This is a genomic window from Streptomyces sp. A3M-1-3, from assembly GCF_024213665.1.
Lineage (GTDB): Bacteria > Actinomycetota > Actinomycetes > Streptomycetales > Streptomycetaceae > Streptomyces.
This window is the reverse complement of the sequence record NZ_JANAVP010000005.1, coordinates 103,927-160,329: the sequence shown is the minus strand read 5'-3', so window position 1 is coordinate 160,329 and position 56,403 is coordinate 103,927. Positions and strand designations below refer to the sequence as shown.

The following is a 56,403-nucleotide window of genomic DNA, read 5'->3' as shown; positions in this document are numbered from 1 at the left end:
GGCAATGAGGCTGGACAGGGCGGCGGCGCGGGACGGAAGGTGAGTGCCTGTTGCACTGGTTTCCGTGTTGTGGGGAGAGCCATGAGTAAGCGTCCTGTGCCGCCGTTCGAACCGCCGTACTACGCGGTGGTCTTCACCTCGCTCCGCAAGGAGGAGGACGGCGGCTACGCCGAGACCGCCGCGCGGATGGCGGAGCTGGTCAAGGAACAGCCCGGCTACCTCGGTTACGAGTCGGCCAGGAACCCGGGCGGGCTGAGCATCACCGTCGGGTACTTCAGGGACGAGCAGTCGATCCAGGGCTGGCAGCGGAACCTGGAGCACCAGGCGGCGCAGAAGCGCGGCCGCGCGGAGTGGTACGAGACCTACTCCGTCCATGTCGCCAAGGTCGAACGGAGCTATTGCTTTGACGCAGACGGAAACTGACGCGGTCGTCCGGTTCTGGCAGCGGCTCGGGCTGCCGGGACTGGTCGACGTACACACGCACTTCATGCCGGAGCGGGTGCTGGCGAAGGTGTGGGACTACTTCGACGCGGTCGGACCGCTGACCGGGATGGAGTGGCCCATCACCTACCGCCACGAGGAGGACGAACGCGTCGCGCTGCTGCGGGGGTTCGGGGTGCGGGCGTTCACGTCGATGCTCTATCCGCACAAGGCGGGCATGGCGACGTGGCTGAATGGGTGGGCAGCGGAGTTCGGCGCGCGTACACCGGACTGTCTGCACACGGCGACGCTCTTCCCGGAGGACGGCGTGGAGGGCTATGTGCGCCAGGCCGTCGAGGCCGGGGCGCGGGTCTTCAAGTCGCACCTCCAGGTCGGGGCGTACGACGCGAACGACGCGCTGCTCGACCCGGTGTGGGGGCTGCTCGCCGACGCCGGTGTACCGGTGGTGATGCACTGCGGTTCGGGGCCGGTGCCCGGCAAGCACACCGGGCCCGAGCCGGTGGGCAGGCTGCTGGCCCGGCATCCGCGGCTGCGGCTGGTGGTGGCGCACATGGGGATGCCGGAGTACACCGACTTCCTGGTGCTGGCCGAGCGGTACCGGGAGGTCAGGCTGGACACGACGATGGCCTTCACCGACTTCTCGGAGCGGTTCAGCCCCTTCCCGGTGACGGACCGGACGCGGCTGGCGGATCTCGGGGACCGGATCCTGCTGGGGACGGACTTCCCGAACATTCCCTATCCGTACGTCCATCAACTGGCGGCGCTGGAGCGGCTCGAGCTTGGCGACGACTGGCTGCGGGCGGTCTGCTACGAGAACGGGGCGCGGCTGTTCGAGCTGTAGCGGCCCCGGCTGCGCTCCGCTTTCTCAGGGAATTCACAGGCTGGGGAAAGCGGCGTCTCAGGGCCCGTGCGCAGGGTGGGGAGCATGACCACGATCTCGCCCCATGCGCGTACCGAATTGCTTCGGCCCGGCGGGAGTCCCGTCCGGGTGCTCGTCGTGGACGACGAGCCCTCGCTCACCGAGCTGCTGTCCATGACCCTGCGCTACGAGGGCTGGGAGGTGCGCAGCGCAGGCGACGGCGCCGCCGCGGTACGCACGGCGCGGGACTTCCGTCCCGACGCGGTCGTCCTCGACCTGATGCTGCCGGACATGGACGGGCTCGCGGCCCTCGGCCGGCTGCGCCGGGAGCTGCCCGAGGTGCCCGTGCTGTTCCTTACCGCGAGGGACTCGGCCGAGGACCGGATCGCGGGGCTCACGGCGGGCGGTGACGACTGCGTGAGCAAGCCGTTCAGCATGGAGGAGGTGGTGGCGCGGCTGCGCGGCCTGATCCGCCGGTCCGGCGCGGTCGGCGCCGCCGCCGTACGCAGCGAGTCGCTGCTCGCGGTCGGAGACCTGACCCTCGACGAGGACAGTCACGAAGTGACGAGGGGCGGTGTCGGCATCCACCTCACCGCGACCGAGTTCGAGCTGCTGCGCTACCTGATGCGCAACCCGCGGCGGGTGCTGAGCAAGGCGCAGATCCTGGACCGGGTGTGGTCGTACGACTTCGGGGGCCAGGCCAATGTCGTCGAGCTCTACATCTCCTACCTGCGCAGGAAGATCGACGCCGGACGGCCGCCGCTGATCCACACGCGGCGCGGGGCGGGCTATCTGATCAAGCCGGGCGAGTAGCGGCGCGTCCTTCCTGTACGGCGTACACGCGATCGACCGCCGAGACGACGACCGTGACCGTCCCGCGAGGGCACCCGCGGCGCTGGCTGATCCTCTGCGTCATCTGCCTCGCCCAGCTCACCGTGCTGCTCGACAATGATCAACGCCTATTCGCTGCGGTCCGGCCTGCTGCTCACCGCCGGCAGCGCCGCCGACCCCTACGGCCGTATCCCGTACCCCATGCTCGACCTGCACTTCTTCCGCGACAGCCGGTTCACGGGCGCGGTGCTCATCACCTTCGGCATGGACGGGGCGCTGTTCCTGCTCACCCAGCACCTTCGGTTCGTCTTCGGGTACGGGCCGTTGGAGGTGGGACTGTGCACCGCGCCGTTCGCCCTCACCGTCGTCGCCCTCAACTTCACCGGGCTCGCCGCCCGCTGGGCCAAGCGGCTCGGCATGCCGGTGTCCATCGCCCTGGGCATGGGGCTGGTTGGTGCTAATGGGCGCGGGCTGCGCCATCGCCAACCCGGCCATGGCGTACGCGATCACGAGCGGGATCCCGCCGGCGAAGGCGGGCGGCGGCGAGTCACGGATGCCTTCGCCGCAAGGGCGGAGGCCGGCCGGTGGGTCGGCGCGGCCGCCGTCCTGGCGGGCGGCCTGCTCGCCGCGGTGCTGCTGCACCGTGCTGCGGGCAGACTCACGGTAGAGGCGGCATAGCATCGGGGCAGGGCAGGGCGGACTGTGACATTCCGGTCCAGTCGGCCCGCCCGGCCCGCCCGGGCGACGACCGGACAGTGACTGGACAGTGACCGGACAAGGAGGGTGCGCCATGGCGACCGCGGCGGATCGCGCGAAGAGTCTCGCGCGGACCAGCGTGTGGCTGGAGGGCAAGGCGGCCCCCAAACGCAGAGCCGAACAGCCCGCCGGGCTCGACCGCGACAAGATCACCGCGGCTACCGTCCGGCTGCTCGACGCGGAGGGGCTGGCCAAGTTCTCCATGCGCCGGCTCGCGGCGGAACTCGGAGTCACGGCGATGTCCGTCTACTGGTACGTCGACACCAAGGACGACCTCCTGGAGCTGGCCCTCGACGCGGTCACGGGCGAGGTGACGCTGCCGGCGGAGGGCGAGGACGCGGACTGGCGCGACCAGCTGCGCGCCCTCGCCACCGAGTACCGGCAGCTGCTGGTACGGCATCCGTGGGTGTCCCCGCTCATCGGCGAGTACCTCAACGTCGGGCCCCACTCGATGGCCTTCGCGACCACGGTCCAGCGCATCATGCGCAGGACGGGCCTGCCCCCGCACGGCCAGACCGGCGCGCTCGCGGCGGTCTTCCGGTTCGTGTACGGATTCGGCGCGGTGGAGGGCCGCTTCGCGCAGCGCTGCGCGGAGGCGGGGATCAGCCAGGACGACTTCTTCCGCCAGGTGATGGGCGCGATCGGCGAACAGCCGGGTCTGCGCGAGACGTTCCAGGAGTCGGTGGACCTGTTGGAGGCGCGCGGCGGTGACACGGTGCAGGAGATGCGGGAGCGCGACTTCCGGTTCGCCCTGGACCTGCTGATCGCGGGCATCGAGGCGAAGCGGAACGGATAGCCCGCGGGGACCGGTGCCCGAGAGCGAGCGTGGGCCCTGGCGGCGGCCGGCCGCCTCCTGCGGTCGCCGGGTCCACGAGGCCGCCGCCCCCGGGGCCGGGAAGCGTCCCGTCGGCGCCGGCCTGGTGGATCACGCCGGCAGCCTGGGCCGCCTTCCGCGGCCGCCCGGCCGCCCGGCCTACGGGGCGACCCGGGCTGGGAAGCTCCGTCGGCGCGCGGCGTCAGCGGGACCGCGCGGTGTCTCGGGCGTACGAACTCCAGCACCCCTGGGGGCGTGGGGCCCTACGCCGTCGACCCGCCCGGCTTCCTGCTCAGCGCGACCTCCCTGATGAAGAGGGTCAGCAGCAACGCGAGCAGCGCGGCCGGCGCCGCGTACAGGAACACGTCGCCGACGCCGTGCCCGTACGCGCTCTCGATCACCGTACGGATCGGCGCGGGCAGCCGGTCCAGGTCCGGGATCGCCCCGCCCGCGGTGCCGCCGGGGCCCATCGCCGCGCCCTGCGGGCCGAGTTCGGCCAGCCCGTCCTTGACGTAGTGGGTGACGCGGCCCGCGAGCACCGCGCCCAGCGCCGAGACGCCGATCGCACCGCCCAGCGAGCGGAAGAAGGTGACGACGGAGCTGGCCGCGCCGAGATCCTCGGGGGCCACCTGGTTCTGGGTGGCCAGCACCAGGTTCTGCATCATCATGCCGATACCGAGGCCCATGACCGCCATGTAGACCGCGATGTGCCAGTACGCGGTGTCGTACCGCATCGTGCCCAGCAGCCCGAGCCCCGCCGTGACCAGCGCGCCGCCCGCCACCAGCCACGCCTTCCACCGGCCGGTCCGGGTGATGACCAGGCCGGAGACCGCGGAGGAGACGAAGAGCCCGCCGATCATCGGGATGGTCATGACGCCGGACATGGTCGGCGACAGGCCGCGGGCCAGTTGGAAGTACTGGCTGAAGAACACCGTGCCCGCGAACATCGCGACACCGACGGAGAGCGAGGCCAGCGAGGCCAGGGTGATCGTCTTGTTGCGGAAGAGCCGCAGCGGGATGATCGGCTCGGCCGCGCGCGACTCGACGTACACGAAGATCAGGCCGAGCAGTACCGAGCCGCCGACCATGGCGTACGTCTGCCAGGAGATCCAGTCGTACGAGTCCCCGGCCAGCGTCACCCAGATAAGCAGCAGCGAGACGGCCGCGCTGATGAAGAACGCGCCCGCCCAGTCGACCTTGACGTCCCGCTTCACGACCGGCAGCTTCAGCGTCTTCTGCAGCACGATCAGCGCGAGGACGGCGAAGGGCACGCCGACGTAGAAGCACCAGCGCCAGCCGAGCCGGTCGGTGTCGGTGATGACCCCGCCGAGCAGCGGGCCGCCGACGGTGGCGACGGCGAACACCGCGCCGAGGTAGCCGCTGTACCGGCCGCGCTCCCGTGGGGAGATCATCGCGGCCATCACGATCTGGGCGAGGGCGGAGAGTCCGCCGACGCCGATGCCCTGGATCACGCGGCAGGCGATCAGCATGCCGGTGTTCTGTGCGAGGCCGGCGACGACCGATCCCAGGACATAGATCACCAGGGATATCTGGACCAGCAGCTTCTTGCTGAAGAGGTCGGCGAGCTTGCCCCAGAGCGGAGTCGTGGCGGTCATCGACAGCAGGGCCGCGGTGACGACCCAGGTGTACGCGGACTGGCCGCCGCCGAGGTCGGAGATGATCTCCGGCAGGGCGTTGGAGACGATGGTCGACGACAGGATCGCGACGAACATGCCGAGCATCAGCCCGGACAGCGCCTCCATGATCTGCCGGTGAGTCATCGGCGTGCCGTCGGGGGCCGAGGGGCCACCGAGCTCGGCGTGGCCGCCCCGCACACCGGATGGTGTGGTCGAAGCCATGAAGTTCCTTGTCTGTGTTTACGCGGGTGTGCGGGTGTGGTGGGTCCCGGTCCGGCAGTCTCCGAAGCTGCTGCGCAGGCGGGCGAGCATCGCGTTCAGCCGGCCGACCTCGTCGTCGGACCAGTCGCCGAGCATTTTGTTGCCTTAGGCGACCATAGGCGAAGCCAGTTGCCTAAGGCGAGCGAAATAGGGCGAGGCCGACTAAAGGCATGGCAAAGGTCCCGAGCGCTGCTCGGGACCTGCCGGCCCCTGAGGGCATCGTGTGCGGTTGGACCTGACTTCGTGGCTCTGACCCATGGCACACAACCGTTCCTGGGCGCCTGGCCGGAGCCCGGCGGGTCATCCCGAACGGTCTTGGATGACCTGGTTCCCCGCTTTCGCGCCACGGTGGCGGCACACGTCCCGCGCGTGATCCAGTCCGAGGCGGGCAGAGTCCCTGGTGCGCGAGAGGCCCTGGCCGGGTCTGAGCGCCCCGAAGCCCTGCAGCATCGCTCTGGTGGTGCAGGGGCGGTAACGTTCGACGCCCGTTCCGGGGCCGCCTCTCACGCCCAGGACGCTACAGTCGGACAATCGTCATCTCGCCGCACCGGCGGAACCATTGACCCGATCGAGTGGGAACGTAACCATGCGAAACCAGCCGCCAGCAGGTGGGCACTCCCAAGGCCCCGAGGGCACCCACGACCCCGCGGGCAGCACCCAGATGTTCCGCGCCTTCGTCGACGAGGGCGAGCCGCAGCGCCCGCAGGCGGCTGCGCAGGCAGGCCCGCGCGTCGGCCTGATCCTCGGCGCCGTCGCCGTACTGGCGCTACTCGCCGCGGTGGCCTGGCTCGCGCTCGGCTAGGTCCTGTCCGGAGCCCCGACTCACCTCCAGTCGGCGGAGACGTCCTGCGTCTCGATGTGCATGCCCAGCGGCACCCGCCAGGCGTCCACGCAGACGGTGTACGTCTTCGTCGTCCTCGCCCCCGCAGCGATCGGCGCGGGCAGCGGCTGAGCCGACTCGACGGTCGCCCAGTCCACACCCAGCGCCCCGATGATGTGCGTTCCGAAGGTGACCGTGCCCGAACGCACCGGTGAGCCACCGGTGTTGCGGAACTCCACGGTCACCTGCTCGCACCACCGCTTGTCAGCCGCCGCGCGCACCGGCGCCCCGAGCGTGAGTACGGCAGGTCCGGCCGGTTCGGCGGGCTTGGCCGGCGGGGTGGCCCCGGGGGCCGTCGGAGCGGTGCCACCGCCGGACGAGCCGCCGCTCCCCGTACCGCCGGACGCGCTGCCGCCTCCCGTACCGCCGGACGATCCGCCCGTGCCGGCACCCGTACCACCGGCCGATGGGGCGCCGGACGGGTCCGCGGCGCTTCCGGCGGCCGAACCGGGTGGCGTCGCGCCACTGACGGACCCCGACGCCGCGGCCGAACCAGGCGCGGGCATCGCGGACGAGGTGGAGGACGTGCGGTCGCCGTCCAGCGGCACCAGCTCGACCTTGCCCTCGGGCGGTACGGCCTTCGTGGGCGCGCGCTCGGCCTCCGGCGTCCACGGCCACGAAACCGCCCCGCCCCTCACCGCCGCAGCCGGCCGCCAGCCCGCCCAGGCCCAGCACGGCGACCGCCGAGGCGCCGAGCAGAACCCCCCGGCGGCCGTTCACCGATAGACGTCGACGTCGCATCGCGCCAGTCTGGCTGACGACCCGTCAATTCGGAACCCCGGCGAACCAGTCCGCGGTCAGTCCGCGATCAGCCCCTCCCTGAGCTGCGCGAGCGTGCGGGTCAGCAGCCGGGAGACGTGCATCTGCGAGATGCCGACCTCCTCGCCGATCTGCGACTGCGTCATGTTCGCGAAGAAGCGGAGCATGATGATCTGGCGCTCGCGCGGCGGGAGTTTGGCCAGCAGCGGCTTGAGGGACTCGCGGTACTCGACGCCCTCCAGCGCAGTGTCCTCGTATCCCAGCCGGTCCGCCAGCGACCCCTCGCCGCCGTCATCCTCGGGTGAGGGCGAGTCGAGCGACGACGCCGTGTACGCGTTGCCCACCGCCAGGCCGTCGACGACGTCCTCCTCCGACACGCCCAGTACGGCGGCGAGTTCGGGGACGGTCGGCGAACGGTCCAGCTTCTGCGCGAGCTCGTCGCTCGCCTTGGTCAGCGCGAGCCGCAGCTCCTGCAGCCGGCGCGGCACCCGCACCGACCACGAGGTGTCGCGGAAGAAGCGCTTGATCTCACCCACGACGGTCGGCATGGCGAACGTCGGGAATTCCACGCCGCGTTCGCAGTCGAAGCGGTCGATCGCCTTGATCAGGCCGATGGTGCCGACCTGGACGATGTCCTCCATCGGCTCGTTCCTGCTGCGGAAGCGGGCGGCGGCGTACCGCACCAGCGGCAGGTTGAGCTCGATGAGCGTGTCTCGTACGTAGGCCCGCTCCGGGCTGTCCGTCGCTTCCGCGTCCAGTACGCGTAGCCGCAGGAACAGGGAGCGGGACAGGGTGCGGGTGTCGATGGCTTCCGAGCTGGTGCGGAGCACGTCGGGTGCGCTCAACGCGCGCGTGAGCACCTTCGAGCTGCCCTGTTCTACGGACATGCCACCCCCTTGAGGTCGCGGACGGTCGCGGCGGACGCTCCCGTCGGAGGAACGCAGCCTCCACCTGAATACCGGAGGCGGAGCTGCGGCAAACGCGGTTCCAGCAGAATGTCACATGTCGGCAACACGCTGTAGCGCCAAGTCGACATATCTGCGCAGGAACGAGGGGGTCTGGGGGATTTCTGTCGGGAACAGCGGGAAACGCGCTCCACTCGTTCCGGTTACGCCTCGATCCGATTTGCGGATCTGAGCCGCGCGAAGCTTCTGGCGAGCAACCTCGATACATGCATCTGGGAGACGCCGAGTTCGGCGCTGATCTGCGATTGCGTCAGATTGCTGTAGTAGCGCAGCAGCAGGATCCGCTGCTCCCGCTCGGGCAGTTGTACGAGCAGATGCCGTACGAGGTCCCGGTGCTCCACCCCGGCCAGCGCCGGATCCTCGTACCCCAGCCGGTCCAGCAGCCCCGGCAGCCCGTCCCCCTCCTGCGCCGCCTCCAGGGAGGTCGCGTGGTACGAGCGGCCGGCCTCGATGCAGGCGAGGACCTCGTCCTCGGTGATCCGCAGCCGCTCGGCGATCTCGGCGGTGGTGGGCGTGCGGCCGTGAGCGGTCGTCAGGTCCTCGGTGGCGCCGTTCACCTGGACCCACAGCTCGTGCAGCCGCCGGGGTACGTGCACGGTCCGGACGTTGTCCCGGAAGTACCGCTTGATCTCGCCGACGACGGTGGGCATCGCGAACGTCGGGAACTGCACCCCGCGGTCCGGGTCGAACCGGTCGATCGCGTTGATCAGGCCGATGGTGCCCACCTGGACGACGTCCTCCATGGGCTCGTTGCGGCTGCGGAAGCGGGCGGCGGCGTACCGTACCAGCGGCAGATTGGCCTCGATCAGCGCTCCCCGCACCCGGGCGTGCTCCTGGGTGCCCGGCTCCAGGCCCTTCAGCTCCCCGAAGAGGACCTGCGTCAGTGCCCGGGTGTCAGCGCCCCTGCTCCGGACCGGAGCCTCTTCCTGGGGCGGCGCTTGAGGCGCAGTACTGGCCGGCACAGTCACGCCACCCCTTCACGGTTAAACCCAGTCGGTCAAACTCGGTCAACTCATCCGTCAAAAGCGGTCATAGCATCACAAGACATGTGCACTGTGTGCAAGCACCGCCTAACGCCGTGTTGTGCGGATGAGCAGCGAAAAGCCCCCGACCCGGCGGGTGGGGGGCAGGCGGTGACGGCGGCTCAGAACTCGTAGTCGGCGATCACCCACGTGGCGAACTCGCGCCACTGTCCGGCGGCCGCCTGATGGGCCGGGTGTTCGATGTAACGCTTCAGCGCCTCCGCGTCCCGCACGGCGGAGTTGATCGCGAAGTCGTACGCGATCGGCCGGTCGGTGATGTTCCAGGCGCACTCCCAGAACTCCAGCTCCGGGACGAGGCCACCGAGCTCCTCGAAGGCATGGGCGGCGGCGACGACGCGGGGCTCGTCGCGCCCGACGCCCTCGTTGAGCTTGAAGAGGACCAGATGGCGGATCAAGGGGGGACTCCTTATGACCGTACGGACTCAGCGCGCCAGCGCCGCACTCCAGCTCAGCGCACCAGCTCGGTCATGAACTCCCCGACACCCTGCGCGGCACTCGATATGCCCTCGAACCCTATCTGGACGAAGTCGGCGGCCTGGGCGGGAGAGGTGATGATCGTGTACAGCACGAAGACCACGACGGCGTACAACGCGAGCTTCTTCGTCTGCACCATCCGTACGGCCTCTCCTGGTCGCCCCGTGCGAAGTCGCGTGAGTCTATCCGGTCCTGTTCGAAACGACAGAGGCCCCGATCCGCGTGGATCGGGGCCTCTGTTCGTCCTGCTCAGAGCGGTAGCGGTGGGATTTGAACCCACGGTGGAGTTGCCCCCACACACGCTTTCGAGGCGTGCTCCTTAGGCCGCTCGGACACGCTACCGAGAGAGAGCTTAGCCCACGCGGGGCCGTGCTCCGAAATCCGTATCCGCGCAGTGTCCCCGGCGCTGTCGGCGCGGCCTCAGCGGTCCCGGAAGAACGCGGTGAGCTGCGCCGAGCACTCCTCCTCCAGCACCCCGCGGACGACCTCGGGGCGGTGGTTGAGCCGGCGGTCGCGCACCACGTCCCAGAGGGAGCCGGCCGCGCCCGCCTTCTCGTCCGGCGCGCCGTAGACCACCCGCTCCACCCGCGACTGTACGAGCGCGCCCGCGCACATCGTGCACGGCTCCAGGGTAACCACCAGCGTGCACCCGGTCAGCCGCCACTCGCCGACGACCGCGGCGGCCCGGCGGATCGCCAGTACCTCCGCGTGCGCCGTCGGATCGCCCGTCACCTCGCGTTCGTTGTGGCCCGCCGCGAGCGGCGAGCCGTCCGGGGCCAGCACGACGGCGCCGACCGGCACATCGCCGGCCTCCGCCGCGCGCGCCGCCTCCTCCAGGGCCAGGCGCATGGGCGCCTGCCACGGATCACGTACAGGGTCGGGCCAGGTCACTAGCGGACGGTCTCCAGGACCTCGGCGGCGCCCAGCGCTTCGGCGATGTCGCTGAGCGCCTCGGTACCGAGGGACAGCAGCTCCTTCTCGGACATTCCGAGGTCGGTGAGGATCTGGCGGTCGCCGATGGGGCCGGACGGAACGGCCTCGCCGGACAGGACGGACTCATCGTCCGACTCGTCGGCCTCGTCGTCCGGTTCACCGTCCTCCGTGCCGTCGAGGTCGACGAGCTCTTCGAGGGCGTCCAGCTCCTCGGCGGCCCCGGGCTCCCGCCCGAGCAGTTCGTCCGTGAGCAGGATCTCTCCGTACGAGCTGCGGGCAGCGGCGGCAGCGTCCGAGAGGTAGATACGAGGGTCCTCCTCGCCGTCCACCCGGACGATGCCGAACCATGCGTCTTCCTGCTCGATGAAGACGAGCACCGTTTCGTCGTCGGACCCGCCGGCCGTGGCCTCACGGGCCAGGTCGGTCAGATCGGACAGCGTCTCGACGTCGTCGAGCTCTGTGTCGCTCGCTTCCCACCCGTCTTCGGTGCGCGCGAGCAGTGCGGCGAAGTACACCGTGACTCTCCCACTGGTCATAGGCGTGCCGGTTGGGGGTCCCCCCGGCCGGAGGTGGGAGAGGTAGAAGCAGCCGTTGGCTGTTCTGCGCCCCGCCCACTCGGAATCGTGGCAGAAACGACGGCTTCGCGAGAGGTCTTCGCCCGTGCGTCGTGCACAGTCCTGCGAGATTCACCGGGGACCGGCTCACCACCGGAAGGTGCGCATCCGCATCTGCTGGCGCATCCGGGCCGCCCTCGCCCGCCTCGGCTGCACACGGTCGCGCAGTTCCTTGGCCTCGTTCAGCTCCCGCAGGAACCGGGCCCGGCGCGCTCTGCGCTCCGCGTCCGTCTCCTGCAGTTCCTCCTGCTCCTGCTCCCGGTCCGGCATCGGTCACACCACCCCAAGGCATGGGTCCGTACGACCCCAGCTTCCCCCGAACAGCGGGTTTGATGCCAGAGCGGGGCGGCCTGGAGCCCGGTTACTGTGGTGTCCATGCGGATCCATGTCGTCGACCACCCGCTGGTGGCGCACAAACTCACCACGCTGCGCGACAAGCGCACTGACTCCCCGACCTTCCGGCGCCTCGCCGACGAGCTGGTCACCCTGCTCGCGTACGAGGCCACCAGGGATGTGCGCACCGAGCAGGTCGACATCGAGACCCCGGTCACGCCGACGACGGGCGTGAAGCTCTCGCACCCGCGGCCGCTCGTCGTGCCGATCCTGCGGGCGGGCCTGGGCATGCTCGACGGCATGATGCGGCTGCTGCCGACCGCCGAGGTGGGCTTCCTGGGCATGATCCGCAACGAGGAGACCCTGGAGGCCTCCACGTACGCGACGCGCATGCCGGAGGACCTCTCCGGCCGTCAGGTCTACGTACTGGACCCGATGCTGGCCACCGGCGGCACGCTGGTCGCCGCGATCCGCGAGCTGATCAAGCGCGGCGCGGACGACGTCACCGCCGTGGTGCTGCTGGCGGCTCCGGAGGGCGTCGAGCTCATGGAGCGCGAGCTGGCCGGCACGCCGGTGACCGTGGTGACCGCGTCGGTGGACGAGCGGCTCAACGAGCACGGCTACATCGTGCCGGGGCTCGGTGACGCCGGAGACCGGATGTACGGGACCGCGGGCTAGGGGGTGTCCGGCGTGATCGGCCGGACACCCCCTGGCTCCGCCCGGTCCGACGGCGGGACGAATCGTTTCTCAGCACTTCGGGGAGGGCGCCGGAGCGGGGTTGGCCAGTGCGGCCAAGGCCCGGTCGGCGTCCTCCTTCTTGCTGAGCGCCTTGTACGCCGTGCCCAGGATCAGGTCGACGTCCCCGGTCTCCCGCGCGTCGATCTTCTGCTGCGCCCCGGCCAGCTGCGTGCCGAGTACGGAGAACGCGCCCTGGGTGGCCTTCGGGGGGCCGAGCAGTATCCCGGTCCCGGCGATCTTCTTGTCGTACAGCTCGGGCGCGTTGCCCACCTGGCCGATGGCGAAGCCGCGCTTCTTCAGCTCGTCGGCCGCCGCCTTGGCGAGACCGCTGCGCGGGGTCGCGTTGTAGACGTTGACCTTGATCTGGGCCGGTCGGGGCAGCGACTGCGACGCGGGCGGGGGCGTCGGGGAGGCCTTGGAGGGCTTGCAGGCTGCCTTGGCGACCGTCGCCGACCTTGTGCCGTCGCCCGAGAACACCTCGATGAGCTGCGCCGTTCCCCAGCCGATCAGCCCGACCGCGAGGGCCGACCCGGTCACCGCCGCCGCGAGTCGGCGCCGGGGGCGACGCATCCGCGGGTACTTGTCGCCCGTGATGCGGTACTTTCCGCCCATGCCGGGGGGAGTGAGCATGCTCATGGGCGCAGCGTAGTGCGGCCCGCTGGCGATGCCTACTAAATGATCAATGAATGACGGCCGGACCGACCGAAAGGCTCAACGCACAGCGTGTCGGCTGGGCCGGTCGGCCCCCTCCGGGCAGCTCGGTCCAGACCGAGGCTCGGCCCGGCTCGGGGCTCAGCCCAGGTCGAGGACGCGGGCGTGCAGCACCTGGCGCTGCTGGAGTGCCGCGCGCACGGCCCGGTGCAGGCCGTCCTCGAGGTAGAGGTCGCCCTGCCACTTCACGACGTGGGCGAAGAGGTCCCCGTAGAAGGTGGAGTCCTCGGCGAGCAGCGTCTCGAGGTCCAGCTGTCCCTTGGTCGTCACCAACTGGTCGAGCCGGACCGGGCGCGGCGCGACGTCCGCCCACTGCCGGGTGCTTTCCCGGCCGTGGTCGGGGTACGGCCGCCCGTTTCCGATGCGCTTGAAGATCACACGGAAAGCCTACCGGTCATGCGGCTCCGGGCGCAGCCATGGCGGTGCGGTGCAAAAGTGGCAAACAGCGCCAATACGGGAGCGACATATGAGTGGAACCACGCCCTCCGCCAACCCTGCGGCCGAGATCGCGGCAGGTTACGCCTTTGGCGGACCCGCGCTCGACCTGGGTGCGCTGCTCTGGACGGCACGTGTCTGCCGGAGAGCCAGATCCGCATCCCGCTGGGCATGCTCAACCGTCACGGCCTTGTCGCGGGCGCCACCGGCACCGGAAAGACCAATACGCTCCAGCTGATCGCCGAGCAGCTCTCGGCCAACGGCGTGCCGGTCTTCCTCGCCGACATCAAGGGCGATGTGTCCGGAATCTCCGCTCCGGGCGAGGTCAACGACAAGATCCGGGAACGGGCCGCGGATGTCGCCCAGGAGTGGGATGGCACCGGATACCCGTGCGAGTTCTACGCGCTCGGCGGCCTCGGCCCCGGCATTCCCGTGCGCGCGACCGTGACCAGCTTCGGCCCGGTCCTGAGTCACTCGGGCTGATCTTCCACTACGCCGACCCCAAGGGCCTGGAACTGATCGACCTCAAGGACCTGCGGGCCGTCGTCGCCTTCCTCGTCTCGGACGAGGGCAAGGCCGAACTCAAGGGAATAGGCGGGCTCTCCACGGTCACCGCAGGAGTGATCCTGCGGGCGCTGACCGCCTTCGAGCAGCAGGGTGCCGGCTCCTTCTTCGGCGAGCCCGAGTTCGACACGAGCGAGTTCCTGCGGACAGGCCCGGACGGGCGCGGCCTGGTCTCCGTACCGGAGCTGCCCGCCGTGCAGGACAAGCCGCAGCTCTTCTCCACCTTCCTGATGTGGCTGCTCGCGGATCTCTTCCACGACCTGCCCGAGGTCGGTGACCTAGACCGGCCCAAGCTGGTCTTCTTCTTCGACGAGGCGCATCTGCTGTTCAGCGGCGCTTCCAAGGCGTTCCTGCAGTCGCTCACCCGGACCGTGCGGCTGATCCGTTCCAAGGGCGTCGGCATCTTCCTCGCCACCCAGACCCCGAAGGACGTCCCCGGCGATGTGCTGGCCCAGCTCGGCAACCGCGTGCAGCACGCGCTGCGCGCCTTCACGCCGGACGACGCCAAGGCGCTGAAGGCAACCGTGAAGACGTTCCCGAACTCGGAGTACGACCTCGAGGAGCTGCTCACCCAGCTCGGCACGGGCGAGGCGGTCGTCACCGTGCTGAGCGAGCGGGGCGCCCCGACCCCGGTCGCCGCGACCCGGCTGCGTGCCCCGCAGTCGCTGATGGGCCCGATCGACGCGGCCGCGCTCGACCGGGCGGTCACGGGCTCGCCGCTCTACTCCCGGTACGCGGAGGCGGTGGACCGCGCATCGGCGTACGAGAAGCTCAGCGCCGAGCAGCAGTCGGCCGAGGAGGCGGCCGTGCGGGCCGCCGAGGAGGCGCAAGAGGCCAAGCGGGCCAAGGAGGCGGCCAAGGAGGCGGCGAAGGAGACGGCGAAGGCGGAGGGCAGGGCGGGCCGGGCGCGGGAGGAGGAGGACGCCTCGCTCGCCGAGCAGGTCGCGGGCAGCGGAGTCTTCAAGTCCCTGGCCCGGTCGATCGGGACCCAGCTGGGCGGGAGATCTCCCGGTCGATCTTAGGGACAGCCCGCCGCAGGCGCTGGACGACACCACGGGCGGTCACTGGGCCGGCGGTCCCGCGTGGCGTGAGCGCAACGCCGACGCGTAGACCTCGTCCGCGTCGAGCCGGCGCAGCTCCTCCGCGATCAGCTCGGCGGTGGTACGGATCTTGAGCGCGACCCGGCGGTCGGGCCGGCCGGGCACGGCGAGGGTGGCGAGCGCCCCGTACGGCCGGTCGACCCGGATCTCCCCGTCCTCCGTCAGCAGCCGTACGCAGGTGATGACCGGGCCGTCGGTGACGATCCGCTCGACCGGCACATCCAGCCGGTCCGCCAGCCACCGCGCCAGCAGTTCGGCGCTCGGATTCCCTTCCTCGCTCTCTACGGCCGCCCCGGTCACCTTGGTGGTCTTCCGCGTGTTCTGGTCGAGGGCGGCGGCCAGCAGCGAGCGCCACGGAGTGAGCCGGGTCCAGGACAGATCGGTGTCACCCGGTGCGTAGGACGCGGCGCGGGCCCGGAGCTCGGCGAGCGGGTCCTCGACGGCGTACGCGTCGGTGATCCGGCGCTGCGCGAGCGTGCCCAGGTCGTCTGCGGCCACGTGCTGCGGCGCGTCCACCGGCCACCAGGCCACGACGGGCGCGTCCGGCAGCAGCAGCGGGAGGACCACGGAGCCCGCCTGGTCGGTGAGTTCGCCGTGCAGCCGCAGCAGCACGACCTCGCCGGTGCCGGCGTCCGTACCGACCCGCAGCTCGGCGTCGAGGCGCGTCACGTGCCGCCGCAGGTGGCTGCGGGCGGGCCGCTTGATGACGGCGAGGATGCGGCAGGGATGCTCGCGGGAGGCGTCGGAGGCGGCCCTGACCGCGTCGTACGCGTTCTCCTCGTCGGTGACCACGAGCAGGGTGAGCACCATGCCCATGGTGGGACTGCCGACCGCTCTACGGGCCGCCAGCAGCGCGGAGTTGACCTTGCTGGAGGTGGTGGCGGTGAGTTCTGTCTTCATGGTCTGCGACCTGCCCACGCACGGCCCCCCTTAGCCCCCCTTAGCCCCCCTTCGCGGCCTTGGCCGCCCGCTTCGCCTCCTGCTTGTACGCCCGGACCTTCGCCAGCGACTCGGGGCCCGTGATGTCCGCGGCCGAGCGGTACGAGCCCTGCTCGCCGTACGGCCCGGCCGCCTCGCGCCAGCCGCCCGGCTGTACGCCGAACTGCTTGCCCAGCAGGGCCAGGAAGATCTGGGCCTTCTGCTGCCCGAATCCGGGGAGCGCCTTCAGCCGCTCCAGCAGCTCCTTGCCGCTGGTGACGCCCTCCCACACCGCGTGCGCGTCGCCGTCGTAATGCTCGACCAGGTACTGGCACAGCTGCTGCACGCGCTTGGCCATCGAGCCCGGATAGCGGTGCACGGCGGGCTTCTCCGACAGCAGCGCGGCGAACGCCTCCGGGTCCTGGGCGGCGATGAGGTGAGCGTCGAGATCGTCGGCGCCCATGCGCTGGGCGATGGTGTACGGGCCGGAGAACGCCCACTCCATGGGGACCTGCTGATCCAGCAGCATCCCGACCAGCGCGGCCAGTGGACTGCGGCCGAGCAATGCGTCGGCGTCGGGCTGCTGGGCAAGCCGAATCGTGATGTCCATCCCTCCATGATCCCGTTTGTATGACTGTTTTGCGCGGCGGATAGCCCCAGGTGACCAGGGGTAGTGCTGGGCCGACCGGGTGGTGGTCTGCCAGGAGGGGCGGCTCAGTGACTCAGCCTTTTGAATTGCCGGATTTCTATATGCCGTATCCGGCGCGGCTCAATCCGCATCTCGAGGAGGCGCGGGAGCACACGAGAGAATGGGCCCGCGAGATGGGGATGCTCGAAGGATCGGGCATCTGGGAGGAGCACGACCTCGAATCCCACGACTACGCTCTGCTGTGCTCCTACACCCACCCCGACTGCGGCGGTCCGGAGCTGTCCCTGGTGACCGACTGGTACGTGTGGGTCTTCTTCTTCGACGACCACTTCCTGGAGATCTTCAAGCGCACCCAGGACCGGGAGGGCGGCAAGGCGTACCTGGACCGGCTGCCCCTTTTCATGCCGATGGACCTGGGTGCCGAGATCCCGGAGCCGGCCAATCCGGTCGAAGCGGGCCTGGCCGACCTGTGGGCCCGTACGGTCCCCAGCATGTCCATGGCGTGGCGGGAGCGGTTCGCCGAGAGCACGAAGAACCTGCTCAACGAGTCCCTCTGGGAACTGTCCAACATCAATGCGGGCCGGATCGCCAATCCCGTCGAGTACATCGAGATGCGCCGCAAGGTCGGCGGCGCGCCGTGGTCGGCCGGGCTGGTCGAATTCGCGGCGGGCGCCGAAGTCCCCGACGCCATCGCGGAATCCCGGCCGCTCAGGGTCCTCAGGGACACGTTCGCCGACGGCGTGCACCTGCGCAACGACCTGTTCTCGTATCAGCGGGAGGTCGAGGACGAGGGTGAACTCAGCAACGGCGTACTCGTGCTGGAGACCTTCCTCGGCTGTACGACACAGGAGGCCGCGGATGCCGTAAACGATCTGCTGACCTCTCGCCTCCAGCAGTTCGAGAGCACGGTCTTCACCGAACTCGGCCCGCTCTTCGCCGAGCGGGCCGTCGACCCGCAGAGCGCCGCCGCGACCCTCGCCTATGTGAAGGGGCTCCAGGACTGGCAGTCCGGCGGCCACGAATGGCACATGCGCTCCAGCCGCTATATGAACGGCGGCGGCGCCGCGCCGGCCGGCGGGACGTCGTTCTCCATGGTGCCGGTGGGACTGGGCACCTCCGCCGCCGACATCGTCAAAAGCATCGGGGTGGGCGCCCCCGCCCGGTTCCGCAGCTATACCCATATCCCCTTCCAGAAGGTCGGCCCCTCGCGGCTGCCCGATTTCGACATGCCGTTCACCACCACGCTGAGCCCGTTCCTGGAGACGGCGCGGGCGAACCTGGTCGAGTGGGCCCACCGGGTGGGGATGCTGGACGACGTGTGGGACGAGCGGAAGCTCATCGCGTACGACCTTCCGCTCTGCTCGGCCGGTATCCACCCGGACGCGACCGCCGAGCAGCTGGATCTGACCTCGGGCTGGCTGACCTGGGGCACGTACGGGGACGACTACTTCCCCCTCGTCTACGGGCACGCCCGGAACCTGGCGGGTGCGAAGGCGTGCAACGAGCGGCTCTCGCAGTTCATGCCGCTCGACTGCGTCCCGACGGCCGTACCGGTGAACGGGCTGGAGCGGGGCCTGGCCGACCTGTGGGCCCGGACGGCGGGCCCGATGGTCCCGGATGCCCGCCGCACCTTCCGGGCCACCATCGAGGACATGACCGAGAGCTGGCTGTGGGAGCTCGCCAACCAGGCGCAGAACCGCATCCCCGACCCGGTCGACTACATCGAGATGCGCCGGCTGACCTTCGGCTCCGACGTCACGATGAACCTGTCCCGGCTGGGCCACGGCCGCCAGGTCCCGCCCGAGATCTACGCGAGCGGGCCGATTCAGTCCCTGGAGAGCGCCGCCTCCGACTACTCCGCCCTGATGAACGACGTCTTCTCGTACCAGAAGGAGATCGAGTTCGAGGGCGAGGTCCACAACTGCGTCCTGGTCGTGCAGAACTTCTTCAACTGCGACTACCCGACCGCACTTTCCATCGTCGACGACCTGATGAAGTCCCGGATGCGGCAGTTCCAGCATGTCGCCGCCCATGAACTCCCTGTTCTGTACGACGACTTCGACCTGGACCAGGACTCCCGCCAGGTCCTGGACGGCTACGTGGAGGAGCTGCAGAACTGGATGGCCGGCATCCTCATCTGGCACGCGGGCTGCCATCGTTACGGGGAGGCCGACCTGCTGCGGAGCAGCGGCGGGCACCGGCTGCTTCCGGCACCGCTCACGGGTCCCGGCACGTCGGCGGCCCGGATCGGCTTGAGTTCGGCGGCTCTCACCACGCCCGCTCGTACGCCCTGACGGCTCCTGCGCACCCCCGCCACCCGGCGGACAGGCGCGGTTCAGCGCGGGCGGGCCGCGAGGGGTGAGGGGTCGAGCCAGCCGCTGCGGGTGGCCAGGACGCCCGCCTCGAAACGGCTGGTCGCGCCGAGCTGCTCCATGAGTTCCGCCACGATCCGGCGCACGGTGCGTTCGGAGGAGCCGAGCCTGCGGGCGATCGCCTCGTCGGTCGCTCCGGCCGCGAGCAGGGTGAGCACGGCGGACTCGCGGTCGCCCAGGCCCGCCTTCGTACCCTCGGCACTCTCGGAACCGGGGAGCGGCAGGCAGGCCGAGGTCACCCAGCAGTGCTCGAAGATCTGGTGGAACACCGTGGCGAGCGGCCCCCCGTGCACCAGCAGGGCCGCCAACTGCCCCTCCGGCGCGGGTGCGGGGACCATTGCCGCCGAGCCGTCGACCGCGATCATCCGCAGCGGGAGCATCTGGGCGGTCTTCACCCGCCCGCCGAGGGCCTGAGGTCGTCCAGGTAGGAGGCCATGTGCGGGGTGCCGGCGGTGGCGTGCAGGTGCACCGTACGGATCCGGATGCCCCTTGGCGAGGGCTTGGCGGTCGCGCGCGAGGCCCTCCTCCACCATCTCCGGCGGTACGGCCTTGCCCGGGTGCAGCGAGACGATCTCCTGCTTCGCGGACTGGGCGATGTCCTCCAGCGCCGCGGGGACCCGGGCAGCACCGGTCAGCACCCGGTGCGCCGCAGACGCAGGCAGCGACGGCCGGCTAGAAGGCCGGTGGCGCGAGACTGCGCGCCGGAGCGCCTCCGCCGCTGCGCATGACGTGTGCGAAACGATCGCGGCACGATGGTGGTTCCCCTTACCCGAAGGAGCAATCGGATGGCGATCGAGGGCGTCTCCCCCTATCTGCGGTACGACGACGCAGACGCCGCTCTGGACTGGATGGAGCGGGTTCTGGGCTTCACCGGCACGATCCGCTGGCGCGACGACTCGGGGCGGACGTTCGAGGCCGACATCTATGCCGGTGCGACGAAGATCGGGGTCAGCGGTGGCGGCGTGAGCGACGACGGTAAGAATGCCCTGCTCATCGTGCACGTGGATGACGTCGATGCCCATTTCGAGCGGGTCCGTGCCGTAGCAGGCGCGGAGCTGGACCCTCCGAAGGATCAGCCCTATGGGCCGCGGACCTTCACCATTACCGACCCCTGGGGATACAAGTGGAACTTCTGGCAGGGCGAGGCCACGCCACCCGATTGATCAGCGGTTGCCCTCCGCCGACGCCGGCGCCACCGCCGTGATGTGGCTCAGCACGCACAGCCAGCGGCCGTTCCGTTTCACGAACACGTCCGACGTCCACTCGTCGGCGTCGTAACGTAGACCCCCGTAGTGGGCGGTGTTCGTCATCCGTATGGTCAGTACCGCGGTGTCGCCGTGGACGCGGACCCGGGGCTCGCTGACGAGAGCCATCGCCGAGTGGGTCAGCTGCCCGGACTCGACGAACGCGAGGAAATCCGCCTTGGAGGTGATTCCCGACTCGGAGACGAGGGCCCAGTCGTCGGACATGAAGCTCGCGATCCGCGCCGCGTCGTTGGAGACGATCGCCGCCGCCCAGTCCTCAGCGACGGCGGTGAGGTGAGCGTGAATGGCGTCGTCGGCGCCGCTATCGGGGTTTTCGCCCATGCCCCGATGCTAGCCGGAACCCGATCCACTGGCCTGCGGCGAAACGGCGCCGCTGATCAGGCCGTCTGATCGACCGCCGCTGGTCCAGGAGGCAGCAGCTCGGTGATGACGAAGGCGACCACGGCCGCCAGGATCACGACAGGCATCATGGCGGAGCTGCCGAGCAGAAGGACAACGAGCACCACGCTGCTGACCGGCAGCCGTAGGGTACTGGCCGCCACGGCGGCCATGCCTGCTGACATCCCTGGTACGACTCCCAAGCCGGGGAGGGGCGCGAGCAGCACACCCACCGCGGCTCCGAGGAAGAGCGCCGGAAACACCGGGCCGCCCCGCAGGCTGCCCAGGCAGAGCGCGTACGCGGCGCCCTTGAACAGCAGGAGGGTGAGCAGCGTACCGACACCCCAGGCATGCGGGGCGGTGGCCAACTCCCTCAGAGTCGCCTGACCGGACGAGGCGACTTCCACGGGTGAGCGGCTGGTGATCAGCGCGTAGAGAGCCGCGCATCCTGCGGCGCCGAGTGCGCAGACGACTGTCCGGATGAGCGTTCGCACCGAGACGTACGCCGCTACCTGCCGACTGGCGGCCAGCACCAGGTGCACTACGACAGCGATGGCCACGGCCATGAGCAGCGACCAGAGAACATCTGCCGCGTCCAGGCGGGGGAACGGCTCGGGCAGCTTCAGGGCCAGGCTGCCCGTCTCCAGGCCGGTCCAGCGTCCGAAGCCCGTGAACACCAGGGCTCCCACCCCGCTGGACAGCAGGGCGGGGAGCAAGACCGCGAACAGCTGTGGCCCTCCCACCCCCGCCACCTCGATGAGGAGCACTGCGGCGACCAGCGGGTTGCCGAAGATCGCCGCGATGGCCGCCGCGGCTCCGGCCGCGCCCAGAAGCGCCGTGCTCTGCGGGGCCGCCGGAGTCCGGACAAGGTCTCTGAACAGCAGGGCGAGGCCGCTGCCGAGGGCGATCAGCGGCGCCTCGGGTCCCAGTACCGCGCCGAACGGCAGGCTTGCCGCCGCCGCGAGCAGCACCCCGGGCAGCGCAGCCGATGAGGCGCCTCCCACGTGCAGGCCGGACGCGGGGATGTGGCCCCCCGCTCCCGGCAGATGCGTGGCGACCAGGCCGACGACGATTCCGGCGACCAGGAGCAGGGGCAGCGGCCACCCGATGCGCTGATCGCCGCCACCGCCCTGGCGAACGGCTGGACGCTGGTGAGCCGCAACATCAAGCATCTGGCGCGATCAGGCGCACTCCTGCTGAACCCTTGGGAGTACGAGGGATAGGCCATCGAAGCCGGAATGCGGCGAAGCATCCGGTTATGCGTCAAATAAATGAGACTCGATCTGAGACCACGGAACGCAGAAGGCCCCGGCCGGTTTCCCGGTCGGGGCCTTCAAGTGCCCGGTGAGGCACTGGCGGAGGATACGAGATTCGAACTCGTGAGGGGTTGCCCCCAACACGCTTTCCAAGCGTGCGCCCTAGGCCACTAGGCGAATCCTCCGCCGCAAACAATACAAGACGCTGAGGAGTGCTCGCGAACTCGATTCCCACCCCGTGGATCAGCTAGGGTGGGGGTCAGCCCCTCACGTGGCGCTATCTCACCCAACTCCCCCAGGGCCGGAAGGCAGCAAGGGTAAGTGGGCTCTGGCGGGTGCGTGGGGGGCGCTTCTGTGTCCGGGGCCGGGGGCGGCACCCATTGTCGGTGGGCCCCGATAACCTCGTAGGCGTGTCGTCCCTTGCGCTGTACCGCCGCTATCGTCCCGAGTCCTTCGCCGAGGTCATCGGGCAGGAGCATGTCACTGCCCCCCTGCAGCAGGCCCTGCGGAACAACCGGGTCAATCACGCGTACCTGTTCAGCGGGCCGCGCGGCTGTGGCAAGACGACCAGTGCGCGCATCCTCGCCCGCTGTCTGAACTGCGAGCAGGGGCCGACGCCCACGCCCTGCGGTACGTGCCAGTCCTGCCAGGACCTGGCGCGCAACGGGCGCGGGTCGATCGACGTGATCGAGATCGACGCCGCCTCGCACGGTGGCGTGGACGATGCCCGTGATCTTCGCGAGAAGGCGTTCTTCGGGCCCGCGGCGAGTCGCTACAAGATCTACATCATCGACGAGGCGCACATGGTCACCTCGGCGGGCTTCAACGCCCTGTTGAAGGTGGTCGAAGAGCCGCCGGAGCACCTCAAGTTCATTTTCGCGACGACCGAGCCCGAGAAAGTCATCGGCACCATCCGGTCGCGTACGCACCACTATCCGTTCCGGCTCGTCCCGCCCGGCACCCTCCGCGACTACCTGGCGGAGGTCTGCGGACAGGAGGCGATCCCGGTCGCGGACGGCGTGCTTCCGCTTGTCGTGCGGGCGGGCGCGGGATCCGTCCGTGACTCCATGTCCGTCATGGACCAGCTCCTCGCCGCCGCCGGCGCGGACGGTGTGACGTACGCCATGGCTACCTCACTGCTCGGATATACGGACGGCTCGCTGCTGGACGCTGTGGTGGACGCCTTCGCGGCCGGGGACGGCGCGGCCGCGTTCGAAGTGGTGGACCGGGTGATCGAGGGCGGCAACGACCCCCGGCGCTTTGTCGCGGACCTGCTGGAGCGGCTGCGCGACCTGGTGATCCTCGCAGCGGTGCCGGACGCCGGTGAGAAGGGGCTGATCGACGCGCCCGCCGATGTCGTCGAGCGTATGCAGGCGCAGGCGTCCGTCTTCGGGGCGGCCGAACTCAGCCGCGCCGCGGACCTGGTCAACACCGGGCTTACGGAGATGCGGGGCGCGACCTCGCCCCGGCTTCAGCTGGAGCTGATCTGTGCGCGCGTGCTGCTGCCGGCCGCGTTCGGCGACGAGCGCTCGGTGCAGGCGCGCCTCGACCGGCTGGAGCGCGGCGGCGCCGGTGCGGCGTTCGTCGCGGGTGGCGGCGCGGGTCCCGTGATGGGGTACGTGCCCGGGCCGGAGGCGCATGGCCTGGTGCCGCAGGCTCCGCAGGTCCCGCAGGTGCAGGCTGGCGCCGGCCCTGCCGCCGCCCGCGCGGCGGCGCGCGGCGGAGACGCTCCGGAGGCCGGAGCGGCTGCGACTCCTGCCGGGCCGCCTCCCGCCGCCGGTGAGGCCCCGGGGGCGTGGCCCGGAGCGGCTGCGCCTGCCACCCCCGCGACGCCCGCGCCCGTCGCTCCGCCGGCACCGGCACCGGCACCGGCTGCCGCCGAGACGCAGCCTGCGCAGCGCCCCGGCGCCTGGCCAGGAGCCGCGGCGCCTGCGTCCACGTCCTCTGCCGCGGCCGCTCAGCGGCCGGGTGCTTGGCCCGGTGGCGGAGCCTCCGGCGGCGGGACCGCGGCGGGTGCCTGGCCTTCCGCCGCCGCACCCGCCGCCGCCCCGAGCGCGCCCAGCGCACCGGCCGCTGCGGCCGCGCCGCCGGCGCCGAGTGCCGCACCCGCGTCCTCGGCCGGTATGGCGCAGGGCGCCGCGCAGGTGCGCGGTATGTGGCCGAACGTCCTGGAGGCCGTCAAGAACCGACGGCGTTTCACCTGGATCCTGCTCAGCCAGAACGCCCAGGTGACCGGGTTCGACGGGACGACCCTCCAGCTCGGCTTCCCCAACGCCGGCGCCCGCGACAACTTCGCGAGCAGCGGCAGCGAGGACGTACTGAAGCAGGTGCTGGCCGAGCAGTTCCAGGTGCAGTGGAAGATCGAGGCGGTCGTCGATGCCTCCGGTGCCTCGGTCGGCGGCACCCCGCCGCCCGGCCCAGGCGGCGGATTCGGTGGCGGTGGCGGGTTCGGTGGGGGCGCTCCCGCCGCGGCCCGGCCCGTACAGACCCCGCCGCCCGCTGCTCCCGCCGCCGCGCCCGTACCGCAGACGGCACCCGTCCCCCGGGCGGTGCCCGCGCCGGAGCCGCAGCGCCCGGTCCACCGCGAGCCGGAGCCCCCGCCGGTCGCGCCGGAAGACGATGTTCCGGAGGAGGACGACCCGGACCTCGACGACACGGCGCTGACCGGCCATGACCTGATCGTGCGCGAACTGGGCGCGACGGTCGTGGAGGAATATACGAACGAGTAGCGGGCGCCCCTTCGGCAGCCCATACAGGGGGCATCCTCGGCAGCGGGCTAGGCTGCATGCCGTGAAGGTCCTTGTCATCGGCGGCGGCGCCCGCGAACACGCCCTGTGCCGCTCTCTGTCCCTCGACCCCGACGTCAGCGCGCTGTACTGCGCCCCGGGCAATGCCGGAATCGCCGAGGTGGCGGAGCTGTACCCGGTCGACGCCCTCGACGGTGCTGCCGTGGCGCGGCTCGCCACGGAGCTGGAGGCCGGTCTCGTCGTCGTCGGCCCCGAGGCGCCGCTCGTCGCCGGCGTCGCCGATGCGGTACGGGAAGCGGGCATCCCCTGCTTCGGCCCGTCCGAGGAGGCCGCCCAGCTGGAGGGCTCCAAGGCCTTCGCCAAGGACGTGATGGCCGCGGCCAACGTCCCGACCGCCCGCAGCTACGTGTGTACGACCGCCGAGGAGATCGATACGGCGCTGGACGCCTTCGGCGCCCCGTACGTCGTCAAGGACGACGGGCTGGCCGCCGGCAAGGGCGTCGTCGTCACCGACGACGTCGACCAGGCCCGGCAGCACGCCCTCGCCTGCGACCGGGTCGTCATCGAGGAGTTCCTCGACGGCCCCGAGGTGTCCCTCTTCGCCATCACCGACGGCGTGACGGTGCTTCCGCTCCAGCCCGCCCAGGACTTCAAGCGCGCCCTCGACAACGACGAGGGCCCGAACACCGGCGGCATGGGTGCGTATTCGCCGCTCCCCTGGGCCGATCCCAAGCTGGTCGACGAGGTCATGGAGAGCGTCCTCCAGCCCACCGTCGACGAGTTGCGCCGCCGCGGTACGCCCTTCTCCGGGCTGCTGTACGCGGGGCTCGCGATCACGAGCCGCGGCGTCCGCGTCATCGAGTTCAACGCGCGCTTCGGTGACCCGGAGACGCAGGTGGTCCTGGCCCGGCTGCGGACCCCGCTCGCCGGCGTCCTGCTCCACGCCGCCAACGGCACGCTCGAGGCCCAGCCGTCGCTGGTCTGGCGCGACGACGCGGCCGTCACGGTGGTCGTGGCCTCGCACAACTACCCCGAGACCCCCCGCACCGGCGACCCGATCGAGGGCCTGGACGAGGTGGCGGCCCAGGATGCGCCCGATGCGTACGTCCTGCACGCCGGCACCCGGCGGGACGGGGACGCGATCGTGAGCGCGGGCGGCCGGGTGCTGTCCGTGACCGCGACCGGTTCCGACCTGGCACATGCCCGTGAGCGGGCGTACGCGGCCGTGTCCCGCATCCGGCTGGAGGGTGGGCAGCACCGCACCGACATCGCCGCGAAGGCGGCCGCCGGAGCGTAGCCCGGTAGTCGGTCACCTTTGCCCAAAGCCATTCCATCGAGTGACCGATGGGCCATCCGGCTGACGGTCGCCCGAGCCCCAACTAGGGTGCGGCGCAAGCGTTCCGGCACTTGGCCCACCGGCATTGCGATGTCAGTGACGGGTGCCACAGTGGGGGAGTGACCAAAGCCGTCGCAGGGCAGAGGGGGTGACATCCGGTCGTGTCCGGTATGGGTGTGGAAGTGGGCGCGCAGGTGGCGCGTTCCCGGGCCATGGCCGTGCTGCGGGTTCGCAGCCGGGCTCTGGCCGTCGCCCTGCTGCCCGCGGCCGTCGCCGTCGTGCTGCTGGCCGGCGGTGTCATGGGCCGCCTGACCGGCGCGAGTTGGGACACCGCGCGCTGGATGGTGTCCGCCGTCGCGCTGCTCGTACTGCTCCTCGCGGGCGTCTTCGCGGCCGTGGTCGTACGCGCCAGCCCCGCCGTCAGCCCGACCGTGCCGCTCGCCGAGAGGTCCGCGCCCGACCTGTACCGGCTCGTCCGGGACCTCGCGGAGCGTCTGGGGGTGCCGGCGCCGTCCGCGATAGCCCTGACGCCCGACTGCGACAGCTGGCTCGAGGACCGTACACACCCGGCGCACCGCATATCCGGTGACCAGGGCCGGAGCGCCGCGGCCGCTGCCGCTGCCGGCGCCCCCGTTCTGGTCATAGGCTCGCCGTTCCTGTGGTGGATGCGGGTGGCCGAGCTGCGGGCCGTGCTCGCGCCCGTCGTGGCCGGCACCGGGCCCTCCGCGAACCCCGACATAGCCGCTGCCCGCCGTTTCGTACGGGGGCTGGACGCGGCCGTCGCCGTCGCGGCCGGCCCGGGGCAGCGGCCGGTGCGGGCGGTGGCGCTCTCGGTCGTAGGCCGGCCGGCCCGGCTGCTGCTCCGCCTGTGCCGTACGCACGCGTCGGAGATGGAGCGCGGGGTCGCCGCCGCCGCCTCCGAGCGTGCACAGGCTGTGGACTACGGACTGCGGATCGTCGCCCAGGAACAGGTCGGCCTCGCGTACGCGGGCTGGGACCGGCTGCTGACACGGGTCGCGCTGCCGGCCTGGCGGATGGGCCGCTGGCCGTCCCGGCTCGACGCGGGCGTCGTCTCCGCCCTCACCGAGCTGTCCCGCCGCGACCGCCTCGCCGAGGGTTTCGCGTCCCGGCTGGGCGAGCGGCCCGCCTGCGACCTGCTCGAGGAGCCCGGCGCGGTCGACGAGGCCGCGTCCCTGCTGGCGGCCCGGCTCTTCCACGGCGGCCCCGCCGAGACCGGGCCCGACTGGTCCCCGGTGGACTGGCAGCAGTACCCGGAAGAGGTCGTCGACCGGAAGTGGCGGACGGAGGCGGCCCGGCTGCACCGGGTCCTCGACTCCATGGGAGTCCGCCGCTCCGCCCACGAGACGGGGCCCACGCTCGACCGGATCATGACCCACCTCGCGAGCGAGAGCTGCGAGCCGCTGGCCGCCGGGGTCACCGCCGAGATGGCCCGCGAGGAGGCGGCTGCGCCCACGCCGCCGCGCGGCCCCGGTACCGGTACCGGGGCCGGCGACGGCCTCTGGGACACCGGCATGGTCCCGCTCTTTCCCCTCCAGCCGCCCCGCACCGGGCGGGAGCTGCTCGCCGACCACGTCACGGCGATGGTCTGCTGCGCCGCCATCGACACCGCCGGCGCGGCCCCCGGCCTGGACTGGCTGGACGGCCCGGCTCTGCTGGTGGGCGGCGAACGCCGCACCGACCTGGGCAACCCTGTCCTCAGCCTGGTGGAGGAAGGCGACCCCGAGCCGCTGCGCGCCTGGCTGCACTCCCTGGGAGTGCGCGCGGAGAAGCCCGTCCGCCTGGTCTGAAGCGCCGCTCTGAAGCGCCGCTCTGAAGCGCCGGTCTGAAGCGCCCGGTCGGCCGCACAAGTCGGTGGACCGCATTCCGCTTCAAGTCAATTCGCGACGAACGGTGACGGACTGAGCGCGTTATGTGATGTGCTGGGGCCGGTCGCGGGTGGACACCGATCGAGGGAGGGGAGCGGTATGAGCGCGGAACAGATCCGGCGATGGGAGTCGGGTGCCCTCGCGCACGCCGTCACCGACCCCTTCGGCCAGGGCCCCCTGCCGTGGCTGCGCGGCAGCGAGCACTACTTCGACGACACCGGCCAGGTCGTCCCCTGGTACGCCGAGCACGTGAGCGAGCACGCCGAGGGCCTCGAGCGCGCCCCGCACGCCGGCCGCAGGATCCCGCAGCCGCGCGCCGCCGGAGCGGGCCCCCGTACCGCCGACGACGTGCACCGCCAGATCAAGGGGTTCGCATCCACCGGCGCCGCCTCCCCCGGTGAGGCGATCGACTTCCACATCACCGTGGACCCCCCGCAGCAGTTCTCCGTGGACATCTACCGCATCGGCCACTACGGCGGCGACGGCGCGTCGAAGATCACCACCAGCCCGCGCCTCTCCGGCATCGTCCAGCCGGCCCCGCTCACCGCCGACCGCACGGTCTCCTGCCACCACTGGTGGCTGTCCTGGCGGCTCCAGATCCCCTCGTACTGGAACATCGGCGCGTACGTAGCGGTCCTCACCACCGCCGACGGCTACCGCTCGCACATCCCGTTCACCGTCCGCGACAACCACCCGGCCGACCTGCTCCTGCTCCTCCCCGACGTCACCTGGCAGGCGTACAACCTCTATCCGGAGGACGGCCGGACGGGCGCCAGCCTGTACCACGCCTGGGACGAGCGAGGGCGGCTGCTCGGTGAGGAGGACGCGGCGGTCACGGTCTCCTTCGACCGTCCGTACGCGGGCGCCGGCCTCCCCCTGCACGTCGGCCACGCCTACGACTTCATCCGCTGGGCCGAGCGGTACGGGTACGACCTCGCGTACGCCGACACCCGCGATCTGCACGCGGGCCGTATCGACCCCACCCGCTACCGCGGCCTGGTCTTCCCGGGCCACGACGAATACTGGTCCGCACCCATGCGCCGCACAGCGGAGCTGGCCCGCGAGCACGGCACGTCCCTGGTCTTCCTCTCCGCCAACACCATGTACTGGCAGGTCGAGCTCGGCCCGTCCCCCTCCGGCGTCCCCGACCGCCTCCTCACCTGCCGCAAGAGGCGCGGCCCGGGCAAGGCCGCCCTCTGGCGCGAGGTCGACCGGCCCGAGCAGCAGCTGATGGGCATCCAGTACGCCGGGCGGGTCCCCGAGCCGCACCCCCTCGTCGTACGCAACGCCGACCACTGGCTCTGGGAGGCGACGGGAGCGGCCGAGGGCGACGAGATCGACGGGCTGGTGGCGGGCGAGGCCGACCGCTACTTCCCGCGCACCGCGCTGCCCCAGCACGATGGCCGGATCCTGCTGGCCCATTCCCCGTACCAGGATGGCGGCGGGGCCGTCCGGCACCAGGAGACCTCCCTCTACCGGGCGCCGAGCGGCGCGCTCGTCTTCGCGTCCGGCACCTTCGCCTGGTCTCCGGCGCTGGACCGGCCGGGCCATGTCGACGAGCGGATCCAGCGCGCGACCGCGAACCTCCTCGACCGCATCTGCAAGCGCGACTGAGCGGACCGGGTGAGACCGGGGCGACCCGTGGCCGCCCCGGCCGACCCTGACCGGGCCGCCGCGCACCGCGTACGGGAGAATCGATGCGATTGGACAGAACCACGGGGAGGAACCGTGTCCGGATTCGTCGAAAAGCCCGAACCCCTCGAGGTCCCGGGCCTGGTACACCTGCACACCGGCAAGGTGCGCGACCTGTACCAGAACGAGGCGGGCGACCTCGTGATGGTCGCCAGTGACCGTATCTCCGCCTACGACTGGGTGCTGCCCACCGAGATCCCCGACAAGGGCCGGGTCCTGACCCAGCTCTCGCAGTGGTGGTTCGACCAGCTCGCGGACCTCGTCCCCAACCACGTGATCAGCACCGAGCTGCCCGCCGGGGCGCCCGCCGACTGGGCCGGCCGCACGCTGGTCTGCCAGTCGCTGCGGATGGTCCCGGTCGAGTGCGTCGCCCGCGGCTACCTCACCGGCTCCGGCCTCGCCGAGTACCAGGAGTCGCGTACGGTCTGCGGCCTCGCCCTCCCCGAGGGCCTGGTGGACGGCTCCGAGCTGCCGGCGCCGATCTTCACGCCCGCCACCAAGGCCGCCGTCGGCGACCACGACGAGAACGTGCCGTACGAGGAGGTGGCCCGCCAGGTCGGCGCGGAGACCGCCGCCCACCTGCGCCAGACGACGCTCGCCGTGTACGGCCGGGCCCGCGACATCGCGCGCGACCGCGGCATCATCCTCGCCGACACGAAGTTCGAGTTCGGCTTCGACGGCGAACACCTGATCATCGCCGACGAGGTGCTGACCCCCGACTCCTCGCGCTTCTGGCCGGCCGCCACCTGGGAGCCGGGCCACGCGCAGCCGTCGTACGACAAGCAGTACGTACGCGACTGGCTCACGTCCCCCGCCTCCGGCTGGGACCGCCGGAGCGAGCAGCCGCCGCCCGCGCTCCCGCAGGAGATCGTGGACGCGACCCGGGCCAAGTACCTGGAGGCGTACGAGCGCCTCACCGGGCTCCCCTGGTCGTAGCGGGACACGACGAAGCCCCCGGTCGGAATCGACCGGGGGCTTCGTCATTCGCAAGAGCGGACGACGAGATTCGAACTCGCGACCCTCACCTTGGCAAGGTGATGCTCTACCAACTGAGCCACGTCCGCATGCGCCGTAGCGCGGAGACCACTATACCCAACCTCGCTCGCGAGCGAGGCGCACCGCCGTGTGCCGGTTCTCCGCCCCCACCTTCGACACGGCCGAGGAGAGGTAGTTCCGGACGGTTCCCTGGGACAGCGCCGCCCGCTCGGCGATCCCCGCGATGGGCGCCCCGTCCGCCGCCAGTTCCAGCACCTCGGCCTCGCGCGCGGTCAGCGGCGAGTCCCCGGCACTGATCGCGTCGGCCGCCAACTCCGGGTCCACATAACGCCCTCCGGCGTACACGGTCCGGATGATCTCGGCCAGCCGCTGCGCCGACACTGTCTTGGGTACAAACCCCCGCACTCCCACAGCGAGCGCCCGCTTCAGATGCCCGGGGCGGCCGTGACCGGTGACGATCATGCAGTGGCACTCCGGCAGTTCGCGCCCCAGCGATGTGGCGACACTCACACCGTCGGCGCCCGGCATCTGCAGATCCAGCACCGCCACGTCCGGCCGGTGCGCCCGCGCCATCGCGAGCGCCTCTGGCCCGGAGGCGGCCTCGGCGACGACCACCAGATCGTCCTCGAGCCCGAGCAGCGCGGCGAGCCCCGGCGGCCGCCAACACCCCGCTCGCGCCGTCCAGTTCAGCAGGCAGGTCGGCCTCCTCCAGGTAGTGCGTGGTCAGCACCACCGTCGTACCGCCGTCCCGCAGCGCGCGCACCAGCTCCCACGTCTCGCGCCGGCCCTCGACGTCCAGGCCCGTGGTCGGCTCGTCGAGGAAGAGCACCTCGGGGCGGCCGAGCAGGGCCAGCGCGAGGTCCAGCCGCCGCTTCTCGCCGCCGGACAGCTGCTTGATTCGTACGCCGGCCCGCCTGGCGAGCCCGACGGCCTCCAGCACCTCGCCGGCCGGCCGGGCCCCGCTCGTACAGCCGGCCCACATCCGCACGGTCTCCGCGACGGTCAGTTCGGAGGGGAAACCGCCCTCCTGAAGCATCACGCCCATGCGCGGACGCACCTGCGCGCGTTCGCTGTACGGGTCGTGGCCGAGCACCCGTACGGTGCCGCCGCTCGGCCGGGCCAGCCCCTCCAGCAGTTCGACGGTGGAGGTCTTGCCGGCGCCGTTCGTGCCCAGCAGCGCGAACAGCTCGCCGCGCGCCACGGAGAAGGAGATGTCCCGGACGGCCTCGAAGCCGCCGGCGTAGCTGCGCCGGAGCCCCTCGGCCTCGATCACGTACTTGTCGCTGTCCATGACTCAAGGCTTCCGCCGCCGCGTGCCGTGGAGCAGTGCGCGCTGTCATCAGTGCTCATGACAAATGTCATCGCTCACACAGCTACGGGCACGAAGAAGGCCCCGGTCGCAATGACCGGGGCCTTCTCCTCTTGAGCGGACGACGAGATTCGAACTCGCGACCCTCACCTTGGCAAGGTGATGCTCTACCAACTGAGCCACGTCCGCATACTCCCCACCAGCTCTCACTGGTCGGTGCGAACACCACTCTACCTGATCCACCCAGGTGGACGGTAAGGCGATGCAGAGCGGGTGACAGGAATTGCACACTGCGCCTTCCCCCTGGAAGGGGGATGTTCTGCTACTGAACTACACCCGCATGACTCCCGCGAGGTCCGGCCCTTCGGCCTCGCCCCTCGGCGTGCTCCAGACTCTAGCCGACCGGCGGGGGTGCAATGCAAGTCGGTTCTCAGTGGGCCGCGTTGTAGGCCTCGTAGACCGCCTTCGGGATCCGGCCGCGCGGGGGCACGTCGAACTGGTTCGAGCGGGCCCAGGCGCGGACCACCGCCGGGTCCGGCGCGAGCGCGGTGTGCTTGTACGCCTTCCCGGACCGGGACTGCCTGCGGCCGGCCTCGACGTAGGGCGCGAGGCTCTTGCGCAGTTTCTTTGCATTGGAGAGATTGAGGTCGATCTCGTACGACTTCCCGTCGAGGCCGAAGACAACCGTTTCCGCCGCTTCTCCGCCATCGATGTCGTCGGAGAGCGTGACTACTACGCGCTGCGCCACGGATATCGGTCCCTTCGATGCGACCTCACCGCGCTGACGTGCGGCGATGTCGACTGTATGGCTGTTTCGGATCAATCCGTCTTTTCTGCGGATTCCTTTGTACAGCTAAAACCATTGCCTGGTGAAGCCCATTTAATTACGCCAGCGTGTCCCCTCGCAATCGGGGCCGGGTGAATTTTTTCTGACGCCGGCCTGGATATCTACCCGCGTAGATTTTTGGGCCGGGTACTCTGAAGGAACCGCCTTCGCACCAAACCACCACGGGAGTGCCAGTGGCACGCGTCGTAGTCGACGTCATGCTCAAGCCGGAGATCCTCGACCCCCAGGGCCAGGCGGTGCAGCGTGCACTGCCGCGCCTGGGCTTCGAGGGAATCGCCGACGTCCGCCAGGGGAAGCGCTTCGAGCTCGAGGTGGAGGGACCGGTCGACGAGACCGCCCTCGCCCGCATCCACGAGATGGCCGAAACGTTCCTCGCCAACACCGTCATCGAAGACTTCGTCGTCAAGGTGGAGTCGTGACCGCGCGCATCGGCGTCGTCACCTTCCCCGGCACGCTCGACGACCGGGACAGCCTTCGTGCCGTCCGTATCGCGGGCGCCGAGCCCGTCTCGCTGTGGCACCGCGACAAGGACCTCAAGCAGGTCGACGCGGTCGTCCTGGCCGGCGGCTTCTCCTACGGTGACTACCTGCGCGCCGGGGCCATCTCCCGCTTCTCGCCGGTGATGGAGACGATCATCGAGCAGGCCAGGGGCGGTATGCCGGTCCTCGGCATCTGCAACGGCTTCCAGGTGCTGACCGAGTCGCACCTGCTACCCGGCGCGATGCTCCGCAACAACCACCTGCACTTCATCTGCCGCGACCAGAAGCTGCGGGTGGAGACGGCCGGAACCGCCTGGACCGCCGACTACTCGGCCGGCCAGGAGATCTCCGTACCGCTCAAGAACATCGACGGCCGGTACGTCGCCGACGAGCGCGTCCTCGACGAGCTCGAGGCCGAGGGCCGGGTCGCCTTCCGCTACCTGGACGGCAATCCCAACGGCTCGCTGCGTGACATCGCCGGCATCACCAACGCGGCGGGCAACATCGTCGGCCTCATGCCGCACCCCGAGCACGCCGTCGAGCCGCTGGTCGGTACGGGCCGTACCGACGGCCTCGGATTCTTCACCTCGATCCTGAAGAAGCTGGTCAACGCATGACTCTGGACACCGTCAAGCACGCCGACGAGACCCCCGGCGTCGAGCAGCCCTGGTCCGAGCTCGGCCTCAAGGAGGACGAGTACGCGCGCATCCGGGAGATCCTCGGCCGCCGCCCGACCGGCGCCGAGCTGGCCATGTACTCCGTGATGTGGTCCGAGCACTGCTCGTACAAGAGCAGCAAGGTCCATCTCGCCCAGTTCAGCGAGAAGAAGCCGCAGAGCGACGCCATGCTCGTCGGCATCGGCGAGAACGCCGGTGTCGTCGACGTCGGCCAGGGATACGCGGTCACCTTCAAGGTGGAGTCGCACAACCACCCCTCGTACATCGAGCCCTACCAGGGCGCGGCCACCGGCGTCGGCGGCATCGTCCGCGACATCCTCGCCATGGGCGCCCGCCCGGTCGCCGTCGTCGACCCACTGCGCTTCGGCGCGGCCGACCACCCCGACACCAAGCGCGTCCTGCCGGGCGTCGTCGCGGGTATCGGCGGCTACGGCAACTGCCTGGGCCTGCCGAACATCGGCGGCGAGGTCGTCTTCGACGAGTGTTACCAGGGCAACCCGCTGGTCAACGCCGGCTGCATCGGCGTGATGAAGCACGAGGACATTCACCTCGCCAAGGCCTCGGGCCCGGGCAACAAGGTCATCCTGTACGGCGCCCGCACGGGCGGCGACGGCATCGGCGGCGTCTCCGTGCTGGCCTCCGAGACGTTCGACTCGACCGGCCCGGCCAAGCGTCCGGCGGTCCAGGTCGGCGATCCCTTCCAGGAGAAGCTCCTCATCGAGTGCACCCTGGAGATCTTCAAGGAGGACCTGGTCGCCGGCATCCAGGACCTCGGCGGCGCGGGTCTGTCCTGCGCCACCTCCGAGCTGGCGAGCGCCGGCTCCGGCGGTATGCGCGTCGAGCTCGACACCGTCCCGCTGCGTGACGCGACCCTCTCGCCCGAGGAAATCCTCATGAGCGAGTCGCAGGAACGCATGTGCGCGATCGTCGAGCCGGACAAGGTCGACCGGTTCATGGAGATCTGCGAGAAGTGGGACGTCATCGCCACCGTCATCGGTGAGGTGACCGAGGGCGAGCGCCTGGAGATCTTCTGGCACGGCGAGCAGATCGTGGACGTACCGCCGCGGTCCGTGGCGCACGAGGGCCCGACGTACCACCGTCCGTACGCCCGCCCCGAGTGGCAGGACGCCCTCCAGGCCGACGACGCCAACAAGCTCCCGCGCCCGGCGACCTCCGCGGAACTGCGCGAGCAGGTCCTCGCCCTGGTCGGCTCCCCGAACCAGGCCGCCAAGTCCTGGATCACCGACCAGTACGACCGCTTCGTGCAGGGCAACACGGTGCTGGCCCAGCCCGAGGATGCGGGCATGATCCGGATCGACGAGGCGTCGAACCTGGGTGTGGCCATGGCGACCGACGGCAACGGCCGGTACGCGAAGCTCGACCCGTACACGGGTGCGCAGCTCGCGCTCGCCGAGTCGTACCGCAATGTGGCCGCCTCCGGTGCCAAGCCGCTCGCCATCTCCGACTGCCTGAACTTCGGCTCGCCCGAGGACCCGGCCGTCATGTGGCAGTTCGCCGAGGCCTGCCGCGGTCTCGCGGACGGCTGCCTGGAGCTGGGCACGCCGGTCACCGGCGGCAACGTCTCGCTGTACAACCAGACAGGCGAGACCGCGATCCACCCGACGCCGGTCGTGGCCGTGCTCGGGGTCATCGACGACGTCAACCGCCGTACGCCGATCGCGTTCGCGGAGGAGGGCCAGCTGCTGTACCTCCTCGGTGACACACACGAGGAGCTCGGCGGTTCGGCCTGGTCCCAGGTCGTGCACAACCACCTCGGCGGGCTGCCGCCCAAGGTGGACCTGGGCCGCGAGAAGCTCCTTGCCGACATCCTGATCTCGGCCTCTCGCGACGGCATGGCCGACGCGGCGCACGACCTGTCGGACGGTGGCGTGATCCAGGCGGTGACCGAGTCCTGCCTGCGCGGCGGTAAGGGCGCGCGCCTGGTCGTCCCGGAAGGGCTGGACCCGTTCGTGTTCCTCTTCTCCGAGTCGGCGGGCCGGGCGATCGTCGCCGTCCCGCGCAGCGAGGAGCTCCGCTTCACCGACATGTGCGGCGCGCGCGGCCTGCCCGCGACGCGGATCGGTGTCGTGGACGGCGAGGAGATCGAGGTCCAGGGCGAGTTCAGCATCCCGCTGAGCGAGCTGCGTACCGCGCACGAGGAGACCATCCCCGGGCTGTTCGCATAAGCCGCCTAGGCCAGACCTAAGCGGTTGTAGCGATTCCGTGCCCCCGCAGCTCTTCGGAACTGCGGGGGCACGTCCGCATACTGACGCCGTGACCGAACACGTCAAGTACCTGCCCGACGCCGCGATACCCCAGGGGGGCGCCCCGGCCTGGGACATCGCCGACGCCGAGCGCTGGCTCAAAGCCTGCACTCCCGCCCTCTTCGCCCCGGTCGCCGGCGGCTGGGTCCTCGCGCCCCTGGTCCTCGCCGCGGCCGTCCTGCTCGGCTGGAACGCACCCGAAGCCGCCCTGCTCGGCACCACCTGGCGCGGCTATCCCGAAGCCGTCCTCCTGGTCACCCTGCCCCTCTGGTTCCGCTTCCTGCCCGCCGCGGTCCTGGTCTCCGCGCCCGTGCTCGGACTGTTCACGGTCCTCTCCCTGCACGAACTCGACGCCTCCGACAGCGCGGGCCGGGCCGGCGTGTGGCTGGTCGCCGCGCTCTCCGCGTGGGCGTTCACCGGCGCCCTGCTGCGCCTGCGGTCCCGCCGCCGCCAGCGCGAACTGGCCCTCGCCGCGGCCGGGAAGGCCCGCAGCCCGCTCCCGGAGAAGCTCCCCGAAGGCCATCGCCGCCGAGGCCGGTGGCTGATCCTGGCCGGGGACGGGCTGTGTCTCGCCGCCGCCGCGCTGCTTCTCTGGGGCCTCGTCCAGGATCTGCGGGCGCACCACACCCCCGACCCGTACGACGCCACCGGCCAGCAGGTCTTCGCCATGCTGCTGCTCATCCCCGGCACCCCGCTGCTCGGCCGTGGCATCACGGCACGCCTCGCCGCCCGGCGGCTGCACACCGGGCCGCAGCCCGTGCTGCGGGTCGGCCTCCGCGCCGACGCCCTGTGCCACATCTGGCTGTACCCGGACGCCCGTACCGTCACCGGGCGGCCGCTGATCGCGTACCGCGACCGGTTCGAGGACACCGAGGACCGGGTCAGGGTCCTCGTCGGCGGGGAGGAGGCGCGGCTGCGCTCCGAACACCACGACATCAACCAGTTCGGCGAGCCCTTCGAAGCGATCCTGTACGGCGTCCCCTGCGAAGGCGCCGAGCTCGTCCTCGAGTACGCCGCCTACGACAGCGGCAGCCTCATCGCCTCCTCCGTCACGGCAGTCCCGCTGCTCGCGGTCCGGCGCAACAGCCTCGGCCGGTGGAGCCCGGCCGGCACCTCCTACACCGTCCAGGAGCGCGAGAAGGCGGCGGCCCGCCGTGCCGATGCGTCCTCCGGCGGTTCGGGATGCGGCTCCAGCAGCAGTTGCAGCAGCTGCAGCAGTTGCGGCGGCGGCTGCGGGGGCGGCGACTGATCGGGCACACTCCCCGCATGGCACCCAAGACCAGGCGGTACGACTCCGCGAAGATCCGCGCCGCCGTGCTCGCCCAGTTCGGGCACGTACGGGAAGCGGCGGCCACCCTCACCCCCGACCAGCTCACACTCCCGACCCACCTCGGGGACTGGACGGTACGGGATCTGGCCGCGCACATCGCCTGGGTGATCGATTCCCTCGCCGACGCCATCGAGCGGCCCGCGCCCGTCAAGGCGGAGATCACCGCCGTGGAGTGGCCCTTCGAGACGGCCCGGCTGGCGCGGCGGATCTCCGAGGTCGCCAAGGAACTCTCCCTCGACGAGCCCTTGGAGGCGCAGTACGAGCGGTCCGCTGCCCGGCTCGCGGCGGCTCTGACGCAGACCCCTGCGACGCGGCCCCTGTCGCTGCGCGTCGGGGCGATGACGCTGGCCGACTTCATGGTCACCCGTACTGTCGAACTCGTCGTCCACACCGACGACTTGAACCGGGCCGCCGGGCTGGAGATCCCCTTCGACCGGCAGGCCCTGGCCACCTGCACCCGCCTCCTCGCCGATGCCCTCGCCCTGAGGGCGCCCGGCGCCTCGGTCGAGGTGCGCGTCCCGCCGTACGCGGTCGTGCAGTGCGTGGAGGGGCCGCGGCACACCCGCGGGACCCCGCCGAATGTTATCGAGACCGACCCGCTCACTTGGATCCGGCTCGCCACCGGACGTACGGGATGGCAGGAGGCGGTCGGGGCCGCGGCCGTCAGCGCGAGCGGCGAACGCGCGGACCTGTCCGGGCTGCTGCCGATCCTCGGCTGATCATGAAACCGGGCGGACGGGATGGAACCAGAAACCCCACCCGCACCGTCCCAGTGCCATGCAGAAGCTCCGTATGACCACCGCTGTCCTGGCCCTCCTCACGCTCACCGCCTGCGGCACGGAAACCGGTGCCGGTGGCGGAGGCGGTTCCTCCGTCGACACGGCCCTGCCCGTCACCGGGGTCAAGTGGAACGTCGACAGCCTGACCGTGAACGGCAAGCAGGCGAAGGCCCCGGCCGGCGCCCATGTCGAGATCGACGCCAAGGGCCGCGCCTCCGGCAACTTCGGCTGCAACCAGTTCGGCGCCGATGTCACGGTCAAGGGCGACTCGATCACGGTCGGTGCCGGCCAGTCCACGGAGATCGGCTGCGAGAAGGAGCTGCAGAACTTCGAGACGGCGCTGTCGCGTGCCTTCGCCGGGGAGCTGAAGGCGAAGCTCGCGGGCGACAAGCTCACGCTGACGACCCAGCAGGGCGACACCATCGCGCTGACCTCGAAGCCCGAGAAGCCGGAGAAGCCCGCGCAGCTGATAGGCCCCGAGTGGGCCGTCGACTCGCTCCTCGACGGCGGTACCGCCTCCTCCCTGCCCGCCGATGTCCTCGGCAAGGCGCAGCTCACCTTCGGCAAGGACGGGACCGTCCGCGGCAACCTCGGCTGCAACAACGTCTCCGGCAAGGCGACCGTCGACGGTTCGACGATCACCTTCGGCACCCTCGCGACCACGCGGAGGATGTGCCCGGGCCCGGTGATGGAGACCGAGCGGGCCCTCCATCACGTCCTGGAGGGCAAGGCGACGTACAAGATCGACGGACACACCCTGTCCCTCACCGCCGCAGACGGCAAGGGACTGGGCGCGACCGCGATCGAGGCGGAGCCGAGGCCGAAGAAGTAGCCGCGTACGGCAGGAGCTTTGGCGGCTGGAACGCTACCGTCTGTGCGGCCCGGACAACGGTGCGTACCACCGGAGTCCCCAATTCGGACCAGTGGTCGATCTCGCCTACACTCGGACGCGTGCCTCGTGGTGATGGACGACTCAACCACGACCTGCTCCCCGGTGAGAAGGGCCCCCAGGACGCTTGCGGCGTCTTCGGTGTCTGGGCTCCGGGCGAAGAGGTCGCCAAGCTCACCTATTTCGGACTGTATGCCCTGCAGCACCGTGGACAGGAGTCCGCGGGCATCGCAGTGAGCAACGGGTCCCAGATCCTGGTTTTCAAGGACATGGGCCTGGTCTCACAAGTCTTCGACGAAACATCCCTCGGCTCTCTCCAGGGCCACATCGCGGTCGGTCATGCCCGCTACTCCACCACCGGAGCCTCGGTGTGGGAGAACGCGCAGCCCACCTTCCGCGCGACTGCCCACGGCTCGATCGCCCTGGGTCACAACGGCAACCTGGTGAACACCGCCGAGCTGGCCGGAATGGTCGCCGACCTGCCCCGCCAGGACGGCCGGGCCACCCAGGTCGCGGCGACCAACGACACCGATCTGGTGACCGCACTGCTCGCGGGCCAGGTCGATGACGACGGCAAGCCGCTCACCATCGAGGAAGCGGCCACCAAGGTCCTCCCCGAGGTGAAGGGCGCCTTCTCCCTCGTCTTCATGGACGAGCACACGCTGTACGCCGCCCGTGACCCGCAGGGCATCCGCCCGCTGGTCCTCGGCCGGCTGGAGCGCGGCTGGGTGGTCGCGAGCGAGACCGCCGCCCTCGACATCTGCGGCGCCAGTTTCGTCCGCGAGGTCGAGCCGGGCGAGCTGATCGCCATTGACGAGAACGGTCTGCGCACCTCTCGCTTCGCGGAAGCGAAGCCCAAGGGCTGTGTCTTCGAGTACGTCTACCTGGCTCGCCCGGACACCGACATCGCCGGCCGGAACGTCTACCTCTCCCGGGTGGAAATGGGCCGCAGGCTGGCCAAGGAAGCCCCGGTCGACGCCGACCTGGTGATACCGACGCCGGAGTCGGGTACGCCCGCGGCGGTCGGCTACGCGGAGGCCAGCGGGATTCCGTACGGCTCCGGACTGGTCAAGAACGCCTACGTGGGCCGGACCTTCATCCAGCCCTCGCAGACGATCCGGCAGCTCGGCATCCGCCTCAAGCTCAACCCGCTCAAGGAAGTCATCCGCGGCAAGCGCCTGGTGGTCGTCGACGACTCGATCGTCCGCGGCAACACCCAGCGTGCCCTGGTCAAGATGCTCCGCGAGGCGGGCGCCGCCGAGGTCCACATCCGGATCTCCTCCCCGCCGGTGAAGTGGCCCTGTTTCTTCGGCATAGACTTCGCCACCCGCGCCGAGCTGATCGCCAACGGCATGTCGATCGACGAGATCGGCAAGTCCCTGGGCGCCGACTCCCTCTCGTACATCTCCCTCGACGGCATGATCGAGGCGACCACGATCGCCAAGCCGAACCTCTGCCGCGCCTGCTTCGACGGCGAGTACCCGATGGAGCTGCCCGACCCCGAGCTGCTGGGCAAGCAGCTTCTGGAGACCGAGCTGGCGGGTGGCACGGATGCCGCCGACGCGCTCCGTCGTCCGTGATCAAGGCTCCGTTCAACCAACCCGAAAGATCCCAGGAATGTCTGAGACCGGTGCTTCCTACGCGGCTGCGGGCGTCGACATCGAGGCGGGCGACCGTGCCGTCGAGCTCATGAAGGAGTGGGTGAAGAAGACGCAGCGCCCCGAGGTTCTCGGCGGCCTCGGCGGCTTCGCCGGCCTCTTCGACGCCTCAGCCCTCAAGCGCTACGAGCGTCCGCTGCTCGCCTCCGCCACCGACGGCGTCGGTACGAAGGTCGACCTCGCCCGCAAGATGGGCGTGTACGACAGCATCGGCCACGACCTCGTCGGCATGGTCGTCGACGATCTGGTCGTCTGCGGCGCCGAGCCGCTGTTCATGACCGACTACATCTGCGTCGGCAAGGTCCACCCCGAGCGCGTCGCCGCGATCGTCAAGGGCATCGCCGAGGGCTGTGTACTGGCCGGCTGCGCCCTGGTCGGCGGCGAGACGGCCGAGCACCCGGGCCTGCTGGGCCCGGACGACTTCGACGTCGCCGGGGCCGGTACGGGCGTGGTGGAGGCCGATCAGCTTCTCGGCGCGGACCGTATCCGTACGGGTGACGCGGTGATCGCGATGGCGTCCTCCGGTCTTCACTCGAACGGGTACTCGCTGGTCAGGCATGTCGTCTTCGACCGGGCCGGCTGGGCGCTGGACCGCGAGGTCGCGGAGTTCGGCCGTACGCTCGGCGAGGAGCTGCTGGAGCCCACCAAGATCTACTCGCTGGACTGCCTGGCCCTGACCCGTACGACCGAGGTGCACGCCTTCTCGCACATCACCGGCGGCGGCCTGGCCAGCAACCTGGCCCGGGTGATCCCGGACCACCTGCACGCCACCGTGGACCGCTCCACCTGGACCCCGGGTGCGGTCTTCGACCTGGTCGGCAAGGCCGGTCAGGTCGAGCGGCTGGAGCTGGAGAAGACCCTCAACATGGGTGTCGGCATGATCGCCGTGGTCCCCGAGGAGTCGGTGGACGTGGCGCTCACCACCCTGGCCGACCGCGGCGTGGACGCCTGGGTGGCCGGCGCCATCGTTGATCGACACAGCACCGAGCGCGGCGAGCACACCTCGGGCGCCACCCTCACGGGGGACTACGCGAAGTAAGCCCCGCGGGGCAGCACAGAACCCGGTCCGGGGCGAGCCCCGGACCGGGTCAGGTGATGAAGATATGCAGAGTCAAGCGCCGCGACGCTGCGATGACGGACCGGACTCCTCGGCGGAGTCGTCGTCATCGTCATCGTTGTACAGATCCGCGTACTGGGCGTACGGGTCGTCTTCCTCGTCGTCGTCCTCGAACGGCTCGCCGTTAGGCGGCTGGTTCGAAGTCGAAGCGCCCAGCTCGTTGGCCAGACGCGAGAGGTCAGTCCCGCCGCTGTTGTACTTCAGCTGGCGGGCGACCTTTGTCTGCTTGGCCTTGGCCCGGCCGCGCCCCATGGCTCGACCCCCTCGGTGACGGGGCTCGACGGCCCCAGAGTCTTGACACGCGTTCATGAGTCGGAACGGACTCTCGGGGAGAGACCGGTCCGTAGGGCTTCAACGGTACCTGCTTCCGCGGCCATACGGTACGCCGCCCGCATGACGTGCCTCGCTGCAGGACCAGCGAGACGCCCCGTACTCGCTGGTCAGCTGCGATTTTAACCTCTTCTTGAGGGTCGACCCGCCGAAGGGCAGTGAGCCATCTCTCGCCGGCCTCCGGCGGGTCCCCTCAGCGGGCCTCATCGGGCCCTCATCAGGCCCTCATGCGGCGTTACGTCAGCGCGCCGCGCGGGCGTCGGCCATCCGCTGTTCGGCGATCCGGTCGGCCGCCGCGGCCGGCGGAATGCCGTCCGTCTTCGCGCGAGCGAATATGGCCAGAGTGGTGTCGAAGATCTTCGCGGCCTTCGCCTTGCACCGGTCGAAGTCGAAGCCGTGCAGCTCGTCCGCGACCTGGATCACACCGCCGGCGTTCACCACGTAGTCCGGGGCGTAGAGGATCCCGCGGTCCGCGAGGTCCTTCTCCACGCCCGGGTGGGCGAGCTGGTTGTTGGCCGCACCGCAGACCACCGTGGCGGTGAGCGCCGGGACGCTGGTGTCGTTCAGGGCGCCGCCGAGCGCGCACGGGGCGTAGATGTCGAGCCCCTCGGTGCGGATCAGCGCGTCGGTGTCCGCAACCGCCATGACGGCCGGGTTGCCCGGGTGCCTGTCGAGGATCCGTTGCACCGACTCGGCCCGTACGTCCGTGATCACGACCTCGGCGCCGTCCGCGAGCAGGTGCTCGACGAGGTGGTGGCCGACCTTGCCGACGCCCGCGACGCCGACCTTGCGGCCGCGCAGGGTCGGGTCGCCCCACAGGTGCTGGGCGCTCGCGCGCATGCCCTGGAAGACGCCGAAGGCGGTCAGGACGGAGGAGTCGCCCGCGCCGCCGTTCTCGGGGGAGCGGCCGGTCGCCCAGCGGGTCTCGCGGGCGACGACGTCCATGTCCGCGACATACGTACCGACGTCGCACGCGGTCACGTAACGGCCACCGAGGGAGTCCACGAACCGGCCGTAGGCGAGCAGCAGCGCCTCACTCTTGAGCGTGTCCGGGTCGCCGATGATCACGGCCTTGCCGCCACCGTGGTCGAGCCCGGCCATGGCGTTCTTGTACGACATGCCGCGGGCGAGGTTGAGCGCGTCCAGGACGGCCTCCTCGTCGGAGGCGTACGCGTGGAAGCGGGTGCCGCCGAGGGCAGGGCCCAGGGCGGTCGAGTGGATGGCGATAACGGCCTTGAGGCCGCTGGCACGGTCCTGGCAGAGCACGACTTGTTCGTGGCCCCCCTGCTCCGATCGGAACAGGGTGTGCAGGACGCCGTCGGTTACGTCGGTCACGGTGGTGACTCCCATGTAAGAGAAGCGGCGGAGACGCCCTCCCTGCGGGTGGGGGAGAGCCGGTGGGCAAGAGAGTAAGTCCTGCGGGGCCGGACCAGGGAGGCAGTGCCGAGGATCACCCCCTCCCGGAGTACGGGCATGGGACGATTTACAGCATTCCGTATGGGTAGGGCAACGGGGCAATTCAGCGGCACCGGCGAGGGAGTACGCGTGACCAAGGCGTCGGCGTTGATCGTCCCGTACGCGTCCTATCTGCGCGTGTACGAGCCGCTGGCCGCCTTCCCCGAGCCCGAGCGAAGGCATTGGGAGCACTACGCCACCCGTGCGACGACCCCCACGTATCAGGACGAACTCCGCCGCTCGCTGGCGGACTTGCTGCCCACGCCGCCGGTCCCGGTGCCCGTGCACGAGAGCGCCGACGCCTTCACCGCGACGGCGAACGGGGTCCTGGTCGTCTGCCCCTGGCGGACCCGGCTGCGCGGCTGGCAGGCCCTGGAGGAGCTGGTGGCGGACTTTCCCGCCCCGGTGCTGGACGTGGCGCTGCCGCCGGTCGTGCGCCGGCAGGCGGCCGCGGACTACGAGCGGTGGCGGGAGCGGAACCCGGACGCGCGCCCGTGGATCCGGGGCGCGGTGTGGCAGGTGCCGGTGCGCTGGTTCGCGCTCTTCTCGGACGACGAGCGCGAGTACGAGCAGGGGGAGCGGCTGCGCTACCGGACGCCCATGGTGCAGGCCAGGCGGCGGGTGGCGCGCGCGCTGAAGGTGCTGCGGGATGTGACCGAGGAGGGCCCGCTGATCGACGGCCTGGTGGACGTGGGGGCCTGGCTGGAGGAATTCCACCCGCGCTCCCTGGTCGAGCTCGACTACGGCGGCCTGGTCCATGCCCTCCCGGAGGCCCAGCTCGCCGCGGACCGGTCCGCGGCCGACCTGGCCGAGGGGATCGCCGCCCTGCGGGACGGAGACGACGCCGGCGCGGACGAGGCGTACGGGCGGCTCAGCGAACGCTGGCGGTCCGTACGGGAACGGCTCTTCGCGAACTGATCCCTCGCGGACCGGGGGACCTGCATCCCGATCCGGGCCTTTGTGTCAAGCGTGACGGACAGCACTTACTGGGCTCTTGCGCCGTTCCCCTACCCTCGTGCCAAAATAGGACAAGGAGTCCGGGGGAGGACTCATCCACCCAACTTTGGGGGGATTGCTCGGTATTGCACTCTATGGGGGGTCTTGTGATCCCTGGTCGCTCTGTGACTGATCGTCACAGGGGTGTGACTGTCCGTTATGGCATGGTCCATCGGCTTCCGCCGCTGATGAACACCTGAGAGGGCAATTCCATCGGTTTGGCCGACGTGGCTGGACGGATGGTGTAGTTGTAGTGCCGAGGACAAGCCGTTCGTCCTATAACCGACTCGGCCCGCGTCTGCCATTTCGGGCAACGCGGGTCAAGGTGCAGAATTTAGAGGAAAGAACCGTGATGGTTCGGTTCTCCCGAGGAGGCCGCTCATGACCGCTCGCACCCCTGATGCCGAGCCGCTGCTGACCCCGGCTGAGGTTGCCACGATGTTCCGCGTGGACCCGAAGACGGTGACCCGCTGGGCCAAGGCAGGCAAGCTCACGTCCATCCGCACGCTTGGTGGACACCGGCGTTATCGCGAGGCTGAGGTCCGCGCACTGCTTGCGGGTATCCCGCAGCAGCGCAGCGAGGCCTGAGTAACAGCAACACCTTGAAACACCCTGTTACACCCCCGTTTTGCCGGGCATTCTCCGGGTCCCCCAATCCGGTGCCGCCCACCTAGCTCCATACGACCGGCCCCTGCCCCAACAGGTGCCTCACCCTCGCTGTGCGGGTGCGTTGTCGTCGATCGCGCTGGACTCCGCCGGGTCCAGCGCGATCTTTTTTGTGCCCGCCGGCAGGGCCGCCCGAAGGTGCAATGGCACATATTAAATTGACTGGGTGTAAGGAGGGGCTAAGTTGACCACTTCTGAAAACTCGTTAGGTGACACCCGTCACATCCCTTGACGCTTGCCAAGTGGTCACGCGGGCGGGGGAGTTTCGTCCTCGGAGGCGTCGATGGCGGCATCGACGGAGGCCGCGGCCGGCTCTCGGGAGCGGCGTGGCGGGGAGGGCTCCATCGCGAGCCGCAGCAGCTGGTGGCAGATCGGACAGTGGCGCGTGAGGTGCCGGTAGCCCGACGCGGCTGCCAGATGGGCGCGGAGCAGTGCTCGTGTCTCGTGCCTCGCTGCTGACGCGGCCATTGCGCCACCTCCCCGCTTCCCCGTCCCTTCTGGGTACCGGGGGCAGTTGAAGCCGTCAAGACGCCCAGACAGCAACGAAGGCCCGGATCCAGTGGATCCGGGCCTTCAACAGCGGCAGAGCCCGCATCCGGTGGGGATGCGGGCTCTGGCATTCAAGCGGTCCTGACGGGATTTGCTGTATCCGATGGCGGCTGCGCCGCGTGGCGCGGCCTCCGGGGCGTGTCCTGGGGGGCGAACAGCGGCAGAGCCCGCATCCGGTGGGGATGCGGGCTCTGACATTCAAGCGGTCCTGACGGGATTTGAACCCGCGGCCTCCACCTTGACAGGGTGGCGAGCACTCCAAACTGCTCCACAGGACCAGGTTTCACAGCCTCAGATGTGCGTTGGCTGCGAGAGAGACTGTACAGCAGGTCGTGGGGTGCGGTCGAACCGATGCCGACCGCGTCCCGGGTCACGGCGCGGCGGCGTCGATCGCCTTCACGATGCGCTTGTCGGAGACCGGGAAGGCCGTGCCCAGCGCGTGCGCGAAGTAGCTCACGCGCAGCTCCTCGATCATCCAGCGGATGTCCAGGACCTCCTGAGGGACCGGCCTGCCCTGCGGCATCTGCTCCAGCAGCCAGGCGTACTCGTCCTGCATCTCATGCACCTTCTCCATACGCGTGGTGTCGCGCTGGACGCCGGACGGCATCTGCTGGAGCCGGCGGTCCGCCGCGACGAGATAGCGCATCAGGTCGGGCAGCCGGCGCAGGCCGGTCTTCGTCACGAAGCCCGCCGGTACGAGCCGCGCCAGGTGGTCCCGTACGTCGGTGAGGTTTGCCAGCAGCGCCGGGCTCGACGTGGCCTTCAGGCGGCGCTCACACGCCTGCCAGGCGGCCAGGATCTGCTGGACCTGGTTCACGGTCCGTACGGTCGTGTCGACGAGATCGGCGCGGACCTTGTCGTACAGCTTGCGGAACGATTCCTCGTCCCACGCCGGGCCCCCGTGCTCGGCGACCAGCCGGTCGGCCGCGGCCATGGCGCAGTCGTCGAAGAGCGCCTGGACCGAGCCGTGCGGATTGCGGGACAGGGCCAGCTTCTGCTGGTTGCTGAGCTTGTCCGAGGCGAACTTGGCCGGGTTGACGGGGATGTTCAGCAGGATCAGCTTCCGGGTGCCCCGCCACATCGCCTGCTGCTGCTCGGCCTCGGTGTCGAAGAGCCGTACGGAGACGGTCTCGCCCGCGTCGACGAGTGCCGGGTACGCCTTGACCGGCTGGCCGGCCCGCCGGGTCTCAAAGGTGCGGGAGAGGGCGCCGATCGTCCAGTCGGTGAGGCCCGTGCGTTCGACGGACTCGCCCGACGGGCCCGCGGAAGCCGCGGCGGCCTTGGAGAGGGCCTGCCTGGCCTTCGGCTTGAGAGCGAGGCGGAGGGCTTCGAGGTCCTTGTCCTCGGCCAGCTTGCGGCGACGCTCGTCGATGATCCGGAACGTGATCTTCAGGTGGTCCGGTACCCGGGAGAGGTCGAAGTCCTCCGCCGCCACCGGGACGCCGACCATCTGCTTCAGCTCACGGGAGAGCGTCAACGGCAGCGGCTCCTGTAGCGGGACCGCACGGTCGAGGAACGCCTTGGCGTAGTTCGGGGCCGGGACGTAGTGCCGGCGGATCGGCTTCGGCAGCGAGCGGATCAGCTCGGTGACGACCTCCTCGCGCAGGCCCGGGATCTGCCAGTCGAACCCCTCGGAGGTGACCTGGTTCAGTACCTGGAGCGGGATGTGGACGGTCACACCGTCGGCGTCCGCGCCCGGCTCGAACTGGTACGTCACCCGGAACTTGAGCTGCCCCTGCCGCCACGAGTCCGGATAGTCGTCCTTCGTGACGCCCGCGGCCTTCTCGGTGATGAGCATCGACCGCTCGAAGTCGAGCAGTTCGGGCTCGTCGCGCTTCTGGTGCTTCCACCAGGAGTCGAAGTGCGCGCCGGACACGACGTGTTCGGGAATGCGCTGGTCGTAGAAGTCGAAGAGCGTCTCGTCGTCCACGAGGATGTCGCGGCGCCGGGCCCGGTGCTCCAGCTCCTCGACCTCGGTGAGGAGTCTGCGGTTGTCGGCGAAGAACTTGTGGTGCGTACGCCAGTCGCCCTCGACCAGTGCGCTGCGGATGAAGAGGTCGCGGCTCGACGCGGCGTCGATCCGGCCGTAGTTGATCTTGCGCTGGGCGACGATCGGTACCCCGTAAAGCGTGACCTTCTCGTACGCCATCACGGCCGCCCGGTCCTTCTCCCAGTGCGGCTCGCTGTACGTGCGCTTGATCAGATGCTGTGCGAGCGGCTCGACCCACTCCGGCTCGATCTTCGCGTTGACCCGGGCCCACAGGCGGGACGTCTCGACGAGCTCGGCGGACATGAGGAAGCGCGGCTGCCTCTTGAAGAGGGCGGACCCGGGGAAGATCGCGAACTTGGCGCTGCGCGCGCCCAGGTACTCGTTCTTGTCGGTGTCCTTGAGGCCGATGTGCGAGAGCAGACCGGCGAGGAGGGAGGTGTGGACGGCCTGTTCGGGAGCGTCCTGTTCGCTCAGATGGATGCCCATCGTCTTGGCGACCGAGCGCAGCTGGGCGTAGATGTCCTGCCACTCGCGGATGCGCAGGAAGTTGAGGTACTCCTGCTTGCACATCCGGCGGAAGGACGACGAGCCCCGCTCCTTCTGCTGCTCGCGGATGTACCGCCAGAGGTTGAGGAAGGCGAGGAAGTCGCTGGTCTCGTCGCGGAAGCGGGCGTGCTGCTGGTCCGCCTGCTGCTGCTTGTCGGACGGGCGCTCGCGCGGGTCCTGGATCGAGAGCGCGGCCGCGATGACCATGACCTCGCGGACACAGCTGTTGCGGTCGGCTTCGATGACCATACGGGCGAGGCGCGGGTCGACGGGGAGCTGGGCGAGCTTGCGGCCGAGGTCCGTGAGCCGCTTCTTCGGATCCTTCTCCGTAGGGTCGAGCGCGCCCAGTTCCTGGAGGAGCTGGACACCGTCGCGGATGTTCCGGTGGTCCGGCGGGTCGATGAAGGGGAACTTCTCGATCTCGCCGAGGCCGGCCGCGGTCATCTGGAGGATGACGGAGGCCAGGTTCGTCCGGAGGATCTCCGCGTCCGTGAACTCCGGGCGGCTGAGGAAGTCGTCCTCGGAGTACAGCCGGATGCAGATGCCGTCGGAGGTACGGCCGCAGCGGCCCTTGCGCTGGTTGGCGCTGGCCTGCGAGATCCGCTCGATGGGCAGCCGCTGGACCTTGGTGCGGTGGCTGTAGCGGGAGATCCGGGCGGTGCCCGGGTCGATCACGTACTTGATGCCCGGGACGGTGAGGGAGGTCTCGGCGACGTTCGTGGCGAGGACGATCCGGCGGCCGCTGTGTTGCTGGAAGACCCGGTGCTGCTCGGCGTGCGAGAGGCGGGCGTAGAGGGGGAGGACTTCCGTGAACCTGAGGTTCCTCTTGTTGAGCGCGTCCGCCGTGTCGCGGATCTCCCGCTCCCCGGAGAGGAAGACCAGGATGTCGCCGGGTCCGGCGGACTGGAGCTCGTCGACGGCGTCGCAGATCGCGGTGATCTGGTCGCGGTCCGACTCCTCGCTGTCCTCCTCCAGGAGCGGGCGGTAGCGGACCTCGACCGGATACGTACGGCCGCTGACCTCGACGATCGGTGCCTCGCCGAAGTGGCGGGAGAAGCGCTCCGGGTCGATCGTCGCGGAGGTGATCACGACCTTGAGGTCGGGACGCCTGGGCAGCAGCTGGGCCAGATAGCCCAGCAGGAAGTCGATGTTGAGGGACCGCTCGTGGGCCTCGTCGATGATGATCGTGTCGTACGCGCGCAGCTCGCGGTCCGTCTGGATCTCCGCGAGGAGGATGCCGTCCGTCATCAGCTTGACGAAGGTGGAGTCCTGGTTGACCTGGTCGGTGAACCGGACCTTCCAGCCGACCGCCTCGCCCAGCGGAGTCTTCAGCTCGTCGGCGATGCGTTCGGCGACCGTGCGGGCGGCGATCCGGCGGGGCTGGGTGTGCCCGATCATGCCCTTCACACCGCGGCCCAGGTCCATACAGATCTTGGGGATCTGCGTGGTCTTGCCGGACCCGGTCTCGCCCGCGACGATCACGACCTGGTGGTCGCGTATCGCCTCGGCGATGTCGTCCTTCCGCTGGCTGACCGGCAGCGACTCGGGGTATGTGACCACAGGCTTACGGGCAGCCCGCAGGGCCACCCGCTGCGCGGACTTCTCCGCCTCGACGGAGATCTCGTCCAGCACGGCCTGGCGGGCCTCGGGCTTGCGGATGCGGCGGGCGCCCTCGAGGCGCCGGCCGAGCCGGTGGGCGTCGCGGAGCGACAGCTCTTCGAGGACGGTCTGCAGGGCTGCGAAGGAAGTAGACATACCTGATTCAGGATCTCACCCGGCGGAACCGGGTGGCGAACCCATTTCCGGTGCGGGGGGAACGCGAAAGGCCCCGTCCGGGGAGGGGGCCTTTCGAACAGTGGCTGGGGCCGGGGTCGAACCGGCGACCTATCGCTTTTCAGGCGATCGCTCGTACCAACTGAGCTACCCAGCCACGCAGCTCTCACGAGCCGCAGCGGTCCTGACGGGATTTGAACCCGCGGCCTCCACCTTGACAGGGTGGCGAGCACTCCAAACTGCTCCACAGGACCAAGCTTGTGCGGGACTAGTCTCGCACATGGTGTTGCGTGCCCCCAACGGGATTCGAACCCGTGCTACCGCCTTGAAAGGGCGGCGTCCTGGGCCACTAGACGATGAGGGCTAATCTAACCGGTAATTCTGCTTCTCTGCTCGCCCCGCGCGCGGGGACGTGAGAAGCATGTGACTCCGCTTTCCCCGAAGGGTTCCGCTTCTCCTTGGCCCCTCGCGGGGTTCGGGACGGTCAAGCCCTGACCGCTGCCCTTGGGCACGACGAGACTGTACTACGGCATTTGGGCCTCGACCAAACCGAATAGACGCGAGGCCGCTCAGGGTCGGTTCTCGTCCGGGAGGAGGCGGCTGACCTCGGCTGTTGTCAGGCCCAGGCCGCCCAGCGTGATCTCGTCCCAGGCCTGCAGCCGTTTGGTGGAGCGGTCCAGATAGAGCACCGAGGTCCGCACCTTCTCCGGTTCCTTGTTCTGCAGCGCGCGCAGTCCCCCGCCGCCCGTCGAGCCCTCGATCTTCAGCCGGGTGCCGAACTTCATGACCTCGTCCTCGCGGTGGTGCACATGCCCCGCGAGGACGAGCGGGACCGCGCCGTCGGTCTCGCGGGCCGCGACCGGGTTGTGCGCGACCGCGATGTCCACCGGGGTCCCGGCCGCCTTCTGGTCGCGCAGCGCGGAGGCCAGGCGCAGGCCCGCCATCCGCTCGGCCGGGTCGCCCTGGGCCTTGACCGTGCGGTCCGGGGTGAACTGCGGGTCGCCGGTGCCGGCCACCCGCAGTCCGGCGACCGTGACGGCCCGGCCGTCGTCGAGCACGTGCACGTTCTTGAGCTTGGAGAGGTACGCCTGGGTGGCGCGCGAGTCGTGGTTGCCGCGGACCCAGACGTAGGGCGCGCCGAGGTCGGCGACGGGGTCGAGGAAGGCGTTCTCGGCGGCGCTGCCGTGGTCCATGGTGTCGCCGGAGTCGATGATCACGTCGATGTCGTACTGCTCGACGAGCGAGCCGATGATGTGCCAGGAGGCGGGGTTGAGGTGGATGTCGGAGACGTGCAGGACGCGCATCGTGGCCGGGTCCGGCTGGTAGGCGGGCAGGGTCGAAGTCACTTCGTACAGCTTGGTCACATTGGTCACCAGACGCGCCAACTCCTGCTGGTACACGTCGAATTCGGTGACGATGCTGCGCGCGTTGCCGACCACGGACGGGGCACCGGCCAGCAGCCCGGAGAACTTGGGCTCCAGGACCGACTTCGGGTTCCAGGTGGCGAACGCGGTCGCGCCGGAGGCCGCCAGCAGGGCGAGGGCGAGGCCGCCGGCGGCGAGCGCGGGGCGCGGGCGGCGGTAGACGGCCAGCCCGAGCGCGGTCGCTCCCGAGACGACGGCGACACAGGAACGTACGGCCAGGTCGACCGTGCCGCGGCCGACATCGCGGACGATCTCGTCCTGGAGGCCGGAGATCCGCTCCGGATGCTCGACCAGGGCCGCGGAACGGGCCGGGTCGAGCCGGTCGACATCCACGTCCAGACGGATCGGGGCGGCATGGGAGCGCAGTTCCAGGGCGCCCAGCGGAGACACGTTGATCTTGGTGCCGCCGGAGACGGAGGGGCGCAGGGTCATGTTCGTGTCGACGGGGCCCACGGGCGTACGGACGCTGCCGACGATCAGCAGGCCCAGCCAGGCGCCCAGCAGGACGACGGACGCCATGCCCAGCGCCCGGGCGTAGGGGGACGGTGTGCGGGTCAGGACGGCGGTCGGGGCGGGCTTGCGTACGCGGCCGGTCGCGCGGGCGGTCGCGCGGTCGAACCAGGCACGGAGCCGGCGGTACGGGGCCAGGGCCATGGGGTGCCGTATGCCCGCCGGGCGGGGCGGACATGCGCCCCGACTCGGTCGTGAAATGCGTGACAATGGCCGCGTGCTGGAAATGACGCGTGAGGAGTTCGAGGAGCTTGTCGCCGAGGCTCTGGACCGGATCCCGCCCGAACTGACGCGACTGATGGACAACGTCGCGGTGTTCGTGGAGGACGAGGCCCCGACGGACGATCCCGAGCTGCTCGGGTTGTACGAGGGAACGCCGCTGACGGACCGCGGGGAGTGGTACGCCGGCGTGCTGCCGGACCGGATCACCATCTACCGGGGGCCGACGCTGCGGATGTGCGAGTCCCGCGAGGACGTGGTGGCGGAGACCGAGATCACGGTCGTGCACGAGATCGCCCACCACTTCGGCATCGACGACGCGCGGCTGCACGCGCTGGGGTACGGATGAACTCCCCCGACCCCATCGTCCCCATCGGCGAGGCGATCGATCCGGATGTCGATCTGCATGTGCCCGCCCAGCGCGCGGAGACGGGCCACGGGAAGTGGTGGGTGCTCTCGGCGATCTCGGTGGGCGGGGCGGCGGGGGCGTCGGCGCGCTACGGGGTCTCGCTGCTGTGGCCCACGGCGGAGGGCGCCTTTCCGTGGGCGGTCTTCTGGGTCAACGTGACCGGCTGCGGGCTGATCGGCGTACTGATGGTGCTCGTCAGTGAGCACGGCCGGTCGGCGCATCCGCTCGTACGGCCGTTTCTGGGCGTCGGAGTGCTCGGCGGGTTCACGACCTTCTCGACGTACGCCGCGGACTTCACCGAGCTGCTGGAGCGCGGGGAGGCCGGCACCGCGTCGGCGTACGCGGGCGGGACGCTCGCGGGGGCGATGGCGGCGGTGTGGACGGCGGCCGCGGTGACCCGGGCCGCGCTGGGCAGGATGGCGCGCAAGTGAACTGGCTGCTGGTCGTGGCGGGAGCCGCCGTCGGGGCTCCGCTGCGCTATCTGACGGACCGTGCGGTGCAGGCGCGGCACGATTCGGTGTTCCCGTGGGGGACGTTGGCGGTGAACGCCGCCGGCAGCCTGGTGCTGGGGACGCTGACCGGGGCGGCGGTCTCGTCCGGTGCGTACGCCCTGCTGGGGACCGGGCTGTGCGGGGCGCTGACGACGTACTCGACCTTCTCGTACGAGACGCTGCGCCTGGCCGAGCTCGGCCGGAGGTTCCTCGCGGTGGCGAATGCGGCCGCCTCCGTCCTGGTGGCGCTGGGCGCCGTGGTGCTGGGAGGGGCGCTCGGCGAGGTGCTGCCGGGTTAGGGGATGTCTTCCGGACGGATGCGGCTCGCGCGTGTCCCTTACGGGGCAAAGGGAGTTGGGCACATTGACCCGCTCACCCGCGCCCCGGAGGTGCCGCCCGTGCGCCAGTTTTCCGTTCCTGTCCGACTGGCCGTCTCCGCGCTCGCGGTCGCGGCGTCCGCAGGCTGCATGAGTGTGAGCGACGACGCGGGGAAGCCGCCGCCCACCGCCCCGGCGGGCCGGCAGGGCGCCGCCGCCGAACCCGACGGCGGGGTGCCGGGTTCGGACTCCCGGGTACGTACGGACGACCGCGGCCCCAAGCCGGGCAAGGGCGGGAAGGACGGCCGGGACGACGCCGACGGGGCGTCGCCGAGCCCGAGCGGATCGGCGGGCCCGTCGGCGGGCGCGACCCCGAAGCCCGGCCGGCCGGATCCGGGGCCCCAGGAGCCCGTACCGACGGGGGACGGCACGCCCACCCATACGCCGGACCCGGAGCCGTCCCCGACCGAGCCGCCGCCGGTGACTCCGACTCCGGACCCCGAGCCGGAGCCTTCCACGACCCCGTCGACGCAGCCGGAGGCGGGCTCGGACCGGGCGGCGGCGCAGCGGGAGCCGCACGCATCTCCGCAGGTGGGACCGGCATAGCGGGGGCCGGTTTGCCAGGTGGGGGGAAGGGTGCGTATGGTTATAGATCGTTTGATCCCATTGCCCGGCGCCGTAAACAGAAGCGCGCCGCGTGGCGCGTACTCTCCCTTGCCGTGGCTGACCGCATTGAGGCGGTCGCATTTGCGATTCACGGAGTTTGGGCGCGTGCCGAGACTCCGGAAGGTTTCGCATTTCGCATGTCCATTTCCAGCACTGACCACACCGCCATGCCCGAGAACGGGTCCAACGAGTCCGTCGAGATCGTAGAGATCGTAGAGATCGTCGACGCCGTTGAGATCGTCGAGTCGGCTCCCGAGACCCCCGATGCCCCCGAGACCCCGTCGGTCACCTTCGGTGACCTGGGTCTGCCCGAGGGCATCGTCCGCAAGCTCGCGCAGAACGGCGTGACCACCCCCTTCCCGATCCAGGCCGCGACCATCCCGGACGCCCTGGCCGGCAAGGACATCCTCGGCCGCGGCCGCACCGGCTCCGGCAAGACCCTCTCCTTCGGTCTGCCGACGCTCGCCCTGCTGGCCGGCGGCCACACCGAGAAGAAGAAGCCCCGCGCGGTCATCCTCACCCCGACCCGCGAACTGGCGATGCAGGTCGCCGACGCCCTCCAGCCCTACGGCGACGTCCTCGGCCTGAAGATCAAGGTCGTCTGCGGCGGTACGTCCATGGGCAACCAGATCTACGCCCTCGAGCGCGGCGTCGACGTCCTCGTCGCCACCCCGGGCCGTCTGCGCGACATCATCAACCGCGGTGCCTGCTCCCTGGAGAACGTCCAGGTCGCGGTCCTCGACGAGGCCGACCAGATGTCCGACCTGGGCTTCCTGCCCGAGGTCACCGAGCTGCTCGACCAGGTGCCGGCCGGCGGCCAGCGCATGCTGTTCTCCGCCACCATGGAGAACGAGATCGGCACGCTCGTGCGCCGCTACCTCGTCGACCCGGTCAGCCACGAGGTCGACAGCGCCCAGGGCAACGTCACGACCATGACGCACCACGTCCTCGTCGTGAAGCCGAAGGACAAGGCGCCGGTCACGGCCGCCATCGCCGCCCGCAAGGGCCGCACGATCATCTTCGTCCGCACCCAGCTGGGCGCGGACCGTATCGCCGAGCAGCTGCGCGAGTCGGGCGTCAAGGCCGACGCGCTGCACGGCGGCATGACGCAGGGCGCGCGGACCCGCACGCTGGCCGACTTCAAGGACGGGTACGTCAACGCGCTCGTCGCCACCGACGTCGCCGCCCGCGGTATCCACGTCGACGGCATCGACCTGGTCCTGAACGTGGACCCGGCCGGTGACCACAAGGACTACCTGCACCGCTCGGGCCGTACCGCCCGTGCCGGCAAGTCCGGCGTCGTCGTCTCGCTGTCGCTTCCGCACCAGCGCCGCCAGATCTTCCGGCTGATGGAGGACGCGGGCGTCGACGCCTCGCGCCACATCGTCGGCGGTGCCGGCGCGTTCGACCCGGAGGTCGCCGAGATCACCGGTGCCCGTTCGCTGACCGAGGTCCAGGCCGACTCCGCGAACAACGCCGCCAAGCAGGCCGAGCGCGAGGTCCAGGACCTCACCAAGCAGCTCGAGCGCATCCAGCGCCGTGCCGTCGAACTCCGCGAGGAGGCCGACCGCCTGGTCGCCCGTGCCGCGCGCGAGCGGGGCGAGGACCCGGAGGCAGCCGTCGCCGAGGTGACGGAGGCCGCCGAGGCCGAGGTCGCGGCTGCCGCCGCGGCTTCCGTACCGGAGCAGCCGACGGCCGAGCGTCGGGACGAGCGGGGCAACTACGAGCGTCGCGGCCGGGACAACGACCGGGGCGGCTTCAACCGCGACCGTCGTGACGACCGTCGTGACGACCGGGGTGGCCGTTCGTTCGAGCGCCGCGACGACCGTCCCTCGGGCGGCTTCCGTCGCGACGACCGTCCGTCGGGTGGCTTCCGTCGTGACAACGACCGTCCGTCGGGTGGCTTCCGCCGCGACAACGACCGTCCGTCCGGTGGCTTCAACCGTGACGACCGCCCCTCCGGTGGCCGTTCCTTCGACCGCCGTGACAACGACCGTCCCTCGGGCGGCTTCCGTCGCGACGACCGTCCGTCGGGTGGCTTCCGTCGTGACAACGACCGTCCGTCGGGAC

At 70.5% G+C, this 56,403-nt stretch carries 51 protein-coding genes, 9 tRNA genes, 1 other RNA gene and 5 pseudogenes; 32 read left to right on the top strand and 34 right to left on the bottom strand.

The window, feature by feature from the left end:
- The first annotated feature begins 81 nt into the window (after positions 1-81).
- The 5 genes and pseudogenes from NLX86_RS07760 to NLX86_RS07740 all read left to right on the top strand — a co-directional run bounded on the left by NLX86_RS07760 (position 82) and on the right by NLX86_RS07740 (position 3,683).
- Complete coding sequence (locus tag NLX86_RS07760; protein ID WP_254370843.1) at positions 82-423, top strand: antibiotic biosynthesis monooxygenase; 342 nt, start codon at positions 82-84, stop codon at positions 421-423.
- Entirely contained in the window at positions 374-1,282 is a 909-nt protein-coding gene (locus NLX86_RS07755; RefSeq protein WP_254370842.1) for an amidohydrolase family protein, read from the top strand. Before NLX86_RS07760 ends, NLX86_RS07755 begins: the two co-directional genes overlap by 50 nt.
- Before the next feature lie 84 nt (positions 1,283-1,366).
- Entirely contained in the window at positions 1,367-2,113 is a 747-nt protein-coding gene (locus tag NLX86_RS07750) for a response regulator transcription factor (RefSeq protein ID WP_254370841.1), read from the top strand.
- Between the two features lie 204 nt (positions 2,114-2,317).
- Positions 2,318-2,809 (top strand): annotated as a pseudogene (locus NLX86_RS07745) (MFS transporter); the annotation flags it as partial.
- Positions 2,810-2,921: 112 nt separating this feature from the next.
- The gene (locus tag NLX86_RS07740; protein WP_254370840.1) at positions 2,922-3,683 is read left to right on the top strand and encodes a TetR/AcrR family transcriptional regulator; all 762 of its coding nucleotides are present in this window, start codon (positions 2,922-2,924) and stop codon (positions 3,681-3,683) included.
- Positions 3,684-3,964: 281 nt separating this feature from the next.
- On the opposite strand, the gene NLX86_RS07735 is transcribed toward NLX86_RS07740, so the two are convergent.
- Together NLX86_RS07735 and NLX86_RS07730 are read right to left on the bottom strand one after the other, a co-directional pair.
- The gene (locus tag NLX86_RS07735) at positions 3,965-5,560 is read right to left on the bottom strand and encodes an MDR family MFS transporter (protein ID WP_254370839.1); all 1,596 of its coding nucleotides are present in this window, start codon (positions 5,558-5,560) and stop codon (positions 3,965-3,967) included.
- 18 nt (positions 5,561-5,578) lie between these two features.
- Positions 5,579-5,692 (bottom strand): annotated as a pseudogene (locus tag NLX86_RS07730) (MarR family transcriptional regulator); the annotation flags it as partial.
- 493 nt (positions 5,693-6,185) lie between these two features.
- Here NLX86_RS07730 and NLX86_RS07725 point away from each other — a divergent pair.
- Positions 6,186-6,401, top strand: coding sequence for a hypothetical protein (locus tag NLX86_RS07725; protein WP_254370838.1), 216 nt, complete (start codon positions 6,186-6,188; stop codon positions 6,399-6,401).
- 20 nt (positions 6,402-6,421) lie between these two features.
- Here the strand turns inward: NLX86_RS07725 and NLX86_RS07720 are convergent, their stop codons facing one another.
- From NLX86_RS07720 to NLX86_RS07680, 9 genes are all read right to left on the bottom strand, one after another.
- Positions 6,422-7,117: a hypothetical protein gene (locus NLX86_RS07720; RefSeq protein ID WP_254370837.1), complete on the bottom strand. Its 696-nt coding sequence runs from the start codon at positions 7,115-7,117 to the stop codon at positions 6,422-6,424.
- Positions 7,118-7,276: 159 nt separating this feature from the next.
- Complete coding sequence (locus NLX86_RS07715) at positions 7,277-8,125, bottom strand: RNA polymerase sigma factor SigF (protein WP_254370836.1); 849 nt, start codon at positions 8,123-8,125, stop codon at positions 7,277-7,279.
- A 221-nt stretch (positions 8,126-8,346) separates the two neighbouring features.
- Positions 8,347-9,165 (bottom strand): RNA polymerase sigma factor SigF, encoded by an 819-nt coding sequence (locus tag NLX86_RS07710; protein ID WP_374213845.1) that lies wholly within the window; start codon positions 9,163-9,165, stop codon positions 8,347-8,349.
- A 182-nt stretch (positions 9,166-9,347) separates the two neighbouring features.
- On the bottom strand, positions 9,348-9,641 hold the full coding sequence (locus NLX86_RS07705) for a Dabb family protein (protein ID WP_254370834.1): 294 nt from the start codon (positions 9,639-9,641) through the stop codon (positions 9,348-9,350).
- Between the two features lie 53 nt (positions 9,642-9,694).
- Positions 9,695-9,859, bottom strand: coding sequence for a hypothetical protein (locus tag NLX86_RS07700; RefSeq protein WP_254370833.1), 165 nt, complete (start codon positions 9,857-9,859; stop codon positions 9,695-9,697).
- 116 nt (positions 9,860-9,975) lie between these two features.
- Positions 9,976-10,062, bottom strand: a tRNA-Ser gene (locus NLX86_RS07695).
- A gap of 78 nt (positions 10,063-10,140) precedes the next feature.
- On the bottom strand, positions 10,141-10,569 hold the full coding sequence (tadA, locus tag NLX86_RS07690) for a tRNA adenosine(34) deaminase TadA (protein ID WP_254370962.1): 429 nt from the start codon (positions 10,567-10,569) through the stop codon (positions 10,141-10,143).
- Between the two features lie 41 nt (positions 10,570-10,610).
- On the bottom strand, positions 10,611-11,168 hold the full coding sequence (locus tag NLX86_RS07685) for a hypothetical protein (protein ID WP_254370961.1): 558 nt from the start codon (positions 11,166-11,168) through the stop codon (positions 10,611-10,613).
- Between the two features lie 186 nt (positions 11,169-11,354).
- Positions 11,355-11,537 (bottom strand): hypothetical protein, encoded by a 183-nt coding sequence (locus NLX86_RS07680; RefSeq protein WP_254370832.1) that lies wholly within the window; start codon positions 11,535-11,537, stop codon positions 11,355-11,357.
- A 105-nt stretch (positions 11,538-11,642) separates the two neighbouring features.
- Between NLX86_RS07680 and upp the strand changes: the two genes are divergently transcribed.
- Positions 11,643-12,278: a uracil phosphoribosyltransferase gene (gene upp, locus NLX86_RS07675; protein WP_254370831.1), complete on the top strand. Its 636-nt coding sequence runs from the start codon at positions 11,643-11,645 to the stop codon at positions 12,276-12,278.
- 69 nt (positions 12,279-12,347) lie between these two features.
- Here upp and NLX86_RS07670 read toward each other — a convergent pair whose 3' ends face one another.
- On the bottom strand, positions 12,348-12,974 hold the full coding sequence (locus NLX86_RS07670; protein WP_254370830.1) for a LytR C-terminal domain-containing protein: 627 nt from the start codon (positions 12,972-12,974) through the stop codon (positions 12,348-12,350).
- 156 nt (positions 12,975-13,130) lie between these two features.
- Positions 13,131-13,427, bottom strand: a complete 297-nt coding sequence (locus tag NLX86_RS07665; protein WP_096626547.1) for a type II toxin-antitoxin system VapB family antitoxin — start codon at positions 13,425-13,427, stop codon at positions 13,131-13,133.
- Positions 13,428-13,515: 88 nt separating this feature from the next.
- On the opposite strand from NLX86_RS07665, the pseudogene NLX86_RS07660 reads away from it, so the two are divergent.
- Positions 13,516-15,090 (top strand): annotated as a pseudogene (locus NLX86_RS07660) (helicase HerA-like domain-containing protein); the annotation flags it as partial.
- 19 nt (positions 15,091-15,109) lie between these two features.
- On the opposite strand, the gene opcA reads toward NLX86_RS07660, so the two are convergent.
- Together opcA and NLX86_RS07650 are read right to left on the bottom strand one after the other, a co-directional pair.
- Positions 15,110-16,048, bottom strand: coding sequence for a glucose-6-phosphate dehydrogenase assembly protein OpcA (gene opcA, locus NLX86_RS07655; RefSeq protein WP_254370829.1), 939 nt, complete (start codon positions 16,046-16,048; stop codon positions 15,110-15,112).
- A 40-nt stretch (positions 16,049-16,088) separates the two neighbouring features.
- Positions 16,089-16,676: an HhH-GPD-type base excision DNA repair protein gene (locus tag NLX86_RS07650; RefSeq protein ID WP_254370828.1), complete on the bottom strand. Its 588-nt coding sequence runs from the start codon at positions 16,674-16,676 to the stop codon at positions 16,089-16,091.
- Between the two features lie 107 nt (positions 16,677-16,783).
- Between NLX86_RS07650 and NLX86_RS07645 the strand changes: the two genes are divergently transcribed.
- Positions 16,784-19,009: a terpene synthase family protein gene (locus tag NLX86_RS07645; RefSeq protein ID WP_254370827.1), complete on the top strand. Its 2,226-nt coding sequence runs from the start codon at positions 16,784-16,786 to the stop codon at positions 19,007-19,009.
- Between the two features lie 41 nt (positions 19,010-19,050).
- Here NLX86_RS07645 and NLX86_RS07640 read toward each other — a convergent pair whose 3' ends face one another.
- A complete protein-coding gene (locus NLX86_RS07640) occupies positions 19,051-19,725 on the bottom strand; it encodes a helix-turn-helix transcriptional regulator (RefSeq protein WP_254370826.1) in 675 nt (224 codons plus the stop codon).
- Between the two features lie 147 nt (positions 19,726-19,872).
- On the opposite strand from NLX86_RS07640, the gene NLX86_RS07635 reads away from it, so the two are divergent.
- On the top strand, positions 19,873-20,250 hold the full coding sequence (locus NLX86_RS07635) for a glyoxalase/bleomycin resistance/extradiol dioxygenase family protein (protein WP_254370825.1): 378 nt from the start codon (positions 19,873-19,875) through the stop codon (positions 20,248-20,250).
- On the opposite strand, the gene NLX86_RS07630 is transcribed toward NLX86_RS07635, so the two are convergent.
- Together NLX86_RS07630 and NLX86_RS07625 are read right to left on the bottom strand one after the other, a co-directional pair.
- Positions 20,251-20,673 carry a nuclear transport factor 2 family protein gene (locus NLX86_RS07630; protein WP_254370824.1) on the bottom strand — a complete coding sequence of 141 codons (423 nt, stop codon included), beginning with the start codon at positions 20,671-20,673 and terminating at the stop codon, positions 20,251-20,253. It abuts the gene before it with no gap.
- A 56-nt stretch (positions 20,674-20,729) separates the two neighbouring features.
- Positions 20,730-21,833: pseudogene (locus tag NLX86_RS07625) on the bottom strand (chloride channel protein); the annotation flags it as partial.
- Here NLX86_RS07625 and NLX86_RS07620 point away from each other — a divergent pair.
- Positions 21,735-21,953: a hypothetical protein gene (locus NLX86_RS07620; RefSeq protein WP_254370971.1), complete on the top strand. Its 219-nt coding sequence runs from the start codon at positions 21,735-21,737 to the stop codon at positions 21,951-21,953. The pseudogene NLX86_RS07625 and the gene NLX86_RS07620 sit on opposite strands and share 99 nt — an antisense overlap.
- Before the next feature lie 130 nt (positions 21,954-22,083).
- On the opposite strand, the gene NLX86_RS07615 is transcribed toward NLX86_RS07620, so the two are convergent.
- Positions 22,084-22,171: transfer RNA gene (locus NLX86_RS07615), tRNA-Ser, on the bottom strand.
- 73 nt (positions 22,172-22,244) lie between these two features.
- Between NLX86_RS07615 and ffs the strand changes: the two genes are divergently transcribed.
- From ffs to NLX86_RS07585, 6 genes are all read left to right on the top strand, one after another.
- Positions 22,245-22,343: signal recognition particle sRNA small type (gene ffs / locus NLX86_RS07610), an RNA gene on the top strand.
- 53 nt (positions 22,344-22,396) lie between these two features.
- Positions 22,397-24,715 (top strand): DNA polymerase III subunit gamma and tau, encoded by a 2,319-nt coding sequence (locus tag NLX86_RS07605; protein WP_254370823.1) that lies wholly within the window; start codon positions 22,397-22,399, stop codon positions 24,713-24,715.
- A gap of 61 nt (positions 24,716-24,776) precedes the next feature.
- On the top strand, positions 24,777-26,030 hold the full coding sequence (gene purD, locus NLX86_RS07600) for a phosphoribosylamine--glycine ligase (RefSeq protein ID WP_254370822.1): 1,254 nt from the start codon (positions 24,777-24,779) through the stop codon (positions 26,028-26,030).
- 209 nt (positions 26,031-26,239) lie between these two features.
- The gene (locus NLX86_RS07595; protein ID WP_254370821.1) at positions 26,240-27,877 is read left to right on the top strand and encodes a hypothetical protein; all 1,638 of its coding nucleotides are present in this window, start codon (positions 26,240-26,242) and stop codon (positions 27,875-27,877) included.
- 177 nt (positions 27,878-28,054) lie between these two features.
- Positions 28,055-29,569 (top strand): N,N-dimethylformamidase beta subunit family domain-containing protein, encoded by a 1,515-nt coding sequence (locus tag NLX86_RS07590; RefSeq protein ID WP_254370820.1) that lies wholly within the window; start codon positions 28,055-28,057, stop codon positions 29,567-29,569.
- Between the two features lie 114 nt (positions 29,570-29,683).
- Positions 29,684-30,583, top strand: a complete 900-nt coding sequence (locus NLX86_RS07585) for a phosphoribosylaminoimidazolesuccinocarboxamide synthase (RefSeq protein WP_254370819.1) — start codon at positions 29,684-29,686, stop codon at positions 30,581-30,583.
- Positions 30,584-30,638: 55 nt separating this feature from the next.
- Here NLX86_RS07585 and NLX86_RS07580 read toward each other — a convergent pair.
- The 6 genes and pseudogenes from NLX86_RS07580 to NLX86_RS07555 form a co-directional block, all read right to left on the bottom strand.
- Positions 30,639-30,711: transfer RNA gene (locus NLX86_RS07580), tRNA-Gly, on the bottom strand.
- Positions 30,712-30,733: 22 nt separating this feature from the next.
- Complete coding sequence (locus NLX86_RS07575; RefSeq protein WP_254370960.1) at positions 30,734-31,336, bottom strand: response regulator; 603 nt, start codon at positions 31,334-31,336, stop codon at positions 30,734-30,736.
- Positions 31,337-31,934 (bottom strand): annotated as a pseudogene (locus NLX86_RS07570) (ABC transporter ATP-binding protein); the annotation flags it as partial.
- A 134-nt stretch (positions 31,935-32,068) separates the two neighbouring features.
- A tRNA-Gly gene (locus NLX86_RS07565) sits at positions 32,069-32,141 on the bottom strand.
- A gap of 79 nt (positions 32,142-32,220) precedes the next feature.
- Positions 32,221-32,292: transfer RNA gene (locus NLX86_RS07560), tRNA-Gly, on the bottom strand.
- A 90-nt stretch (positions 32,293-32,382) separates the two neighbouring features.
- Positions 32,383-32,700: an Lsr2 family protein gene (locus NLX86_RS07555; protein WP_254370818.1), complete on the bottom strand. Its 318-nt coding sequence runs from the start codon at positions 32,698-32,700 to the stop codon at positions 32,383-32,385.
- 272 nt (positions 32,701-32,972) lie between these two features.
- On the opposite strand from NLX86_RS07555, the gene purS reads away from it, so the two are divergent.
- From purS to purM, 8 genes are all read left to right on the top strand, one after another.
- On the top strand, positions 32,973-33,218 hold the full coding sequence (gene purS / locus NLX86_RS07550; protein WP_254370817.1) for a phosphoribosylformylglycinamidine synthase subunit PurS: 246 nt from the start codon (positions 32,973-32,975) through the stop codon (positions 33,216-33,218).
- Complete coding sequence (gene purQ, locus NLX86_RS07545; protein WP_254370816.1) at positions 33,215-33,895, top strand: phosphoribosylformylglycinamidine synthase subunit PurQ; 681 nt, start codon at positions 33,215-33,217, stop codon at positions 33,893-33,895. Before purS ends, purQ begins: the two co-directional genes overlap by 4 nt.
- Entirely contained in the window at positions 33,892-36,141 is a 2,250-nt protein-coding gene (purL, locus tag NLX86_RS07540; protein WP_254370815.1) for a phosphoribosylformylglycinamidine synthase subunit PurL, read from the top strand. The genes purQ and purL overlap by 4 nt, the downstream gene beginning before the upstream one ends.
- An 88-nt stretch (positions 36,142-36,229) precedes the next feature.
- Complete coding sequence (locus tag NLX86_RS07535; RefSeq protein WP_254370814.1) at positions 36,230-37,468, top strand: hypothetical protein; 1,239 nt, start codon at positions 36,230-36,232, stop codon at positions 37,466-37,468.
- Positions 37,469-37,485: 17 nt separating this feature from the next.
- Positions 37,486-38,268 (top strand): maleylpyruvate isomerase family mycothiol-dependent enzyme, encoded by a 783-nt coding sequence (locus tag NLX86_RS07530; RefSeq protein ID WP_254370813.1) that lies wholly within the window; start codon positions 37,486-37,488, stop codon positions 38,266-38,268.
- Positions 38,269-38,341: 73 nt separating this feature from the next.
- Complete coding sequence (locus NLX86_RS07525; RefSeq protein WP_254370812.1) at positions 38,342-39,160, top strand: META domain-containing protein; 819 nt, start codon at positions 38,342-38,344, stop codon at positions 39,158-39,160.
- A gap of 119 nt (positions 39,161-39,279) precedes the next feature.
- Entirely contained in the window at positions 39,280-40,797 is a 1,518-nt protein-coding gene (gene purF, locus NLX86_RS07520; protein WP_254370811.1) for an amidophosphoribosyltransferase, read from the top strand.
- Between the two features lie 37 nt (positions 40,798-40,834).
- Positions 40,835-41,914 (top strand): phosphoribosylformylglycinamidine cyclo-ligase, encoded by a 1,080-nt coding sequence (purM, locus tag NLX86_RS07515; protein ID WP_254370810.1) that lies wholly within the window; start codon positions 40,835-40,837, stop codon positions 41,912-41,914.
- A 72-nt stretch (positions 41,915-41,986) separates the two neighbouring features.
- Here the strand turns inward: purM and NLX86_RS07510 are convergent, their stop codons facing one another.
- Entirely contained in the window at positions 41,987-42,244 is a 258-nt protein-coding gene (locus NLX86_RS07510) for a DUF3073 domain-containing protein (RefSeq protein ID WP_254370809.1), read from the bottom strand.
- Positions 42,245-42,562: 318 nt separating this feature from the next.
- Entirely contained in the window at positions 42,563-43,657 is a 1,095-nt protein-coding gene (locus NLX86_RS07505) for a Glu/Leu/Phe/Val dehydrogenase dimerization domain-containing protein (protein ID WP_308409554.1), read from the bottom strand.
- A 210-nt stretch (positions 43,658-43,867) separates the two neighbouring features.
- Between NLX86_RS07505 and NLX86_RS07500 the strand changes: the two genes are divergently transcribed.
- Both NLX86_RS07500 and bldC read left to right on the top strand, forming a co-directional pair.
- Positions 43,868-44,695 carry a hypothetical protein gene (locus NLX86_RS07500; protein ID WP_254370807.1) on the top strand — a complete coding sequence of 276 codons (828 nt, stop codon included), beginning with the start codon at positions 43,868-43,870 and terminating at the stop codon, positions 44,693-44,695.
- A gap of 459 nt (positions 44,696-45,154) precedes the next feature.
- Positions 45,155-45,361, top strand: coding sequence for a developmental transcriptional regulator BldC (gene bldC, locus NLX86_RS07495; RefSeq protein ID WP_003949541.1), 207 nt, complete (start codon positions 45,155-45,157; stop codon positions 45,359-45,361).
- A gap of 324 nt (positions 45,362-45,685) precedes the next feature.
- On the opposite strand, the gene NLX86_RS07490 is transcribed toward bldC, so the two are convergent.
- The 7 genes from NLX86_RS07490 to NLX86_RS07460 form a co-directional block, all read right to left on the bottom strand.
- Positions 45,686-45,907, bottom strand: a complete 222-nt coding sequence (locus tag NLX86_RS07490) for a DUF6274 family protein (RefSeq protein WP_254370806.1) — start codon at positions 45,905-45,907, stop codon at positions 45,686-45,688.
- A 284-nt stretch (positions 45,908-46,191) separates the two neighbouring features.
- Positions 46,192-46,266, bottom strand: a tRNA-Asp gene (locus NLX86_RS07485).
- 92 nt (positions 46,267-46,358) lie between these two features.
- The gene (hrpA, locus tag NLX86_RS07480; RefSeq protein ID WP_254370805.1) at positions 46,359-50,279 is read right to left on the bottom strand and encodes an ATP-dependent RNA helicase HrpA; all 3,921 of its coding nucleotides are present in this window, start codon (positions 50,277-50,279) and stop codon (positions 46,359-46,361) included.
- A gap of 101 nt (positions 50,280-50,380) precedes the next feature.
- A tRNA-Phe gene (locus NLX86_RS07475) sits at positions 50,381-50,454 on the bottom strand.
- Between the two features lie 22 nt (positions 50,455-50,476).
- Positions 50,477-50,551, bottom strand: a tRNA-Asp gene (locus NLX86_RS07470).
- A 37-nt stretch (positions 50,552-50,588) separates the two neighbouring features.
- Positions 50,589-50,661 (bottom strand) — tRNA-Glu (locus tag NLX86_RS07465).
- A gap of 205 nt (positions 50,662-50,866) precedes the next feature.
- Positions 50,867-52,240 (bottom strand): metallophosphoesterase, encoded by a 1,374-nt coding sequence (locus NLX86_RS07460; RefSeq protein WP_254370959.1) that lies wholly within the window; start codon positions 52,238-52,240, stop codon positions 50,867-50,869.
- Between the two features lie 208 nt (positions 52,241-52,448).
- Between NLX86_RS07460 and NLX86_RS07455 the strand changes: the two genes are divergently transcribed.
- From NLX86_RS07455 to NLX86_RS07435, 5 genes are all read left to right on the top strand, one after another.
- On the top strand, positions 52,449-52,799 hold the full coding sequence (locus NLX86_RS07455) for a metallopeptidase family protein (protein WP_254370804.1): 351 nt from the start codon (positions 52,449-52,451) through the stop codon (positions 52,797-52,799).
- A complete protein-coding gene (locus tag NLX86_RS07450; protein WP_254370803.1) occupies positions 52,796-53,290 on the top strand; it encodes a CrcB family protein in 495 nt (164 codons plus the stop codon). The genes NLX86_RS07455 and NLX86_RS07450 overlap by 4 nt, the downstream gene beginning before the upstream one ends.
- Positions 53,287-53,649: a CrcB family protein gene (locus NLX86_RS07445; RefSeq protein WP_254370802.1), complete on the top strand. Its 363-nt coding sequence runs from the start codon at positions 53,287-53,289 to the stop codon at positions 53,647-53,649. The genes NLX86_RS07450 and NLX86_RS07445 overlap by 4 nt, the downstream gene beginning before the upstream one ends.
- Positions 53,650-53,748: 99 nt before the next feature.
- Positions 53,749-54,273 (top strand): hypothetical protein, encoded by a 525-nt coding sequence (locus NLX86_RS07440; protein WP_254370801.1) that lies wholly within the window; start codon positions 53,749-53,751, stop codon positions 54,271-54,273.
- Positions 54,274-54,470: 197 nt separating this feature from the next.
- Positions 54,471-56,403 (top strand): DEAD/DEAH box helicase (locus NLX86_RS07435; protein WP_254370800.1); only part of this gene is annotated, 1,933 nt, incomplete at its 3' end.

What these genes read in the sequence shown, in the direction of transcription:
- NLX86_RS07760 (WP_254370843.1), top strand. Translation starts at nt 82, where the DNA reads ATGAGTAAGCGTCCTGTGCCGCCGTTCGAACCGCCGTACTACGCGGTG.
- NLX86_RS07755 (WP_254370842.1), top strand. Translation starts at nt 374, where the DNA reads ATGTCGCCAAGGTCGAACGGAGCTATTGCTTTGACGCAGACGGAAACT.
- NLX86_RS07750 (WP_254370841.1), top strand. Translation starts at nt 1,367, where the DNA reads ATGACCACGATCTCGCCCCATGCGCGTACCGAATTGCTTCGGCCCGGC.
- NLX86_RS07740 (WP_254370840.1), top strand. Translation starts at nt 2,922, where the DNA reads ATGGCGACCGCGGCGGATCGCGCGAAGAGTCTCGCGCGGACCAGCGTG.
- NLX86_RS07735 (WP_254370839.1), bottom strand. Translation starts at nt 5,560, where the DNA reads ATGGCTTCGACCACACCATCCGGTGTGCGGGGCGGCCACGCCGAGCTC.
- NLX86_RS07725 (WP_254370838.1), top strand. Translation starts at nt 6,186, where the DNA reads ATGCGAAACCAGCCGCCAGCAGGTGGGCACTCCCAAGGCCCCGAGGGC.
- NLX86_RS07715 (WP_254370836.1), bottom strand. Translation starts at nt 8,125, where the DNA reads ATGTCCGTAGAACAGGGCAGCTCGAAGGTGCTCACGCGCGCGTTGAGC.
- NLX86_RS07700 (WP_254370833.1), bottom strand. Translation starts at nt 9,859, where the DNA reads ATGGTGCAGACGAAGAAGCTCGCGTTGTACGCCGTCGTGGTCTTCGTG.
- tadA (WP_254370962.1), bottom strand. Translation starts at nt 10,569, where the DNA reads ATGCGCCTGGCCCTGGAGGAGGCGGCGCGCGCGGCGGAGGCCGGCGAT.
- NLX86_RS07680 (WP_254370832.1), bottom strand. Translation starts at nt 11,537, where the DNA reads ATGCCGGACCGGGAGCAGGAGCAGGAGGAACTGCAGGAGACGGACGCG.
- upp (WP_254370831.1), top strand. Translation starts at nt 11,643, where the DNA reads ATGCGGATCCATGTCGTCGACCACCCGCTGGTGGCGCACAAACTCACC.
- NLX86_RS07670 (WP_254370830.1), bottom strand. Translation starts at nt 12,974, where the DNA reads ATGAGCATGCTCACTCCCCCCGGCATGGGCGGAAAGTACCGCATCACG.
- opcA (WP_254370829.1), bottom strand. Translation starts at nt 16,048, where the DNA reads ATGAAGACAGAACTCACCGCCACCACCTCCAGCAAGGTCAACTCCGCG.
- NLX86_RS07650 (WP_254370828.1), bottom strand. Translation starts at nt 16,676, where the DNA reads ATGGACATCACGATTCGGCTTGCCCAGCAGCCCGACGCCGACGCATTG.
- NLX86_RS07635 (WP_254370825.1), top strand. Translation starts at nt 19,873, where the DNA reads ATGGCGATCGAGGGCGTCTCCCCCTATCTGCGGTACGACGACGCAGAC.
- NLX86_RS07630 (WP_254370824.1), bottom strand. Translation starts at nt 20,673, where the DNA reads ATGGGCGAAAACCCCGATAGCGGCGCCGACGACGCCATTCACGCTCAC.
- NLX86_RS07595 (WP_254370821.1), top strand. Translation starts at nt 26,240, where the DNA reads ATGGGTGTGGAAGTGGGCGCGCAGGTGGCGCGTTCCCGGGCCATGGCC.
- NLX86_RS07590 (WP_254370820.1), top strand. Translation starts at nt 28,055, where the DNA reads ATGAGCGCGGAACAGATCCGGCGATGGGAGTCGGGTGCCCTCGCGCAC.
- purL (WP_254370815.1), top strand. Translation starts at nt 33,892, where the DNA reads ATGACTCTGGACACCGTCAAGCACGCCGACGAGACCCCCGGCGTCGAG.
- NLX86_RS07530 (WP_254370813.1), top strand. Translation starts at nt 37,486, where the DNA reads ATGGCACCCAAGACCAGGCGGTACGACTCCGCGAAGATCCGCGCCGCC.
- NLX86_RS07525 (WP_254370812.1), top strand. Translation starts at nt 38,342, where the DNA reads ATGACCACCGCTGTCCTGGCCCTCCTCACGCTCACCGCCTGCGGCACG.
- purM (WP_254370810.1), top strand. Translation starts at nt 40,835, where the DNA reads ATGTCTGAGACCGGTGCTTCCTACGCGGCTGCGGGCGTCGACATCGAG.
- NLX86_RS07510 (WP_254370809.1), bottom strand. Translation starts at nt 42,244, where the DNA reads ATGGGGCGCGGCCGGGCCAAGGCCAAGCAGACAAAGGTCGCCCGCCAG.
- bldC (WP_003949541.1), top strand. Translation starts at nt 45,155, where the DNA reads ATGACCGCTCGCACCCCTGATGCCGAGCCGCTGCTGACCCCGGCTGAG.
- NLX86_RS07490 (WP_254370806.1), bottom strand. Translation starts at nt 45,907, where the DNA reads ATGGCCGCGTCAGCAGCGAGGCACGAGACACGAGCACTGCTCCGCGCC.
- hrpA (WP_254370805.1), bottom strand. Translation starts at nt 50,279, where the DNA reads ATGTCTACTTCCTTCGCAGCCCTGCAGACCGTCCTCGAAGAGCTGTCG.
- NLX86_RS07460 (WP_254370959.1), bottom strand. Translation starts at nt 52,240, where the DNA reads ATGGCGTCCGTCGTCCTGCTGGGCGCCTGGCTGGGCCTGCTGATCGTC.
- NLX86_RS07450 (WP_254370803.1), top strand. Translation starts at nt 52,796, where the DNA reads ATGAACTCCCCCGACCCCATCGTCCCCATCGGCGAGGCGATCGATCCG.